This window comes from Marinifilum breve, from assembly GCF_003202155.1.
GTDB lineage: Bacteria > Bacteroidota > Bacteroidia > Bacteroidales > Marinifilaceae > Marinifilum > Marinifilum breve.
Genome location: NZ_QFLI01000003.1, coordinates 230439 through 288109, shown reverse-complemented (window position 1 = coordinate 288109; position 57671 = coordinate 230439). Strand labels below are relative to the sequence as shown.

General features: G+C 36.5%; 51 protein-coding genes and 5 tRNA genes (1 of these 56 only partly in view). 50 read left to right on the top strand and 6 right to left on the bottom strand.

The features are described from left to right. Positions 1-58: 58 nt before the first annotated feature. Genes ubiE through DF185_RS08870 form a run of 3 tightly spaced genes read left to right on the top strand, consistent with a single transcriptional unit; the run spans position 59 to position 3163 of the window. Positions 59-802, top strand: a complete 744-nt coding sequence (gene ubiE, locus DF185_RS08880; RefSeq protein WP_243421762.1) for a bifunctional demethylmenaquinone methyltransferase/2-methoxy-6-polyprenyl-1,4-benzoquinol methylase UbiE — start codon at positions 59-61, stop codon at positions 800-802. Between the two features lie 42 nt (positions 803-844). Next, positions 845-1549 (top strand): type IX secretion/gliding motility protein PorT/SprT, encoded by a 705-nt coding sequence (gene porT, locus DF185_RS08875; RefSeq protein ID WP_165835986.1) that lies wholly within the window; start codon positions 845-847, stop codon positions 1547-1549. Positions 1550-1597: 48 nt separating this feature from the next. Then, on the top strand, positions 1598-3163 hold the full coding sequence (locus DF185_RS08870) for an NAD(P)/FAD-dependent oxidoreductase (RefSeq protein ID WP_110360390.1): 1566 nt from the start codon (positions 1598-1600) through the stop codon (positions 3161-3163). Positions 3164-3453: 290 nt separating this feature from the next. Here the strand turns inward: DF185_RS08870 and DF185_RS08860 are convergent, their stop codons facing one another. Then, complete coding sequence (locus DF185_RS08860) at positions 3454-4224, bottom strand: TrmH family RNA methyltransferase (protein WP_110360388.1); 771 nt, start codon at positions 4222-4224, stop codon at positions 3454-3456. 154 nt (positions 4225-4378) lie between these two features. Here DF185_RS08860 and tamL point away from each other — a divergent pair, with 154 nt between their 5' ends. From tamL to DF185_RS08750, 22 genes are all read left to right on the top strand, one after another. Continuing rightward, positions 4379-6769 carry a translocation and assembly module lipoprotein TamL gene (gene tamL / locus DF185_RS08855; protein WP_110360387.1) on the top strand — a complete coding sequence of 797 codons (2391 nt, stop codon included), beginning with the start codon at positions 4379-4381 and terminating at the stop codon, positions 6767-6769. 182 nt (positions 6770-6951) lie between these two features. Continuing rightward, the gene (gene fbaA, locus DF185_RS08850; RefSeq protein ID WP_110360386.1) at positions 6952-8028 is read left to right on the top strand and encodes a class II fructose-bisphosphate aldolase; all 1077 of its coding nucleotides are present in this window, start codon (positions 6952-6954) and stop codon (positions 8026-8028) included. Between the two features lie 157 nt (positions 8029-8185). Next, on the top strand, positions 8186-9544 hold the full coding sequence (locus DF185_RS08845; protein ID WP_110360385.1) for a sodium-dependent transporter: 1359 nt from the start codon (positions 8186-8188) through the stop codon (positions 9542-9544). A gap of 60 nt (positions 9545-9604) precedes the next feature. Continuing rightward, positions 9605-10687: a ComEA family DNA-binding protein gene (locus DF185_RS08840; RefSeq protein WP_110360384.1), complete on the top strand. Its 1083-nt coding sequence runs from the start codon at positions 9605-9607 to the stop codon at positions 10685-10687. 180 nt (positions 10688-10867) lie between these two features. Beyond that, on the top strand, positions 10868-11059 hold the full coding sequence (gene rpsU / locus DF185_RS08835) for a 30S ribosomal protein S21 (RefSeq protein WP_110360383.1): 192 nt from the start codon (positions 10868-10870) through the stop codon (positions 11057-11059). A 77-nt stretch (positions 11060-11136) separates the two neighbouring features. Next, complete coding sequence (locus tag DF185_RS08830) at positions 11137-12015, top strand: phage lytic cycle repressor MrpR family protein (protein ID WP_110360382.1); 879 nt, start codon at positions 11137-11139, stop codon at positions 12013-12015. 18 nt (positions 12016-12033) lie between these two features. Continuing rightward, positions 12034-12330 carry a ribosome hibernation-promoting factor, HPF/YfiA family gene (gene hpf / locus DF185_RS08825; RefSeq protein ID WP_110360381.1) on the top strand — a complete coding sequence of 99 codons (297 nt, stop codon included), beginning with the start codon at positions 12034-12036 and terminating at the stop codon, positions 12328-12330. Positions 12331-12436: 106 nt separating this feature from the next. Next, positions 12437-12510 (top strand) — tRNA-Thr (locus tag DF185_RS08820). A 17-nt stretch (positions 12511-12527) separates the two neighbouring features. Beyond that, positions 12528-12610 (top strand) — tRNA-Tyr (locus DF185_RS08815). Between the two features lie 37 nt (positions 12611-12647). Beyond that, positions 12648-12720 (top strand) — tRNA-Gly (locus DF185_RS08810). Between the two features lie 11 nt (positions 12721-12731). Then, positions 12732-12803: transfer RNA gene (locus tag DF185_RS08805), tRNA-Thr, on the top strand. Between the two features lie 58 nt (positions 12804-12861). Further along, the gene (tuf, locus tag DF185_RS08800; RefSeq protein WP_110360380.1) at positions 12862-14049 is read left to right on the top strand and encodes an elongation factor Tu; all 1188 of its coding nucleotides are present in this window, start codon (positions 12862-12864) and stop codon (positions 14047-14049) included. 51 nt (positions 14050-14100) lie between these two features. Continuing rightward, positions 14101-14173: transfer RNA gene (locus tag DF185_RS08795), tRNA-Trp, on the top strand. An 18-nt stretch (positions 14174-14191) separates the two neighbouring features. After that, a complete protein-coding gene (gene secE, locus DF185_RS08790) occupies positions 14192-14383 on the top strand; it encodes a preprotein translocase subunit SecE (protein WP_054716421.1) in 192 nt (63 codons plus the stop codon). Positions 14384-14403: 20 nt separating this feature from the next. Beyond that, positions 14404-14952, top strand: coding sequence for a transcription termination/antitermination protein NusG (gene nusG, locus DF185_RS08785; protein ID WP_110360379.1), 549 nt, complete (start codon positions 14404-14406; stop codon positions 14950-14952). Positions 14953-14977: 25 nt separating this feature from the next. After that, a complete protein-coding gene (gene rplK, locus DF185_RS08780; RefSeq protein ID WP_054716163.1) occupies positions 14978-15421 on the top strand; it encodes a 50S ribosomal protein L11 in 444 nt (147 codons plus the stop codon). A gap of 20 nt (positions 15422-15441) precedes the next feature. Continuing rightward, entirely contained in the window at positions 15442-16134 is a 693-nt protein-coding gene (gene rplA / locus DF185_RS08775; protein ID WP_110360378.1) for a 50S ribosomal protein L1, read from the top strand. Positions 16135-16163: 29 nt separating this feature from the next. Beyond that, the gene (gene rplJ, locus DF185_RS08770; RefSeq protein ID WP_110360377.1) at positions 16164-16682 is read left to right on the top strand and encodes a 50S ribosomal protein L10; all 519 of its coding nucleotides are present in this window, start codon (positions 16164-16166) and stop codon (positions 16680-16682) included. 39 nt (positions 16683-16721) lie between these two features. Next, the gene (gene rplL / locus DF185_RS08765; protein WP_054716172.1) at positions 16722-17096 is read left to right on the top strand and encodes a 50S ribosomal protein L7/L12; all 375 of its coding nucleotides are present in this window, start codon (positions 16722-16724) and stop codon (positions 17094-17096) included. A 105-nt stretch (positions 17097-17201) separates the two neighbouring features. Then, the gene (rpoB, locus tag DF185_RS08760; RefSeq protein WP_110360376.1) at positions 17202-21014 is read left to right on the top strand and encodes a DNA-directed RNA polymerase subunit beta; all 3813 of its coding nucleotides are present in this window, start codon (positions 17202-17204) and stop codon (positions 21012-21014) included. Positions 21015-21097: 83 nt separating this feature from the next. Then, the gene (gene rpoC, locus DF185_RS08755; protein ID WP_110360375.1) at positions 21098-25360 is read left to right on the top strand and encodes a DNA-directed RNA polymerase subunit beta'; all 4263 of its coding nucleotides are present in this window, start codon (positions 21098-21100) and stop codon (positions 25358-25360) included. A 135-nt stretch (positions 25361-25495) separates the two neighbouring features. After that, positions 25496-25822, top strand: a complete 327-nt coding sequence (locus DF185_RS08750) for a DUF3467 domain-containing protein (protein ID WP_110360374.1) — start codon at positions 25496-25498, stop codon at positions 25820-25822. 25 nt (positions 25823-25847) lie between these two features. Here the strand turns inward: DF185_RS08750 and DF185_RS08745 are convergent, their stop codons facing one another. Then, on the bottom strand, positions 25848-27317 hold the full coding sequence (locus tag DF185_RS08745) for a carbon starvation CstA family protein (protein WP_110360373.1): 1470 nt from the start codon (positions 27315-27317) through the stop codon (positions 25848-25850). A 478-nt stretch (positions 27318-27795) separates the two neighbouring features. On the opposite strand from DF185_RS08745, the gene DF185_RS08740 reads away from it, so the two are divergent. The 5 genes from DF185_RS08740 (at position 27796) to DF185_RS08720 (ending at position 34231) form a co-directional block, all read left to right on the top strand. Continuing rightward, a complete protein-coding gene (locus DF185_RS08740; RefSeq protein ID WP_110360372.1) occupies positions 27796-28671 on the top strand; it encodes an electron transfer flavoprotein subunit beta/FixA family protein in 876 nt (291 codons plus the stop codon). Positions 28672-28768: 97 nt separating this feature from the next. After that, positions 28769-29788, top strand: a complete 1020-nt coding sequence (locus DF185_RS08735) for an electron transfer flavoprotein subunit alpha/FixB family protein (protein WP_110360603.1) — start codon at positions 28769-28771, stop codon at positions 29786-29788. Positions 29789-29836: 48 nt separating this feature from the next. After that, entirely contained in the window at positions 29837-31552 is a 1716-nt protein-coding gene (locus DF185_RS08730; RefSeq protein WP_110360371.1) for an acyl-CoA dehydrogenase family protein, read from the top strand. A 233-nt stretch (positions 31553-31785) separates the two neighbouring features. After that, on the top strand, positions 31786-32817 hold the full coding sequence (locus DF185_RS08725; RefSeq protein WP_110360370.1) for a putative porin: 1032 nt from the start codon (positions 31786-31788) through the stop codon (positions 32815-32817). A 205-nt stretch (positions 32818-33022) separates the two neighbouring features. Beyond that, a complete protein-coding gene (locus DF185_RS08720) occupies positions 33023-34231 on the top strand; it encodes an OprO/OprP family phosphate-selective porin (RefSeq protein WP_110360369.1) in 1209 nt (402 codons plus the stop codon). A 51-nt stretch (positions 34232-34282) separates the two neighbouring features. Here the strand turns inward: DF185_RS08720 and DF185_RS23490 are convergent, their stop codons facing one another. Beyond that, positions 34283-34558 (bottom strand): hypothetical protein, encoded by a 276-nt coding sequence (locus DF185_RS23490; RefSeq protein ID WP_133250004.1) that lies wholly within the window; start codon positions 34556-34558, stop codon positions 34283-34285. A 51-nt stretch (positions 34559-34609) separates the two neighbouring features. Between DF185_RS23490 and DF185_RS08710 the strand changes: the two genes are divergently transcribed. From DF185_RS08710 to DF185_RS08685, 6 genes are all read left to right on the top strand, one after another. Then, positions 34610-35110 carry a hypothetical protein gene (locus DF185_RS08710; protein WP_110360367.1) on the top strand — a complete coding sequence of 167 codons (501 nt, stop codon included), beginning with the start codon at positions 34610-34612 and terminating at the stop codon, positions 35108-35110. Positions 35111-35114: 4 nt separating this feature from the next. Then, entirely contained in the window at positions 35115-35900 is a 786-nt protein-coding gene (locus DF185_RS08705; protein WP_110360366.1) for a Rossmann-like and DUF2520 domain-containing protein, read from the top strand. A 21-nt stretch (positions 35901-35921) separates the two neighbouring features. Continuing rightward, on the top strand, positions 35922-36449 hold the full coding sequence (locus tag DF185_RS08700) for a KdsC family phosphatase (protein ID WP_110360365.1): 528 nt from the start codon (positions 35922-35924) through the stop codon (positions 36447-36449). 71 nt (positions 36450-36520) lie between these two features. Next, positions 36521-37474: a UbiA family prenyltransferase gene (locus tag DF185_RS08695; RefSeq protein ID WP_110360364.1), complete on the top strand. Its 954-nt coding sequence runs from the start codon at positions 36521-36523 to the stop codon at positions 37472-37474. 10 nt (positions 37475-37484) lie between these two features. Further along, positions 37485-38063: a Maf-like protein gene (locus DF185_RS08690; RefSeq protein ID WP_110360363.1), complete on the top strand. Its 579-nt coding sequence runs from the start codon at positions 37485-37487 to the stop codon at positions 38061-38063. A gap of 26 nt (positions 38064-38089) precedes the next feature. Further along, positions 38090-40270: a S46 family peptidase gene (locus DF185_RS08685; protein ID WP_110360362.1), complete on the top strand. Its 2181-nt coding sequence runs from the start codon at positions 38090-38092 to the stop codon at positions 40268-40270. 211 nt (positions 40271-40481) lie between these two features. On the opposite strand, the gene DF185_RS08680 is transcribed toward DF185_RS08685, so the two are convergent. Further along, the gene (locus DF185_RS08680; RefSeq protein WP_110360361.1) at positions 40482-41288 is read right to left on the bottom strand and encodes a hypothetical protein; all 807 of its coding nucleotides are present in this window, start codon (positions 41286-41288) and stop codon (positions 40482-40484) included. 318 nt (positions 41289-41606) lie between these two features. On the opposite strand from DF185_RS08680, the gene DF185_RS08675 reads away from it, so the two are divergent. The 10 genes from DF185_RS08675 to DF185_RS08630 are packed head-to-tail and all read left to right on the top strand — an operon-like array spanning position 41607 to position 49943. Beyond that, a complete protein-coding gene (locus DF185_RS08675; RefSeq protein WP_110360360.1) occupies positions 41607-41954 on the top strand; it encodes a DRTGG domain-containing protein in 348 nt (115 codons plus the stop codon). A gap of 9 nt (positions 41955-41963) precedes the next feature. Then, positions 41964-42377: an ATP-binding protein gene (locus DF185_RS08670; protein WP_110360359.1), complete on the top strand. Its 414-nt coding sequence runs from the start codon at positions 41964-41966 to the stop codon at positions 42375-42377. 4 nt (positions 42378-42381) lie between these two features. Beyond that, a complete protein-coding gene (locus tag DF185_RS08665) occupies positions 42382-43749 on the top strand; it encodes a [Fe-Fe] hydrogenase large subunit C-terminal domain-containing protein (RefSeq protein ID WP_110360358.1) in 1368 nt (455 codons plus the stop codon). Between the two features lie 4 nt (positions 43750-43753). Beyond that, entirely contained in the window at positions 43754-44095 is a 342-nt protein-coding gene (locus DF185_RS08660; protein WP_110360357.1) for a DRTGG domain-containing protein, read from the top strand. A 1-nt stretch (position 44096) separates the two neighbouring features. Next, positions 44097-44840, top strand: a complete 744-nt coding sequence (locus DF185_RS08655) for a PHP domain-containing protein (RefSeq protein WP_110360356.1) — start codon at positions 44097-44099, stop codon at positions 44838-44840. Further along, positions 44837-45382 (top strand): ATP-binding protein, encoded by a 546-nt coding sequence (locus DF185_RS08650; RefSeq protein ID WP_110360355.1) that lies wholly within the window; start codon positions 44837-44839, stop codon positions 45380-45382. Before DF185_RS08655 ends, DF185_RS08650 begins: the two co-directional genes overlap by 4 nt. A gap of 30 nt (positions 45383-45412) precedes the next feature. Beyond that, positions 45413-45811 carry a (2Fe-2S) ferredoxin domain-containing protein gene (locus tag DF185_RS08645; RefSeq protein ID WP_110360354.1) on the top strand — a complete coding sequence of 133 codons (399 nt, stop codon included), beginning with the start codon at positions 45413-45415 and terminating at the stop codon, positions 45809-45811. A gap of 17 nt (positions 45812-45828) precedes the next feature. Beyond that, positions 45829-47622: an NADH-quinone oxidoreductase subunit NuoF gene (locus tag DF185_RS08640; protein WP_110360353.1), complete on the top strand. Its 1794-nt coding sequence runs from the start codon at positions 45829-45831 to the stop codon at positions 47620-47622. Between the two features lie 22 nt (positions 47623-47644). Continuing rightward, positions 47645-49408, top strand: coding sequence for an NADH-dependent [FeFe] hydrogenase, group A6 (locus DF185_RS08635; RefSeq protein ID WP_317046843.1), 1764 nt, complete (start codon positions 47645-47647; stop codon positions 49406-49408). Positions 49409-49463: 55 nt separating this feature from the next. Next, positions 49464-49943 carry an NADH-quinone oxidoreductase subunit NuoE family protein gene (locus tag DF185_RS08630; protein WP_110360352.1) on the top strand — a complete coding sequence of 160 codons (480 nt, stop codon included), beginning with the start codon at positions 49464-49466 and terminating at the stop codon, positions 49941-49943. Positions 49944-50253: 310 nt separating this feature from the next. Here the strand turns inward: DF185_RS08630 and DF185_RS08625 are convergent, their stop codons facing one another. Next, positions 50254-51264: a Kelch repeat-containing protein gene (locus tag DF185_RS08625; protein WP_110360351.1), complete on the bottom strand. Its 1011-nt coding sequence runs from the start codon at positions 51262-51264 to the stop codon at positions 50254-50256. 278 nt (positions 51265-51542) lie between these two features. On the opposite strand from DF185_RS08625, the gene DF185_RS08620 reads away from it, so the two are divergent. From DF185_RS08620 to DF185_RS08605, 4 genes are all read left to right on the top strand, one after another. Beyond that, on the top strand, positions 51543-53018 hold the full coding sequence (locus DF185_RS08620) for a DUF4270 family protein (protein ID WP_165835984.1): 1476 nt from the start codon (positions 51543-51545) through the stop codon (positions 53016-53018). 33 nt (positions 53019-53051) lie between these two features. Further along, entirely contained in the window at positions 53052-54314 is a 1263-nt protein-coding gene (gene bamG, locus DF185_RS08615) for a BamG family beta-barrel-assembly machinery protein (protein WP_133250003.1), read from the top strand. A gap of 203 nt (positions 54315-54517) precedes the next feature. After that, the gene (gene hydG / locus DF185_RS08610) at positions 54518-55951 is read left to right on the top strand and encodes a [FeFe] hydrogenase H-cluster radical SAM maturase HydG (protein ID WP_110360348.1); all 1434 of its coding nucleotides are present in this window, start codon (positions 54518-54520) and stop codon (positions 55949-55951) included. Positions 55952-56037: 86 nt separating this feature from the next. Then, positions 56038-56301 carry a hypothetical protein gene (locus DF185_RS08605; protein ID WP_110360347.1) on the top strand — a complete coding sequence of 88 codons (264 nt, stop codon included), beginning with the start codon at positions 56038-56040 and terminating at the stop codon, positions 56299-56301. Between the two features lie 36 nt (positions 56302-56337). Here DF185_RS08605 and DF185_RS08600 read toward each other — a convergent pair whose 3' ends face one another. After that, a protein-coding gene (locus DF185_RS08600; protein ID WP_110360346.1) for a sensor histidine kinase crosses the window boundary here: on the bottom strand, positions 56338-57671 show its end. Its footprint extends 2464 nt past the window's final position; only the last 1334 of its 3798 coding nucleotides appear in the window; its start codon lies off the right edge, out of view — the gene reads right to left on this strand; it ends in the stop codon at positions 56338-56340.

Here is a 57671-nt window from a genome sequence, read left to right as displayed (position 1 = left end):
CGATCGCATTGTTTTTGAAATCTATAAGATCTATATAATAGATTTCCTTACTATTAATTTGAAAAGAAAGTTCGTGGTAAATCCATACAAAGATTTAGATAAAGGGAAGAAGGCGCAAGTTGCGCTGATGTTCAATAATATTGCAAAGAAATATGATTTTTTGAATCATGTTTTGTCAATGGGAATTGATAAATTGTGGAGAAAGAAGGCGGTAAAATTATTGAAACCTTTGCAGCCGAAAATGGTTTTGGATATTGCTACAGGAACTGGCGACTTTGCTTTGGCTAACCTAAAGTTGAATCCTGATAAGGTTGTAGGAATTGATATCTCTACCGAGATGTTGGCTGTAGGGAGAGAAAAAATTGCAAAGAAAAATTTATCGAATAAAATTGAATTGTTGGAAGGAGATTCTGAAAATATTCAATTTGATGATAACACTTTTGATGCAATTACGGTGGCCTTTGGTGTTAGAAATTTTGAAAACCTTGAAAAAGGATTGTCAGAAATGAACCGTGTGGTTCGACCTGGAGGTAAAGTGGTGGTTCTCGAATTTTCAAAACCAAGAAAATTTCCAATTAAACAGATTTATAATTTTTATTTTTTTAGAATTCTTCCATTTTGGGGAAGAATGGTGTCAAAAGATGCTTCGGCATATACTTACTTGCCCGAATCTGTTGATGCTTTCCCAGATGGTGACGATTTTCTAAAAATTTATGAAGCATGTGGTTTTACCGAGACAAAACAGATAAAATTAAGTTTCGGGATAGCCTCAATTTACATTGGAACTAAACCTATACAATAATTTTATATTTTAGGGGTTATTACTAAAAATAAACGATCCAGATTGAAACGATTACTCTTAATACTGCTCTGTCTTTCCCTTTTTTCTTCTGTTTTTTCGCAAAGCAGATATAAGCCTGAAAGCATACTGAATTATCAGAAAGTTGACCAAAAATGGTTGCATTTCGGATTTACATTGGCTATTAATAATATGGACTTTGCCTTGTACAATTCAGGGGTAAATGATGCCAGAGCTGAGCAAGTTGTGTTTTCCCCTGGATTTTCGGTAGGAATTGTTTCTGATTTGCGCTTGCATGAAAATTGGTCCTTAAGATTTTTACCTGGACTTGAGTTTGGGGAACGAACCATTAAGTATTCCAATTTGCCACAGGAAGATGTGACAGTTGAATCGGTTTTGGTGAATCTTCCTCTAATGCTTAAATATCGCGCAAAGCGATTGAATAACTATCGACCATATTTAATTGGTGGAGCCAGTTACAAGATTGATGTGCAGTCGCAAGATAAGCTCGATCCGGAAAATAACATGCTGATTCGTTTAAATTCTACGGATGTGTATTTGGAATTGGGTGCTGGTATCGATTTTTATTTGCCATACTTTAAGTTGGCTACCGAATTGAAATTTGCAATAGGTTTGCGCGATATCATAAATCATAGCTATGATATTGAGAATCCAGGATATGAGGCATACACAGATGCCATTCGTGGAATGAACTCAAAAATAGTTACACTATCCTTTCATTTCGAGTAGTTTTCTTCTCTTGTACTTTTTTACCATTTCACTTTTTTACTTTTATACATGATTACTGAAATTGATATTGTTCTGAATCCCAAACAAGCTTCTGATGAATCTTTTTATAAGCCGATTTTGGCTCAAAAACTAAAGATTAAAGTTGGTAGAATTAATGGAATTCAAATTCTAAGAAAATCTATTGATGCTCGAAGAAGATATATCAAGATAAACATGAAGTTTCGTGTTGCAGTGGATGAAAAACTTCCTGTGGCGAAAGAATTGATATTTGATTATCCGAATGTTCAGGATAAGAAAAAGGTAATTGTTGTGGGGGCGGGACCTGCTGGTTTATTTGCGGCTTTGCGATTGGTAGAATTGGGATATTGCCCTATTGTTTTGGAGCGAGGGAAAAGTGTTGAAGATCGAAAAAAGGATTTGGGACAGTTGCATCGTACCAGAAATGTTGATCCGGATTCAAACTACTCATTTGGAGAGGGGGGAGCCGGTACTTTCTCTGATGGCAAGTTGTACACCCGATCGAAAAAGCGTGGAAACCTGAAGAAAATCCTGAATGTATTGCATTTTCATGGTGCCCAGGATGAGATTTTATACGAGGCGCATCCGCATATTGGAACCGATGTTTTACCCAAGGTAATTGTAAATATCCGTAAGAGTATTATTGCGGCAGGTGGAGAAGTTCACTTTTCATGCAAAGTGACTGATTACTTGTTGGATGCCAATAAAATTACAGGCGTACTAACTCAGGATGGAAAAACGTTTAAGGGTGAAGCAGTGATTCTGGCAACAGGACATTCGGCTCGCGATGTATACCGAAAATTGAATGAATCTGATATCGATATTGAAGCAAAATCTTTTGCAATGGGCGTTCGTATCGAACATCCACAGGAGTTAATCGATCAAATTCAATATCACAATCCAAACGGAAGAGGGAAGTATTTGCCAGCGGCAAGTTACAGTTTTGTGCAGCAGATTGAAGGGCGTGGCGTGTATTCTTTCTGCATGTGTCCGGGGGGAGTAATTGTTCCGGCAGCAACAGGCGAAAATCAGCAAGTGGTAAATGGAATGTCATCATCAGGTAGAAATACTGCCTTTGCCAATTCTGGAATGGCCGTTGAAATTCGTACCGAAGATTTAGCGGAATATGAGGAATTCGGTCCCTTGGCGGGATTGCATTTTCAGGAAGATTTGGAGGCACAATCATTTGTAGAAGGGGGAGAGAACTTAACGGCTCCTGCCCAGCGTATGAAAGATTTTGTGGAAGGAAGAAAAAGCGAAAACCTGCCAAAAACATCCTATCATCCGGGTGTGGTATCTTCCGAAATGCACAAGTGGTTGCCCGAACACATCTCTTACCGATTGCAAGAAGGATTTAAGGCATTTGGTAGAAAATCGAAAGGATTTCTCACCAATAAAGCGGTAATTTTAGGAGTAGAATCGCGAACATCTTCGCCGGTAAGAATTCCAAGAGATCGTGAAACTTTTCAGCATACCAAAGTCGAAGGACTTTTCCCTTGTGGTGAAGGAGCTGGTTATGCTGGAGGTATTGTATCGGCTGCCATGGATGGCGAACAATGTGCCGATGCGTTTGATAGATATTATGCCAAGGAATAATTGGCTTTTGCACATGGATTTTGCCAACTCCAGCCATCGAGAGCTTTTTGCCAACGGAAATTTCTACTTATTACTCGTCGAGAGCATATTGTCAGTGAAAAATTGAGTATCCTGTTCGTCGAGAGCATTTTTGCCAATGGATTTTGTCAATTCTAGCCATCGAGAGCATTTTGTCAACAGGATTTTGATATTTTTTTCCGTTGAGGACGTTTTGCCAGCGAAATTTTGCCTTTTAAATTCACAGAGGGCAATTTGCCAATGCTTTTGCCCCCAAAAAGAGAAAAGAAACATTAAAATTCCCCTCTTCTAAACTCTGAACAAATAATAGCGGTTGCAACCGATACATTCAACGATTCTGATGTTTCCTGATCGGCTGGGAAGTTTGGAATAAACAGCTTATCGCTCACCAATTGTCCAATTTCCTCTGATATTCCCTGACCTTCGTTGCCCATTACAATAAAACCTTTGCTTTGTAATTCGCACTTGTATATGGTTTCACCTTCCAAAAAAGTTCCATATACAGGAAAGTCCTTTGTGTGGTATTTGGAAATCAAATCAACTAAAGAAGTGTAGGTAACTTTAACTCTGGCTATAGCTCCCATACTTGCCTGTATTACCTTAGGGTTGTATACATCTACAGTGTTTTGTGAGCAAAAGATATTCTTAATTCCAAACCAATCGGCAATGCGGATAATGGTTCCCAGGTTGCCCGGATCCTGAACATCATCAAGTAATATCGATAAGGAGTTTTTTATGGTGTTTTCATCAATGTTACCAGTTGGAATTCTGAAAACGGCAAGCACTGGCGATGGCGTTTTTAAACTGCTCACCTTTTTCATCAGTTTGCTGTCGGTTTCAATGCGATTCTCAATCTGATTGAGATGCTCGGTGGTTGGTGCGTTTTTCCAATCAGCAGTATGTACCAGATAGGCAACTTTCATATTGGTTTGCAGCAGGTCCATTACCAACTTATCGCCTTCGGCAACAAAAAGTTGATGAGAATCTCTATATTTTTTCTTTTGTAAGCTGGATATAAGTTTTATTTGATTTTTCGAAAGCACTGCTAAAAGCTTAAAGGTTAGTAAATCAGACTGTTTTTGATGGTGTTTTCAATGAATAAATGTAATGCAAGTAAATGTTTCGGATGCATTACTAATTTTTAATTGATATAAGTATCTTTGTTGTAATTTAAACCGATAAATATTTAATTCATTCTTGAAAGCTATTCTAAAATACAAAAGTAGTTATTATTTCCCGATTTTACTTTTCTTTCTGTGTCTCTTACTTGGTATCAGTTCTTGTTCAACCACCAAGTATGTTGGGGATGATGAATACCTTTTGAATAAAGTTATTGTTAAAACCGATGACAGGTCGGTACCTGTAAGTGATCTTAAAAAGAATATCAAACAAAAGTCCAATCTAAAAATTTTAGGTACTTGGCGCTTTCACTTAGGGCTTTATAACCTTTCGGGAAAGGATAAATCGAAAGGTTTTCACAAATGGCTAAGACGAATTGGAGAAGAGCCTGTGATTTATGAGGATTTTCAGACGAAAAGGTCTGTAGCCCAGTTGCAGCTATTCATGAAGAAAAAAGGTTATTACAATGCTGTGATAAAAGATTCAGTTGTCTTTAAAAAGAAAAAAGCAAAGGTGTATTACACCATAACAGCGAATGATCCTTATCGATATCGTAATCTATATCACCAACTTGATGAATTGCCTTATAATTTCTTATCTCCATCGCAGAAATTAAGTGAGATGCCTGATTCTACTTTGATTCGTGGTTTTGTGAATGAGGATAAAAAAGATACGAAGCTTAAGCAGGGGAAAAAAGTAGACTCTGATGTGCTTGGAGAAGAGAGGATGAGAATTTTTAAAATGCTTAAGAATCAGGGGTATTTTAATTTCTCAAGAGAGTACATTCATTTCATGATGGATAGTACAAATAAAGATCATCAAATGGATGTTTTTGTAGGCTTGAAAAAACCATTGAATGAAAAGGCAACCAAGAAGTATCGAATTAATAAAGTTAAAATCCTTACTGAATATGATCCAAAGCTAATACTGATGAATGATTCAATTTATTTATCGGAATTGGATACTTTGGTGCATAAGAATGTTGAGTTTATCTATAGAAAAAAGCTTAGAATAAAACCTGATGTGATTCTGTCTTCAATTCTTATAAAGAAGGGAGATTTGTACAATTTGAATTCTGTTTCTCAGTCATATAGCAGGTTGCAGCAATTAAATCAGTTTAAATTTGTGAATATAAACTTCGATGAGGATACAAAAGCAAAGGATGATGAATATGGTGGTTTGAATTGCGTAATTCAATTAAGTCCGCACAATTTACAATTCTATTCATTCGAGCTGGAAGGGACCAATTCTTCTGGGAATATTGGATTTGCAGGTAATTTGAATTATCAGCATAAAAATTTGTTTGGCGGAGCCGAGGTGCTAGATGTTCAACTTTCTACAGCCAGGGAAAATGTAAAATCAAGTGAGCAAACGAATTTTAGTTCTTCTGAGTATGGTATCGTTTCAAAATTGAGCATTCCTAAGTTTTTGCTTCCATTTTTCGATGCTGAAAAATTCAGAAAATCATACAATCCAAGAACCATATTTTCACTTTCCTATAATTATCAGAAGCGTCCTGACTATACCAGAACAATCGCCGATGCAAGTTTTGGATACTTTTGGAGATCGTCGAAATATTTGCAACATACATTTAACTTGGTTGAGTTGAATTTTGTGGATGTTAAAAATTTAAGTGAGGATTTTCTGAATGATATTGACAATCTTTACATTCAGAACTCTTTTACCGATCACGTTATAGCCACTACAAGGTATTCGGTAACTTATAATGATCAGAATATTAATATTCCAAGAAGTTACAATTATCTAAGGTTTAGTGCTGAGGTGGCTGGTAATACTTTAAAAACCATCGATAATATATTGGGGAGATCAAAAAGAAATGATTATGACTCTGATGGAAATCTTGAGGGAACTTACCATGACTTTTTAGGAATTAGATATGCACAGTATGTAAAAGGGGATATTGAATATCGATTTAATCAATATATCAACCGAGCAAACAATATGGTATACCGTGTTTTCTTCGGGATTGGTTATCCATATGGAAATCTAGAGGTATTGCCATTCGAGAAAAGTTATTTCTCAGGCGGAGCAAATGGTATTAGAGCTTGGCAGGCACGATCTTTAGGTCCTGGTTCATATGTCGATGAGGGGGCAACTTATCCCAATAATACTGCTGACCTTAAAATTGAAGCAAATCTTGAATATCGATTTAAATTGTTTTGGGCATTGGAAGGCGCACTGTTTCTTGATGCAGGAAACATATGGGCAATCTCAAAAAGGGATGATAGAAAGGGAGCCGATTTTAAATTCGACCGCTTTTACGAAGAAATTGCATTGGGCACAGGTTTTGGTACGCGTGTTGACTTAAACTTTATCCTTTTCCGTTTGGATTTAGGTTTAAAACTGAGAGATCCGTCACGGGGGAGTAATGAACGATGGATTATTGCTAAACGTCCTTTTAAATTCAATCAGTTGACATTCAATATAGGTATCGGATATCCATTTTAAATTGATTTTTTGTCCAAATAAAAGAGAACTTTATTTACATTCTTTAAAAATTTCCAATTGCATTCGTTTGCATAATTTTCTTATAGCCAAAACGGTGCAAAATATATTATTTCTTTTTAACTTCGTGGTAAAATTCGACTTTCCGACGATTTTATAAGAACTATCCGATAAATTATATTATTATGAAACGAGTATTAGATGTTGTTAAACCGGGTGTAGTAACCGGTGATGATGTGCAAAAATTATTTCAGGTTGCTAAGGAAGAAGGTTTTGCAATTCCAGCTGTAAATGTAGTTGGAACTAACTCAATTAATGCTGCATTAGAAGCTGCCAAACAAGTTAATTCACCAATTATCATTCAGTTCTCGAATGGTGGTGCATCTTTCTTCTCAGGTAAAGGAATCAATGCAGAAGGACAAAGCGCTGCAATTATTGGAGCTGTTGCTGGAGCTAAGTACGTTCACGCTATTGCTGAGCATTATGGTATTCCAGTAATTTTACATACTGACCACGCTGCAAAAAAATTGTTACCATGGATCGACGGTTTGTTGACTGCTGGTGAAGAGTTTTTTGCTCAAACAGGAAAACCATTGTTTAGCTCACACATGTTAGATTTATCAGAGGAAACTCTTGAAGAGAACATCGAAACTTGTGTAAACTATTTCGAGCGCATGAACAAAATGGGTATGACTATCGAAATTGAATTAGGTTGTACTGGTGGTGAAGAAGATGGTGTTGATAATACAGATATGGATAACTCATTATTGTATACTCAACCTGAAGATGTTGCTTTAGCTTATGAAGCATTGTCTAAAGTATCTTCTCGTTTTACAATTGCTGCATCATTTGGTAATGTACACGGTGTATACAAGCCAGGTAATGTTGTGTTGACTCCTAAGATTTTGGATAACTCACAGAAGTTTATCTCTGAAAAGTATGCTGTAGCTGATAACACTGTTGATTTTGTATTCCACGGTGGATCAGGTTCAACTTTAGAAGAAATTCGTGAGGCAATTTCTTATGGTGTAATTAAAATGAACATTGATACTGATACTCAGTGGGCATTCTGGAATGGAGTTCGTGAATTCGAAGCTTCAAATCACGATTTCTTGCAAGGTCAAATCGGTAACCCAGAAGGTGAGGATAAACCAAACAAGAAATTCTACGATCCAAGAAAATGGTTGCGTGAAGGTGAGGTTGCAATGAAAGACCGTTTAGTTATGGCTTTCGAAGACCTAAATGCAGTAGGACGTAACTAGTCTTCAAAATATTTAATTGTAAAGCTCGGATGATTCATCCGGGCTTTTTTTTGTTTGTATTTGATATAAAAAACAAAAGCATTTAGGAATTAGATCTAATATTTTGCAAATTTGAACTTGCCCTAATTTGTATATCAATAACTTTAAAAATTAACACATGTCTATTAGTAATCCTTCGGGACGCGATGTTTTCTCAAGTAAATTTGGTGTAATTGCAGCTGCTGCAGGATCGGCAGTTGGCCTTGGTAATATTTGGAGATTTCCTTATGTGGCTGGAGAAAATGGAGGAGGAGCGTTCCTTTTAATATATCTTGGATTTATCATTGCTATCGGCTTACCAGTGATGCTATCCGAGTTGTTGATTGGTCGAAAGGCACAACAAAATGCATTTGGATCTTTTCGTAAACTCGCCCCAGGTTCGATGTGGTCACTGGTTGGTTTAATGGGTGTTGTTGCTGCTTTTCTAATTTTGGCATTTTATTCTACCATTTCCGGTTGGACTTTAGAATATTTGTACCAAGCAATAAGTAACGGATTTGCCCACGGAGATACCAAGGCGATGTTTGATAGTTTTAAGCAAGGGACCTTTCGTCCATTGATGTGGCAAATGATTTTTATGCTTCTAACAGCATGGATTGTATTCTCAGGAGTTAAAAATGGAATTGAAAAGTATGCAAAAATATTAATGCCTTTGCTGTTTGTTCTTATACTTGCAATGTGTATACGTTCATTATCATTGCCAGGATCTTCTGCTGGGTTGGATTTTTTATTTAAACCTGATTTCTCAAAAATATCAATGGGAGTTATTCTGGAAGCATTAGGTCAGGCTGCCTTTTCTTTAAGTATTGGTATGGGGGCTTTAATTACTTATGGCTCTTATATCCAAAAGCAGAATAACTTGGGGAAAACGGCAGTTCAAGTTACAGTTGCGGATACATTAATCGCAATTTTATCTGGTGTAATGATATTTCCAGCTGTTTTTGCATTAGGTTTCCAGCCTGATTCAGGAGCAGGTTTGGTTTTCGAAGTGCTTCCAAAGCTATTCTTGGAAATGCCGGGCGGATACTTTTTCGCAATTTTATTTTTCTTCTTGTTATCTGTTGCGGCTTTAACCTCTACAATATCGGTACTCGAAGTAGTTGTTGCATATTTTTCAGAAGAATTAAATATTTCCAGAAAAAAGGCCACCGTAATAGGAGCATCCTCTATTTCTGTATTGGGTGTATTTGCAACTTTGTCATTTGGTGATTTATCAGGAGTTCATATTTTAGGTCAAAGCATTTTTGGTATAATGGAATATACTGCAGCCAATTTGTTACTACCATTAGGAGCTCTGTTGATTGTGATTTTTGTAGGTTGGAAGTTAAAGCAGCTAATAGTGCGAGAGGAGTTGTCAAATGAAAGCACTTTGCGTGTGAAATATTTTAAAGTGTTCTTTTTTATAGTGAAATGGTTGGCTCCTATAGCAATAGCAGCTGTATTTTTAAATGGAATAGGATTGTTAAAACTTGGATAAGATTAATCTTTTTTATAATATTGTTAAGCGTTGTTTGTTTTCAAATAACGCTTTTTTAATATGTCGTTAAAAAAGACTATAAAAGAATACTTTTCTTATTCTACTTCGGAGAAAAGAGGATTATTGGTATTGTCCGTAATACTAATAACAGTAATTGTATTGCCAGAAATTCTTAAATCTGATTCTAATCCAGCCTCTATACCTACTAAAAATGGAAAACTTGATAGCCTAATGGTCGTTTTGAGTAATAAAAGCAAATTGAAAAAGCCCGATTTGTTTTTGTTTGACCCGAATAAGGCTTCGGTTGATGAATTTAAAAGACTTGGTTTAAGAGATTATCAAACTAGGAATATTTTAAAATATCGTGATAAAGGAGGAGTGTTTAGAGTCAAATCTGACTTTCGAAAAATTTATGGGATTAAAGATGTTGATTATAATCGATTGAAAGATTATATCCACATTCCTACTATAGTAAGGAAAGAAGATGTCAAAAAAATAGCAAAACGAGAAGTTCAATTGGAGTTGTTCAATTTTGATCCTAATACAATTACAAAAGCCGAATGGGAAAAGTTGGGAGTGGATGGAAGGATGTCAAATCGTATAATAAAGTATTTGTCTACTGGAGCCAGGTTTAAGAATGTAGATGATCTTGGTAAGATATATGGATTTGATTCTTTGCTATTGGTACGGCTAATGCCATATATTCATATAAAACCTATAAAAGGGAAGAGTGTAAAAATAGAATTGGTTGATTTGAATTTGGCAGATACTTCCATCTTAAAAACTCTTCCTGGAATTGGGAAAATACTTTCGGGCAGAATTGTAAAATATAAAAGTATGCTAGGAGGTTATACTTCAAAATCTCAGTTGTTGGAAGTTTATGGTATTTCAAAAGAAACTTACCAATCCATACAGAAAAGAGTATGTATATCACCTGTTGTGTTACAAAAAATACCAATAAACACTTGTAATGCGAAATTATTAGGAAAACATCCATATATAAGCCGGAGGATGTCTTCGGATATCGTAAAATACAGAGAACGAGTTGGGAAATTTAGTTCGGTAGAAGATTTAAAAACCAAACATTTATTGACGGATAGTGTATTTCAGAAAATAGAACCTTATCTAAGTATAGAAGAGTAGTTCTTGAATTGGTTTGAGAATAATTCCTTATTTTCTTAACTTTATATTTCCGCAAAAGGACCTAAAATATTAGAATGGAGATATTTTCATTACTTTTTTCAAAATAAATTTGAATTATAATGATTGAATTAATAAATTTGCGGCTCACTTAGAAAAACATAAATATTAAAGGAGAAAATTATGATTGTTATTCCTATGAAAGAAGGCGAAAACATTGAAAGAGCCTTAAAAAAATTCAAAAGAAAATTTGAAAAGACCGGTGTAATTAAAGAGCTTAGAGGAAGACAGGTTTATAAAAAACCATCTGTAAAAAGAAGAGAAGAGAAATTACACGCGATCTACGTTCAGCAAATGCAACAAGCTGAAGATTGATTTTCTGTTGGATTAATTCCTTGATATCTTAATTTTTCGTATCTTGGGTTATCCTATTGGATAAATATCCTGGATGTATGAGTTTTAAGGAATCTTTTCTGTCTTATTTACAATACGAAAAACGATATTCTGCACATACGATTTTATCTTATGACTGCGATTTGACTCAGTTTTTTGAATTTTATTCGAGTGCTGACGATATTCAGATTGAAGATATAACATTTAAAGATGTGCGTAGATGGATCGTTTTTTTAATGAACGAAGGTAAGACTTCGCGAACTGTAAATAGGAAATTGTCCTCTTTAAAGTCGTTTTTTAAATATTTGCTTAGAGAATCAGTGCTTGATTCGAATCCGATGGATAGAGTTGTAGGACCTAAGCAAGGAAAGAAATTACCTGGATTTGTTGCAGAGCATGCAATGCAGGTGTTAAGAGAAGTTGATTTTGGAGAAGGATTTGAAGGTGTTCGAGATCAATTGGTGATTGAGATGTTTTATCAAACTGGCATGCGATTGTCGGAGTTGATGAATCTTAAAGAGTCGGATTTTGATTTATCAGCATCTTTAGTTAAAGTATTAGGAAAAAGAAATAGAGAAAGAATCATTCCTGTAAGTGAGAGTTTAATAAAGCTTCTTGATCAATATTTAGATCTAAGATTTAAAACTTTCGGAAACTTGGATGGTTTTCTTTTTGTAACTAAAAAGGGGGTGCCTGTTTACGAAAAGTTGTTGTATAGGGTCGTTACAAAACATTTATCGAAAATTACAACAATGACCAAGCGAAGCCCACACGTTCTGCGACATACATTTGCAACGCATCTATTAAATAATGGTGCGGAGTTAAATGCGGTTAAGGAACTGTTGGGGCATTCGAATTTATCGGCAACACAAATTTATACTCATACTACTTTTGAGCGTTTAAATAATATATATAAACAAGCTCATCCGCGAGCATAAATTTTGGAGGATTAGAATATGATTAACATTCAATCGATCGGTTTTGTTGCTGATGTGAAATTGGAAAATTTCATAGAAAATAAGCTTGGGAAAATAATGAAGCTCAATAGCGATGTCGCTGGAGCTGAAGTTTTTCTTAGGGTTGAAAAATCTGATATTACCGAGAATAAGGTAGTTGAAATCAACCTTGATATAAAAGGCGCAAATGTATTTGCTAGAAAACAAAGCAAAACATTTGAAGAGGCTGCAGATCTTGCCGCAGATGCATTGCGAAAGCAAGTTGTGAAACACAAGGAAAAACTAAGAGCAAAATAATTAGAAAAAACACCTGATTATTTTGTGATAAATTTAAAATATTTTTACATTTGCAAACCATTTTTAGGGAAAAGTATGCCTGTTAAATAGATGGTTTGCATTTTTTGCCGATGTAGCTCAGCTGGCTAGAGCAGCTGATTTGTAATCAGCAGGTCGTGGGTTCGAGTCCCTCCATCGGCTCTAAAATATTACATACTGGGGAGATACCAAAGTGGCCAACTGGGGCGGACTGTAACTCCGCTGACTTTCGTCTTCGTAGGTTCGAATCCTGCTCTCCCCACAGGTAAACGAAAAGAAACATTTCTGTTTCTTTTTTTGCGGGAATAGCTCAGTTGATAGAGCATCAGCCTTCCAAGCTGAGGGTCGCGGGTTTGAGTCCCGTTTCCCGCTCAAATACGTTTGCCGTTGTAGCTCAGGGGTAGAGCGCTTCCTTGGTAAGGAAGAGGTCACGAGTTCAAATCTCGTCAATGGCTCAAGAAATTTAAAATATTGTTTTTAATTGTTGTCTAATATTAATTAATATTTGGAGTTATGGCTAAAGAACATTTTGACAGGTCAAAACCACACGTAAATATTGGTACCATTGGTCACGTTGACCACGGTAAAACTACTTTGACTGCCGCTATTACAACCGTATTAGCAAAAAAAGGTTTGTCTGAAGTGAAATCATTCGATTCTATCGATAACGCTCCTGAAGAGAAGGAGAGAGGTATTACTATTAATACTGCTCACGTAGAATACCAAACTGCTAACCGTCACTACGCTCACGTTGACTGTCCAGGTCACGCGGATTACGTAAAGAACATGGTAACTGGTGCTGCTCAGATGGATGGTGCTATTTTGGTTTGTGCTGCAACTGATGGTCCTATGCCACAGACTCGCGAGCATATCCTTTTAGCTCGTCAGGTAAACGTACCTAAGATCGTTGTTTTCTTGAACAAAGTTGACATGGTTGACGATGCAGAGATGCTTGAGTTAGTAGAAATGGAAGTTCGTGAATTGTTAGATTTCTACGAATTTGACGGTGATAACACTCCTATCATTGCTGGATCTGCTCTAGGTGGATTGAATGGTGAAGCTGAGTGGGAAGATAAAATCATGGAGTTGATGGATGCAGTTGATACTTGGATTCCACTTCCTCCACGCGATGTAGATAAGGCTTTCTTGATGCCAGTTGAGGATGTATTCTCTATTACTGGTCGTGGTACTGTTGCTACAGGTCGTATTGAAACTGGTATCGTAAAAACTGGTGAAGAAGTACAGATTATTGGTCTTGGTGCTGAAGGTATGAAGTCTGTAATTACTGGTGTTGAGATGTTCCGTAAGATTTTGGACGAAGGTCAAGCTGGTGATAACGTAGGTCTATTGTTGAGAGGTATTGACAAAACTGCTATCAAGCGTGGTATGGTTATCTGTCACCCTAACACAATTACTCCTCACACTAAGATTAAAGCTGAGGTTTACGTATTGAAAAAAGAAGAAGGTGGACGTCACACTCCATTCCACAACAAATACCGTCCTCAATTCTACATCAGAACTCTTGATGTAACTGGTGAGATTACTCTTCCAGAAGGAGTTGAAATGGTAATGCCAGGTGACAACGTAACAATCAACGTTGAGTTGATTACGCCAGTAGCTTGTGATTTAGGTCTACGTTTCGCTATCCGTGAAGGTGGTAGAACTGTAGGTGCTGGTCAGATTACTGAAATTGTTGAGTAATTAGAACATATAAAGATTGATCTGGGTAAAACTAGATCAATCTTCTTATAGACGGGTGTAGCTCAGTTGGTAGAGCACTGGTCTCCAAAACCAGGTGTCGGGAGTTCGAGTCTCTCCTCCCGTGCAAAGACAAAATTGCCTTATGAAACTAAAAATTTATATTGAAGAAGTTTATAAAGAACTGGTTCAGAAAGTATCTTGGCCATCATGGTCTGAACTCCAAAGCAGTGCTATAGTAGTTATGATTGCTTCCACTATTATTGCTCTTGTGATATTCTTAATGGATATGGGGTTTAAGAATTTGATGGATTTTATATACAATATGTTACACTAATAATTCCTTTTTAGAAAAAGATGGCTGAAATTCAAAAAAAATGGTATGTTCTTAGGACTGTTGGAGGAAAAGAAAAGAAAGTCAAAGAATATATTGATAGCGAAATTTCCAATCTAGGTCTAACGGAATATGTGTCACAGGTTCTCATTCCTACCGAAAAAGTTTTTCAGGTGCGAAACGGGAAGAAGATTAGCAAGGAAAGAATTTTCTTACCTGGCTATGTTCTAATCGAAGCAGCACTCGTTGGAGAGATTCCTCACATCCTTCGTAATATTACGAACGTGATTGGCTTCCTGGGGGATACAAAAGGCGGCGATCCTACTCCTATGCGTATGTCAGAAGTGAACCGCATACTGGGTAAGGTTGATGAATTAGCTGGCAAAGAAGAGGAAATTAACATTCCTTACTATGTTGGTGAAATGGTTAAAGTGACTGATGGACCATTTAATGGTTTTACCGGTGTGATTGAAGAGGTGAATGCTGAGAAGAAAAAACTAAAAGTTATGGTTAAGATCTTCGGACGTAAAACTCCTCTTGAGTTAAGTTTCATGCAGGTAGAAAAAGAATAATTAAATCCTTTAGAAAAGTAAAGCTATGGCTAAAGAAGTTGCAGGATTAATCAAATTGCAGATCAAAGGTGGTGCTGCAAATCCTTCACCCCCAGTAGGACCTGCGTTGGGTGCTAAAGGGGTTAATATCATGGATTTTTGTAAGCAATTCAATGCAAGAACTCAAGATCAGGCTGGAAAAGTAATCCCTGTTGTGATTACTGTTTATTCTGATAGTTCGTTTGAATTTATTACAAAAACTCCTCCTGTTGCTGTACAAATTTTAGAGGCTGCTAAATTAAAATCAGGTTCTTCTGAACCAAACCGTAAAAAGGTAGGTTCAATTTCTTGGGATCAAGTTCGCGAGATCGCAGAGGGGAAAATGAAAGATTTGAATGCTTTTAAAGTGGAAAGTGCCATGAGTATGGTTGCTGGTACAGCAAGAAGTATGGGTATCACAATTTCAGGTGATAATCCTCTTAATCAATAATTTTAAACACTGCAATTAAAATGGGTAAACTAACGAAAAATAGAAAGTTAGCTTCAGAAAAAGTGGATACTGATAAGCTATATTCTATCGACGAAGCAGCGAAATTGGTTAAGGAGATTACAACAACCAAATTTGATGCCTCAGTGGATATGGATGTTCGCTTAGGAGTTGACCCGAGAAAAGCTAATCAAATGGTACGTGGTGTTGTTACACTACCTCACGGTACTGGTAAAGAAGTTCGTGTTTTGGTTCTTTGTACTCCTGATAAGGAAGAAGAAGCAAAAGCTGCAGGTGCTGACTATGTTGGCCTTGACGACTATGTTGCCAAAATCAAAGGTGGTTGGACTGACGTTGACGTAATCATCACCATGCCTACTGTAATGGCGAAAGTTGGTGCACTTGGACGTGTTTTAGGACCTCGCGGCTTGATGCCGAATCCTAAATCAGGTACAGTGACAATGGATATCGCTAAAGCAGTTGCAGAAGTGAAAGCTGGTAAGATTGATTTTAAGGTCGATAAGTACGGTATCATTCACTCTTCAATAGGTAAAGTATCTTTCGAAGCAGATAAAATCATGGATAACGCTAAAGAATTTGTTAGCATTATCAACAAATTGAAACCATCTGCAGCAAAAGGAACTTATATCAAGAGTGTTTACCTGTCAAGCACAATGAGTCTTGGAATTCAAATTGATCCAAGAACACTTGACTAATTAAAAATTTAATCAAGATCTTAGTAATCATGAAAAAGGAACAAAAAATTCAGATTATTGATAGCTTGACGGAAGAAATCAATGCGTCAAACCACTTCTATCTTACTGACATCTCAGAAATGAATGCTGAAGATACTTCGGCACTTCGTAGAGCATGTTTCGAGAAGGATATTAAGTTGGTTGTTGTAAAAAACACCCTTCTTAAAATCGCTTTAGAAAAGGCAGAAGGTGAGTTTGAAGGACTAGACAATGTACTTAAGGGATCTACTTCTCTTATGCTTACAGAGACTGGTAACCTTCCTGCGAAGCTTATCAAAGAGTTCCGTAAGGAACATGATAAACCTATCCTGAAAGCGGCTTACGTTGAAGAATCGCTTTATATTGGTGATAACGAGCTTGAAGCTCTTACTACCATCAAGTCTAAAGAAGAACTTATTGGAGATATCGTTGCATTGCTTCAATCACCAATCAAGAATGTTGTGTCTTCTTTGGAATCAGGAAAGAATATCCTAGCTGGTGTTGTGAAAACACTTTCAGAAAAAGAGTAATATATTTAGAGTAATTAAATTTTAAAAACTGAAGGAAAAATGGCAGATTTAAAAAAGTTTGCAGAAGAATTAGTTAATTTGACTGTTAAGGAAGTAAATGAATTAGCTGAAATCTTAAAAGAAGAATACGGAATTGAACCAGCTGCTGCTGCTGCAGTTGTTGCTGGACCTGCTGCTGGCGCTGAAGGTGGTGCTGCTGAGCAAACTGAGTTTGACGTAATTCTAACTTCTGCTGGTGGTTCTAAACTAGCTGTAGTGAAATTGGTTAAGGAATTAACTGGTTTAGGTCTTAAAGAAGCTAAGGCTGCAGTTGATGCTGCACCAGCTCCATTGAAAGAAAAAGTTTCTAAAGAAGAAGCTGAAGCACTTAAAGCACAATTAGAAGAAGCTGGAGCTGAAGTTGAGCTTAAATAGAAGCACTAAAACCTATATATAAGGTTATTTGGTTTAGAGTTCCTAACCGGGACTCTAAGCCTTTTTGTTGTTTATTATCGTTTAGGTTCAATTAATTTTAAGTAAATGTCTTCAAATACTATTAGTCAAAGAATTAGTTTTGCTTCTAATAAAAATCAGCTTTCATATCCTGATTTTCTAGAGGTACAATTAAAATCTTTTCAAGACTTTTTTCAACTGGAAACAACTCCAGAGAAAAGAACGAACGAAGGATTATTTAAGGTATTTAGCGAGAATTTCCCAATTACCGATACCAGAAATAATTTCGTATTGGAGTTTCTCGACTATTTTGTTGATCCGCCCCGTTACACAATCGAAGAATGTATCGAAAGAGGCTTAACTTATAGCGTACCGCTAAAAGCTAAGTTAAAACTTTACTGTACCGATCCTGAACATGAGGATTTCGATACAGTAATTCAGGATGTATATTTAGGAACTGTTCCTTACATGACTGAAAAAGGTACATTCGTAGTTAACGGAGCAGAACGTGTAGTTGTATCTCAGCTTCACCGTTCACCAGGTGTATTCTTTGGACAAAGTGTACACGCAAATGGAACCAAGTTGTATTCTGCCAGAATTATTCCTTTCAAAGGTTCCTGGATCGAGTTTGCTACCGACATCAATAATGTGATGTATGCATATATCGATCGTAAGAAAAAGCTTCCTGTAACAACTTTGCTTCGTGCAATTGGTTACGAGAGTGATAAAGAAATCCTAGAGATTTTTAACCTTGCTGATGAAATCAAGGTTTCTAAAACCGGTTTGAAAAAAATCGTTGGAAGAAAACTTGCCGCTCGTGTTCTTAAGTCATGGATTGAAGACTTCGTAGACGAGGATACTGGCGAGGTAGTATCTATTGAGCGTAATGAGGTGGTTATTGATCGTGAGACAATAATCGAACCAGAACATATAGAAGAAATTCTTGAATCGGGTGCAAAAACTATCTTATTGCACAAAGAGGAACAAAACCTTGCTGATTATGCGATTATTTATAATACGCTTCAGAAAGACCCTTGTAACTCTGAAAAAGAAGCAGTTCTTCACATTTATCGTCAGTTGCGTAACTCTGAGCCACCAGATGAGGCTACAGCTCGCGACGTGATCGATAAGTTATTCTTCTCTGATAAGAGATATGATTTAGGTGATGTTGGTCGTTACCGCCTAAATAAGAAATTAGGTTTGAACACTGATGGTGATACCAAAGTGTTGACCAAAGAAGACATTATTGAAATTATCAAGTACCTAATCAAGCTGTTGAATGCTCGTACTGATGTGGATGATATTGACCACTTGAGTAACCGTCGTGTTCGTACAGTTGGTGAACAACTTTATACTCAGTTCGGAGTAGGTTTGGCACGTATGGCCAGAACCATTCGTGAGAGAATGAACGTTAGAGATAATGAGGTATTTACTCCAATTGATTTGATTAACTCGAAGACTCTGTCTTCTGTTATCAATTCATTCTTTGGAACGAATGCATTGTCTCAGTTCATGGATCAAACCAACCCATTGGCTGAGATTACACACAAACGTAGAATGTCGGCCTTAGGTCCTGGTGGTCTTTCCCGTGAAAGAGCAGGTTTCGAGGTTCGAGATGTACACTACACTCATTACGGACGTTTATGTCCTATTGAGACACCTGAGGGACCAAACATTGGTTTGATTTCTTCCCTTTGTGTGTTTGCTAAAATTAATAATTTAGGTTTCATCGAAACTCCTTATCGTAAGGTTGCTGATGGTGGTGTTGATTTATCTTCTGCAGGTGTTGAATATCTATCAGCTGAAGAGGAAGAAGGATTGACAATTGCTCAGGCAAATGCTCCTTTAAATGATGATGGTAGTTTTGTAAATCCTAAAGCAAAATCTCGTAAAGACGGCGACTTCCCATTCGAGGAAATTGAGAATATCGATTTGATGGACGTTGCTCCTAACCAGATCGCTTCTATTGCGGCATCTCTGATTCCTTTCTTGGAACATGATGATGCGAACCGTGCTTTGATGGGATCTAACATGATGCGTCAGGCAGTTCCTGTAATTAAACCAGAATCTCCAATTGTTGGTACTGGTTTGGAAGGAGATCTTGTTCGTGATTCAAGAACTCAGATTAGTGCTGAAGGTACTGGTGTTGTTGAGTTTGTTGATGCAAATAAAATTGTTATCAAATACGATCAAACTGAGGAAGAAGCATTTGTTAGTTTCGAAGGAGATACCAAGACTTACAATATTCCAAAATATGGAAAAACCAACCAGGGTACTACGATTGACCTGAAACCAATTGTTACAAAAGGACAAAAGGTTGAAGAGGGACAAATTCTTACTCATGGTTATGCAACTCAAGATGGTGAGTTGGCTCTTGGACGTAACTTGAAAGTGGCATTTATGCCTTGGAAAGGTTACAACTACGAGGATGCGATTGTAATTTCAGAACGTATCGTTAAGGATGATGTATTTACATCAGTTCATGTTGACGAGTACACTCTTGAAGTTCGTGACACGAAACGTGGTATGGAGGAATTAACTTCTGATATCCCTAACGTTAGTGAAGAAGCAACTCGTAATCTTGATGAAAATGGTTTGATTCGTATTGGTGCGAATGTTGAACCAGGTGATATCTTAATTGGTAAGATTACTCCTAAAGGAGAATCAGATCCATCACCAGAAGAGAAGTTATTGAGAGCGATCTTCGGTGATAAAGCGGGTGATGTTAAAGATGCTTCGTTGAAAGCTTCTCCATCATTGCGTGGTGTGATTATCGATAAGAAATTATTCTCTCGTTCTGTTCGCGATCGTAAATCGAAACAATCAGATAAGCCATTAATCCAAAAATTGGATGAAGAATTGGCATCACAAATCACTGCCTTACAAGCTAGATTGGTTGAAAAACTATTCACTCTTGTAAATGGTAAAACTTCGCAAGGAGTTAAAGATTATTTAAGTGTTGATGTTATTCCTAAAGGTGTTAAGTTCACTCAGAAATTGTTAGCTGATATTAATTTCTTGGAAATTAATCCTAACAAGTGGACAACTGATAAGGATAAGAACGAAACAATCAAAAAGCTTTTACACAATTATATTATCAAGTTCAAAGAGCTTGAAAGTATCAATAAGCGTAAAAAATACAATGTAACCATTGGTGATGAAATGCCAGCAGGTATTATTCAAATGGCGAAAGTATATGTAGCTAAGAAACGTAAGCTTCAGATTGGTGATAAGATGGCAGGTCGTCACGGTAATAAAGGTATTGTTTCTCGTGTTGTAAGAGACGAGGATATGCCATTCCTTGAAGATGGAACTACTGTTGATATCTGTTTGAACCCACTGGGTGTACCTTCACGTATGAACTTGGGACAGGTATTTGAAACTGTACTAGGTTGGGCAGGTATGGAGTTAGGATTGAAATTTGCTACTCCAATTTTTGATGGTGCGTCATTGGATGAAATTACAAGTTATACTGATAAAGCAGGTGTGCCTGCATTCGGTAAAGCATATCTTCACGATGGTGGAACAGGTGAACGTTTCGACCAGCCTGCAACAGTAGGTGTGATCTATATGCTGAAACTTGGTCACATGGTTGATGATAAGATGCACGCGCGTTCTATCGGACCATACTCACTTATTACTCAGCAACCACTTGGTGGTAAAGCTCAGTTTGGTGGTCAGCGTTTTGGAGAGATGGAGGTTTGGGCACTTGAGGCATTCGGTGCTGCTCATATTCTTCAAGAAATCCTTACCGTTAAGTCGGATGACGTTATAGGTCGTGCCAAAGCTTACGAATCTATCGTTAAAGGTGATCCAATGCCAAATCCGGGTATCCCGGAATCTCTAAACGTGTTACTACACGAATTAAGAGGTCTTGGCTTGAGCGTAAAATTAATTTAAGCCTTATATTATAAAGTGAATGTTCGGATTTCCGTTCATTCACTTTTATAGAATAATATTGTTAATTTCCTAATTTTCAACATATGGCATTCAGAAGAGATAAACAAGTAAAGAGCAATTTTACAAAAATCTCTATCAGTCTTGCTTCTCCAGAAGAAATTCTTGAAAGATCAAGTGGAGAGGTTTTAAAGCCTGAAACCATCAATTATCGTACTTATAAGCCGGAACGCGATGGATTATTCTGTGAAAGAATTTTCGGTCCCGTTAAAGATTATGAGTGTCATTGTGGTAAGTACAAGCGTATCCGTTATCGTGGTATTGTTTGTGACCGCTGTGGTGTTGAAGTAACAGAAAAAAAGGTTAGACGCGAAAGAATGGGACACATCCAGTTGGTTGTTCCTGTTGCGCACATCTGGTACTTCAAATCATTACCAAACAAGATTGGTTATCTTTTAGGATTACCTACCAAAAAGCTTGACACAATTATTTATTACGAAAGATACGTAGTAATTAATCCAGGTGTTAAATCAGCTGATGGTATTAAATATTTAGATTTTCTAACGGAAGAAGAATACTTAGATATTCTTGATGAACTTCCAATGGAAAATCAATTTTTGGATGATGATGATCCAAATAAGTTTATTGCTCAAATGGGAGCGGAAGCTTTGTATAGCTTGTTAGGTCGTTTAGATCTTGATTCTTTATCATACGATTTACGTCACAAAGCAAATACAGAAACTTCTCAGCAACGTAAAAATGAAGCATTGAAGCGTTTGCAAGTAGTTGAAGCTTTCCGTGAGTCACAAGGAGTAAACAATCCAGAATGGATGATTGTTAAAGTTGTTCCTGTGATTCCACCAGAACTTCGTCCATTGGTACCATTGGATGGTGGGCGTTTTGCAACTTCAGACTTGAACGATTTGTACCGAAGAGTAATTATTCGTAACAATCGTCTGAAGAGATTAATTGAAATCAAAGCTCCAGAAGTAATCTTACGTAATGAAAAACGTATGCTTCAGGAAGCAGTTGATTCATTATTCGATAACTCACGTAAATCTAACGCGGTTAAGACAGAAAATAACCGTCCTTTGAAATCACTTTCAGACTCATTGAAAGGTAAGCAAGGTCGTTTCCGTCAAAACTTGTTGGGTAAGCGTGTTGACTATTCTGCTCGTTCGGTAATTGTTGTTGGACCAGACTTGCAAATGCATGAATGTGGTCTTCCAAAAGACATGGCAGCGGAATTGTACAAGCCTTTCGTTATCCGTAAATTGATTGAGAGAGGTATTGTAAAAACTGTAAAATCAGCTAAGAAAATTGTAGATAGAAAAGATCCTGTAGTTTGGGATATCTTGGAAAATGTACTGAAAGGACATCCGGTTCTTCTTAACCGTGCTCCTACTCTTCACCGTTTGGGTATTCAGGCATTCCAACCTAAATTGATCGAGGGTAAAGCAATTCGTCTACACCCACTTGCTTGTACCGGGTTTAACGCCGACTTTGATGGTGACCAGATGGCGGTTCACTTGCCACTTGGTAACGAAGCAGTATTAGAGGCTCAAATGTTAATGTTGTGTTCTCACAATATTTTGAACCCTGCTAATGGTGCTCCAGTTACAGTTCCTTCTCAGGATATGGTATTGGGTCTTTACTACATTACCAAGCCTAGAAAAGGAAGCAAAGGGGAAGGATTAACTTTCTACTCAGCAGAAGAGGCTATGATTGCTTTCAACGAGAAAGCAGTAGACCTTCACTCTGTAATTAAGGTGAAAGTTAAAGATTTGAATGAAAATGATGAATTGGTAGATACTATTGTTGAGACTACTATTGGTCGTATCATTTTGAATCAATTTACTCCTGAAGGAGCTGGTTTTATTAATCAGTTGATTACTAAAAAAGCACTTCGTGATATTATTGGATATGTATTCAAGAAATGTGGGGTTGATGCCTGTGCGAAATTCTTGGATGATATCAAAGACTTAGGTTACCGTAAAGCATTCGAAGGTGGTCTTTCGTTTAACTTGTCGGACGTTATTGTTCCTGCAGAGAAGGAAGAGCTTGTTGCTGAAGGTTACGCCCAAGTTGAAGAAGTGTTGACTAACTATAACATGGGTTTCATTACCAATAATGAACGTTACAATCAGATTATTGATATTTGGACACATGTTAATGCTAATTTGACCCAAACATTGATGAACCAGTTGATTGCCGATAATCAAGGTTTTAACTCGGTTTACATGATGCTTGATTCTGGAGCTCGTGGTTCTAGAGAGCAGATTCGTCAGTTGGGTGGTATGCGTGGTCTGATGGCAAAACCTCAGAAATCAGGTGCTACTGGTGGTCAGATTATTGAAAATCCGATTCTTTCGAACTTTAAAGAAGGTCTTTCTGTATTGGAGTACTTTATTTCTACTCACGGTGCTCGTAAGGGTCTTGCGGATACGGCATTGAAAACGGCCGATGCGGGTTACTTAACTCGTCGTTTGGTTGATGTTGCACAGGATGTTATCATTAATGAGAGAGACTGTGGTACATTAAGAGGTCTTACCGCTACAGCGATTAAGAATCAGGAAGAAGTTGTTGCATCTCTAAGTGAAAGAATTCTTGGTAGAACTACTGTACATGATGTTTATCACCCAATTTCAGGTGAGTTAATCGTGAAATCAGGGGTTGAGATTACTGAAGAGATTGCTCAAACAATTGAAAATTCTCCGATTGAACGCGTTGAGATTCGTTCGGTACTTACTTGTGAGTCTAAACAAGGGGTTTGTGCTAAATGTTACGGACGTAACCTTGCAACAGGTAAGGCTGTTCAGAAAGGTGAAGCAGTTGGTGTTATTGCAGCTCAGTCAATTGGTGAGCCGGGTACACAGCTTACTCTTCGTACCTTCCACGTAGGGGGTACCGCGGGTAACGTTTCTGCTGAAAACTCTGTTGAATCGAAATACGATGGTTACGCAGAATTCGAAGAATTAAGAACTGTAGAACATACTCCTGAAGAAGGAGATAAGCATGATGTTGTAATTGGTCGTTTGGCTGAATTACGTATCATCGATAAAAACACCAACATTACCTTGACTACCCATACAATTCCTTATGGATCTAAATTGTATATCAAGGATGGTCAGGACGTTAAGAAAGGTGACTTGATTTGTGAGTGGGATCCATACAATGCTATGATCGTTACTGAATTCTCAGGTAAGGTTACTTTCGACAACTTAATTGAAGGTGTTACTTATAAAGAGGAATCGGATGAAGCGACTGGTTTTGCTGAGAAAGTAGTTGTAGAATCTAAAGATAAGACTAAGAACCCTAGTGTTAAGATTTTGAACTCAAGTGGTGAGGTATTGAAATCTTACAACTTACCAGTAGGTGCTCACATTTCTGTGAACGAAGGTGAAATGGTTGTTTCTGGTCAGTCTGTTGTTAAGATTCCTAGAGCTCTTGGTAAAGCAGGTGATATCACCGGGGGTCTTCCACGTGTTACTGAGTTGTTCGAGGCTCGTAACCCATCTAACCCAGCTGTTGTTTCTGAAATTGACGGTGAGGTTACATTTGGTAAGATCAAGCGTGGTAACCGTGAGATTGTTGTTACAACCAAAACAGGAGATGTTAAGAAGTACTTGGTGCCTCTTTCAAAACAAATTCTTGTTCAGGAGAACGACTATGTAAGAGCGGGAACTCCATTATCAGAAGGTGCTACAACTCCAGCTGATATCCTATCGATTAAAGGTCCTACAAAAGTTCAGGAATATATCGTGAACGAAGTACAGGATGTATACCGTATGCAGGGTGTGAAGATTAACGATAAGCACTTTGAGATTATCGTTCGTCAGATGATGCGTAAGGTAGTTATCGATGATCCGGGAGATACTAAGTTCTTGGAGAAACAAATTATTGACAAGATGGAATTCATGCGTGAAAACGACGAGATTTTCGGTAAGAAAGTGGTTGTTGATGCAGGTGATTCAGACGAGTTGAAAGCTGGACAGATTGTTACAGCAAGAAAACTAAGAGATATCAATTCTATCTTGAAGCGTCGTGATATGAAGCTTGTTGAAGCTCGTGAAGCTATCGCTGCAACTTCTACTCAGATCTTGCAGGGTATCACAAGAGCAGCTCTTCAAACTAAGAGTTTCATTTCTGCTGCATCGTTCCAGGAGACTACTAAAGTGTTGAATGAAGCTGCGATTAGCGGTAAGATGGACAAATTAGAAGGTCTGAAAGAGAACGTTATTTGTGGTCACTTGATTCCTGCAGGTACAGGTTTAAGAGAATACAAAGATGTTGTAGTAGGAGCGAAAGAAGAGTACGAAAAGCTTCTTGACAATAAATCAGAATTCTAAAATATAGGACTCTAAATATTAAAGGGTGTTTCCATTGGGAACACCCTTTTTTATTGTTTAGAATTGGCAGAACATTCAAAATTAATTTCCTAATTTTACCAGTGTAGATCAGAAATCAATAAAAATAGATACATTATGAGTGATAAAAAGCCTTCAGGACAAATAGATATTCAATTGAAAGAAGAAGTAGCACAGGGAACTTATTCTAATTTAGCGGTAATTACACATTCGAGCTCTGAATTTGTGGTAGACTTTGTAAGAGTAATGCCAGGGGTTCCTAAAGCCGATGTTAAATCAAGAATTATATTGACACCTGAACATGCAAAGCGTCTTCTACTGGCCTTGCAAGATAATATTCACAAGTTTGAAAGCATGCATGGACCAATTAAGAATGTAGAAGAAAATAACGGACCACAAGGACCTGTGATTCCAATGAACTTTGGACCTACTGGCCAAGCATAAATAAAAGGAAGCATTTAGCTTCCTTTTATGATATCTTAGATAATTTGAAAACTGATTGTTTAGTACTTCTCTTTTTCGCAGCTATCAGGAACCAGGTAAATACCAGCACTGCTATTACAATCCCAATAGAGTATCCCAATGATGGATCAATAGCGAATCCAGCATTTTTATTAGGGGCAACCAATATAAATGTAGCGCAAATGGCTGTCATAAAGACAGCGGGTAAGCTGACAATTAAATGATTTTTCTTCTTTTCTACCAGATACATTGCAGCTGTCCAAAGCATAATCATGGCTAATAATTGATTGGTAAGACCAAGAAATTTCCAAATGGTTCCAAAGCTAAGTTGAGAAAGTATAAAGCCCAATACAAAGAGTGGAATGGAAACTATTAGTCTACTTTTTAAAGATTTTTGTTCCAACTTAAAGAAATCAGCAATCATCAAACGAGCACTTCTAAAGGCCGTATCTCCAGTGGTAATAGGACATGCAATTACACCGACAATTGCGAAAATTGCGCCAACTTGCCCAAGCCATGAATTACAAATCTCATTAACTACCCAAGCTGGGTTGTGACCAGAAGAAATTGTATTATTTAAATCGATTGCTGTTCCAAAATAATTCATTGCGGCTGTTGCCCAAATGATGGCTACAATTCCTTCTGCAACCATGGCTCCATAAAATACAGGACGGCCATAGCTTTCCTTTTTCATGCAACGAGCCATCATTGGTGATTGTGTTGAATGGAAACCAGATATTGCACCACATGATATTACAATAAACATCATAGGGTACAAGATATTTTGCAAAGGGTTGGAATGCATGTTTTTCATTTGATCCATGGATAATTCACTCAGATGTATACTACCGTTAAATCCATTGTATATCATGACACCTGCAATGCTAAAGGCCATGATTAATAATGAAGCTCCAAAAATGGGATAAATCTTACCTATAATTTTATTGATGGGAAGTAAGGTTGCGATTAAATAGTAGGCAAAAATACCATACAACCAGTATTGTAAGCCACCACCACTTAAATCTTTAAGTAATCCGGCAGGACCGGTAACAAAGGCAACTCCAACCATTATTAATAGTGCAAAGGTGATGATGGCCAAGATTACTTTTGCAGGAAGCCCCAGGTACTTTCCAACAATCTCCGGTAAACTGGCTCCATCGTTTCTAATGGACAACATTCCGGAAAAGTAATCATGAACTGCTCCCATAAAAATACAGCCGAAAACAATCCAAATATAGGCAACAGGACCATACATGGCACCTAGTATTGCACCAAAAATAGGACCTAAACCTGCTATGTTTAAAAACTGAATGGTAAACATTTTCCAGGGTGGCATAGGAATGAAGTCTACACCATCTTCCAGTCGAACTGCTGGAGTTTTAATGTTATCATTGGCTCCAAAGAAGCGTTCAATGAACTTTCCGTAAATAAAATATCCAATTACCAATGCAGTAATTGCGGTTAAGAATGTAATCATACTAATAATCAATTTGGATCAAAATTAGCGATTTTTAATAAATCGAATCATTGGGGTCCTGCTTTAATTAGATTGTAAGGGGAGTTGTTGACCAGCAATGAAGAAAATAAACGATTTATTTCTTTATTAATGACTTGCTTATTTTGAATTTATCATTTATTCTAAAGAAGAGTTATATCACAAGACACTGATAAATAGTAGTATTCTAAGAGACTGTTATCATGGAAAATAAAAAAGGATTAATGAGTCTTTTATGAACTAATTCCCAAGCGCAATTAAGATTTGTTTTAAGTACTCTAATCTTTATATTTGCTAAGCTCTAAAATTTGCAAATTCAATTGTGAAATGAGCAAACCTGAATATAGAAATAATAATTAGTGATTAGTTGATTTACTTAGATACAGAATAAGGAGTGATTATTTTATTTTGGGGTATCTCAATAAATTAACGTCAAAACTGATGTAAAAACACATATAGAATGAAAGGTTTAAAAATTGTTGTTCTTGCGAAGCAGGTTCCTGACACGAGAAATGTTGGGAAAGATGCAATGAAAGCGGATGGAACTGTGAACAGAGCGGCTTTGCCGGCAATCTTCAACCCTGAAGATTTGAATGCATTGGAACAAGCATTACGTTTGAAAGATAAGTACGAAGGCACAGAAGTTACTCTTTTAACCATGGGACCAGGTAGAGCTGCGGAAGTTATTCGTGAAGGTCTATACCGCGGAGCCGACAATGGTATCCTTTTGTCTGACCGCGCATTTGCTGGTTCTGACACATTGGCTACTTCATACGCTTTGTCATGTACCCTTAAGAAAATGGGTAAAATTGATGTTATTATTGCTGGTCGTCAGGCAATTGATGGTGATACAGCTCAGGTAGGACCACAGGTTGCTGAAAAACTAGGATTACCACAAATCACTTATGCAGAAGATATCGAATCTGCAGAAAAAGGAAAAATTGTTGTGAAGCGTCGTTTAGAACGTGGTGTTGAAACAGTTGAAGGTAAATTGCCAATGGTTGTTACCGTAAATGCTTCTGCTCCTGAGTGTCGTCCACGTAACGCGAAGTTTGTAATGAAATACAAGCATGCTAGAGCGGTTTCTGAAATGCAAAATGCAACAGAAGATTATATTGCACTACACAGCAATCGTCCATACCTAAACATTGGCGAGTGGAGTGTTAATGATATCGATACGAATGCAGAAGAGCTTGGTTTAACAGGATCTCCTACAAAAGTGAAATCTATCGAAAACGTAGTTTTCCAAGCTAAAGAGGCTAAGGTTCTTGAACCAACCGATGCTGATATGGGTGAGTTAATGAAAGAATTAATTGCTAACCACACTATTGGATAACAAGTCAGTTAACAGTTATCGGTTACCAGTTAATTATTAATTAACTGTTTACTGCTCACTGTTCACTGAAGAAGTGAAATTTAAAAAAGATTATACCGTGAATAACGTATTTGTATATTGCGAAATAGAAGAAGGTCAGGTTGCAGATGTAAGTCTTGAGCTTCTTACAAAAGGTAGAAAACTAGCTGACGATTTAAAATGTGAGTTAGAAGCTATCGTAATCGGGCATGAATTAAAAGGTGTGGAAAAGCAAGTTATGCCTTTCGGTGTTGATAAGGTATGGATTGCTGATGATAAGCGTTTGTATCCTTATACAACTCTTCCTCATACTTCAATCTTGGTAAAATTATTCGAAGAAGAAAAACCACAAATCGCTTTGATGGGTGCAACTAGCATCGGTCGTGATTTGGGTCCTCGTGTTTCTTCTGCTCTTCACTCAGGTCTTACTGCTGACTGTACAAGTCTTGTAATTGGTGACCACGAAGACAAGAAAAACAAGAAAGAATACAAAGACTTGTTGTATCAGATTCGTCCTGCATTTGGTGGTAACATTGTTGCAACCATTATCAACCCTGATTGTCGTCCACAGATGGCAACTGTTCGCGAGGGTGTAATGAAGAAGGAAATTGTTTCTGACGCATACAAAGGAAAAGTTAAAAATATCGATGTAGAAAAATATGTGAAGCCAGAAGACTTTGTAATTAAAGTAATCGAGCGTCACATGGAGAAGTCGAAAGTTAACATCAAAAACGCAGGTATTATTGTAGCTGGTGGTTATGGTGTTGGTTCAAAAGAGAACTTTGCGCTTTTAACTGAATTGGCAGAAGTGATTGGTGGTGAAGTAGGTGCTTCACGTGCTGCTGTTGATGCAGGTTTCGCTTCTCACGAGCGTCAAATTGGTCAAACAGGTGTTACTGTACGTCCTAAGTTGTATATCGCTTGCGGTATCTCAGGTCAGATTCAGCACACTGCTGGTATGGAAGAATCGGCAATGGTTATTGCGATCAATACCGATAAAAATGCACCAATCAACGCTTTCGCTGATTATGTAATTACAGGAGATATTGCTACTGTATTACCAAAAATGATTAAGCAGTACAAAGAGAATACGAAGTAATCTGTATTTCTTTTAGCTTAAATTATTAACAAAAAAACATCAAAAGAAATGGCTAATTTCTATAGAGATAACGAGGATATGAAGTTCCACCTGGAACATCCTTTAATGAAAAAAATTGTTGCACTTAAAGAGCGCAACTTCGAAGATAAAGACAAGTACGATTATGCTCCTCTTGATTTTGAGGATGCAATGGATTCTTACGATCGTACTTTAGAAATTGTAGGTGAAATTTGTGGTGACATCATTGGTCCTAACGCTGAAGGTGTTGACCAAGAAGGTCCACAGGTTGTAAACGACCGTGTAATCTACGCAAAAGGTACTGCTGAAAACCACGAAGCATTAACCAAAGCTGGTTTAATTGGTATGTCTCTTCCACGTGAGTACGATGGATTGAATTTCCCAATTGTACCTTACGTAATGGCTGCAGAGTTGGTATCTCGTGCCGATGGTGGTTTTGCTAACATCTGGGGTCTTCAGGATTGTGCTGAAACCATTCACGAATTTGCTTCGAAAGAACAAAAAGAAAACTATTTGCCTCGCTTTGCAAAGGGTGCTACTGCTGCAATGGATTTGACTGAGCCAGATGCTGGTTCAGACCTTCAGGCTGTACAGTTGAAAGCAACTTATAACAAAGAAGAAGATCAGTGGTATTTGAACGGTGTGAAGCGTTTCATTACCAATGGTGACGGTGATGTTTCATTGGTTTTGGCTCGTTCTGAGGAAGGAACTTCTGATGGCCGTGGTCTTTCTATGTTTATCTACGACAAGAAACACATGGCTGTTAAAGTACGTCGTATCGAGCACAAAATGGGTATCATTGGTTCTCCTACTTGTGAGTTGGTATTCACCAATGCTCCTGCAGAATTGGTTGGTTCTCGTAAAATGGGATTGATCAAGTACGTAATGTCATTGATGAATGGTGCACGTTTAGGAGTAGGTGCTCAGTCGGTAGGTATTGCTGAAGCTGCTTACCGTGAAGGTTTGGCTTACGCAAAAGAACGTCGTCAGTTTGGTAAAGCAATTATCGAATTCCCTGCGGTTTACGAAATGCTTACCAATATGGAAGCTAAATTGAACGCTTCTCGTTCAGTTCTATATGAAACATCTCGTTTTGTTGATGTTTACAAAGCATATTTCCACATTTCTCAAGATCGTTCTTTAGATAAGGATGAGAGAATGGATATGAAAAAATACCAGAAATTAGCTGATGTATTCACTCCATTGTTGAAGTTATTTGCTTCTGAATTCTGTAACGAAATTGCTTACGATTCATTGCAAGTTCACGCTGGTTCGGGTTATATGAAAGATTACCCAATTGAGCGTTTGGTTCGTGATGCTCGTATTACCAACATTTACGAAGGAACCACTCAGTTGCAAGTTGTTGCTGCAATTCGCGGGGTAACCACAGGTGCTTACTTAGGACAAATTAAGGAGTACGAAGCTTCTGATTTGAATCCTCAGTACGAGTACTTAAGAACTACCCTAAAAGGTATGACTGCTAAGTACGAAGAGGCTGTAGCTAAAGTAAATGAAATTAATGCTACTGCTGATCACAACGATTTCCTTGATTTCCATGCTCGTCGTTTGGTAGAAATGGCTGGTTACATTATCATGGGATACTTGTTGTTAACTGATACTACAAGAAATGACAAATACCATGCATCATGTGAAGTATTCATTAAAATGGGTAAAGCGAAAGTTGCTTCTTACCTTGAATACATCCAATCTTCAGAATTGAAAGACCTAGGTATTTTCAAAAAATAATAAAGTCTAAGACTTAATGTAAAGAGGTTTCCATAATGGGAACCTCTTTTTTTATTCTCTTTCCCGAAAACATTGGGGGATAGCTAATGTTAATTCACCGTTAACTCGAATTAACGATTCCTTAAAATATTTTTTCATGTCACAATCATGAAAGGAATTAGTTTTGCCCGCAGTTATTAAGGAAATATGTCGACTTAATTGCATTAAGATTACATACTACTAAAACAAACCATATGAAAGGAAAGAAATTATTTATTAGTGCTATTGCACTATTTTTAGGATTTGCTGCTGTAGCACAAGAAAAATCAGAGTTTACTCCATCGGGAAAAGTAAATGGTAAAGTGTTTTTTAACTACCATTATGATATGACAGATGGTGAAGATCAGGAAAGCAGCTTTGAAATTAAAAGAGCTTATTTTGGATACGATTACAATATCGCAAAAGGATTAAAGGCTAGTATTACACTAGACGTGGGGAAAAACGATGGGGGTAGTGATTATACCGCTTACTTGAAAAAAGCACAATTGGAGTGGAAAGCTTCTTCGGCAGTTAAGGTTTCTTTAGGTATGATTGGAACCGTTCAATTCAAAGAACAGGAAAAATTTTGGGGATATCGTTACATCATGAAATCGTTTAACGACCAGTATGGTTTCGGATCAAGCGCAGATTTAGGAATTAAAGCCAATTTTAAATTAAGCGATGCTTTTTCCGCAAATGCTTTTGTGATTAATGGCGAAGGATATAAAAAAGTACAGGACGAGGATGGCAAGCAAAGAGTAGGTGCGAGCTTAATATATAAAAACAAAGGTTTCATTGCTAAGGCATATGTTGATGCCAATTCAGATAAGGTAGCTCAAGAAGATGGTAGCGAAGATGACGTAACTACTTCGGCTTTGGCTTTCTTTGCAGGATATAAGTTCTCAGATAAATTCAGATTAGCAGCGGAATATAACATGCTTACCAACGGTACGAAGTATTCAAGAGTTGCGGAAGATCATGATATGGAAGGTTTGTCTGTTTACTCCACTTATACATTCGACAAAAAGTGGGAAATATTCGGAAGATACGATTACCTAACCTCAAACACATTGGAAGGCGAAACTGAAAAGTGGAATGCTAAGAACGGTAGTGCAATTACTGCAGGTGTTCAATATGCTCCAGTTAAAAATGTAAAAGTAGCATTTAACTACCAAGGTTTTAACTTTAAACAAGAAGGTATCGATACCAACTCTTTACTATATGTAAATCTTGAGTTTAAGTTTTAAGAATTTTTGATACGATTATAATTGATGGACAGGCTATGGCTTGTCCATTTTTTTGTTTGTATTTTTGCCCGGTTATATCGGCATTATACCTAAACTATTCGAGAGCTTAAAATAGCTCTATTTTTTTATGGTATAATTTATTCTTAATCTAACATTACAATTTGCTACATTGTGAATTACAATTTATAATCCTAAACAACTAACAATGAAAAAGTACTACCTAATTGCTTTCTGTTTATTTCTAATGGGAAGTGTATTCGCACAAAACTCTAATGACTTAAAGTTAAGTGTAAACAAAGGCTCCATAAAAGTTGCAACTGAGGATGGTCATTTCTCATTTGGAATGGGAGGACGTGTATACATGGATGCTGCAGCTTATTTTGATGATAAAACAGATTTGGGATCAGGATCGGAAATTCGAGACATCCGTTTATTGATGAAAGCCGATCTTTGGAAGAAATGGAATGCTAAAATTAATATTGGTTTTGCCAATGGAAAGGTGTCACTGAAAGATGTTTGGTTGATGTATAAAATCAACAAAAACAGTTTTGTACGAGCAGGTCATTTTTTGGAGCCTTTTGGAATTGAACAAACCGAAAGCTCAAAAACTACCAAGTTTATGCATGCTTCAAGTACTGTAGAGGCATTCCGACCAGGCAGAAATTTAGGATTCTCTTACGCAACTTGGAGCGAAAAAACTTTTTGGGAAGCAGGCTTGTTTGGTAGCGATGTTAACAATTCCAATAAAAGAACGGATGAAGGTTATGGCATAACCAGTAGATTTGTTTTTACACCATATTCGAAAGATCATATCTTTCATGTTGGTATTTCAGGAACTTACCGATCGGTTGATAAAATTGAAGAGTTGAATGGTTATGGGTACTATGCAAGTTACCAAAGCGAAAGTTCTATTAAATATGGTTCCCGTGCAGCAACACATATCGAAGATCGCAAATTTATTAGTGCGGGAGTGGAAGAGGCAAAATCTCAAATTAAATATGGATTTGAAATGATTGCAGCTAAAGGTCCACTTTCCATTCAAGGAGAATATATCTCTGCTAAAGTAAATCGCAAGTCGAACTTCGAAGATTATTCTGCCAATGGTTTCTATACACAAGTCGGATGGCTTGTAAAAGGGGGTAACTACAAATACAAAATGAAATCAGCTCGTTTGGCTAAACCAGGTCCAGGTTCGGTGGAACTTCTGGCGCGTTACAATCAAACCGATTTAAACGATAGCGATGCTCTGATAATGGGAGGTAAGCAAAAGGACATTACTGTTGGTGGTACCTGGTATGTAAATCACAACGTATTGGTAAAATTCCACTTTACGAATGTTGATTTGGATGAAAATTCTCTAAACGGAGAAGAAAATTTCAACATGATTCAAACTCGTTTACAGTTTTCCTTTTAAGGGTAAGCTAAGGATAAAAGAATATAATGCTGTCTTTCGAGGCAGCATTTTTTATTGGTAGTCATCGAAGCTGAAAGCCTTGAAACCGGAGCAAAAAGCTCCGAACTCGCAGCTCCAAGCTTCGACTTCAGAGCAAAATGCTTCGACACCGAAGAAAATAGCTTTGAAATCGGAGCTCAAAGCCTCGAAATCGGAGCAAAAAGCTCCGAACTTGTAGCTCCGAGCTTCGGTTTCAGAGTAAAAAGCTTCGATGTCGAAGAAAATAGCTTCGAAGTTGGAGCTCAAAGCTACGATACCTGAGTTGAAAGCTTCGAAATTGAAGCTCACAGCATCAACATTAGAGTAAACGCAATTCGATAATATCTGTATATTTGCTACATGGATAAATCGCAAGCCGAAGAAGAAAAAGAATTTATTAAACGGATTTTTATTGATGAAATAGGACGACTTCAGAAGGAAGGATTCTATTTCTTTTCGTTTATTGTTATGGGACAAGCCATTGAAGCCTTAGGGTGCTTTATGGATAACAAGCCACTAAAGGCTCGTGCCCAATCCTCAAAACGATTCTCAAAATCATTAAACATCCTTATGGGAAATGATTATAGAGCAGTGAATAAAGATCATTGGTTGTACGATAAGTTGAGAAATCAGCTAACACATTCTTTTGTGCCAAGTAAATCTTTGTTGCTTTGCTCTAGAGAGAACCAGCCCGAAGAGGCCGATCATCTCGATTTTTTAGAGGACAGATTGGTATTGGTAGCTGAGGATATGTATGAAGATTTGGTGAAAGGTTGCCATAAATTGTTTGGAATGATTGATAAAGGAAAAGTGCCTTTGAAGAAAATTGCTGCATCGCCCGAGGAATTGGGGATAAAATAAAACTATGAGTAAGATTAACAAAGTTGTAATTCTGGGAGCAGGAAATTTGGCCACACAATTGGCCATTGCACTAAATGATGCCGGAGTAAATATCCTACAGGTTTATAGCAGAACCATACAATCCGCTTCAGCACTGGCCGATAAGGTGAACTCTATTGCGATAACTGAAATCAGTAATCTGGCTAAAAATGCCGATTTGTACATTTGTGCGATAAGCGATAACGCTCTGGAGTCGGTATTGGATCAAATGCCTATACCTATTGGCGATGTTGTGCATACTGCAGGAAGCATTCCTATGGATGTATTCGATGATTATACGGAATGTTACGGAGTGTTTTACCCATTACAAACTTTCTCAAAAAACCGAAAGGTTGATTTTTCAAACATTCCCATTTGCATAGAATCCAATAATTTGGGTTTACAGGCTGATTTGATGGAGCTGGCCGGAAGAATTTCAAATAACATTCACATAATTGATTCTGAGCAAAGAAAACAGTTGCACTTGTCGGCAGTATTTACTTGCAATTTTGCCAATCACATGTATAGCATAGGGCAAAAGTTGTTGGCAGAGAAGGATGTGGATTTCGATTTATTGAAGCCGTTGATTAAAGAAACTGCAGAAAAGGTACAAGAGCTTGATCCGATATCTGCACAAACCGGACCTGCAATCAGATTTGATAAAGAAATCATGGCAAAACATGAGAATGAGCTAAAAAATTTACCTGATTTTCAAATATTATATAGATTTGTCAGTGAAAGCATTTTTAAGATGCATTCAGAGAAGAAATAGAACAATTTACACACATAAAATATGGCTTTTTTTAAGGAAGATTTAATGAAAGTGAAGGCTTTCATTTTTGATGTTGATGGAGTACTTTCAACCGAATCGATTGTGATTGACTCTAATGGTGAAATGTTGCGTACTGCAAATACCAAAGATGGTTATGCCATTCAGTATGCAATTAAGAAAGGCTATCCTGTAGCCATTATTACTGGTGGTTTTTCCGATGCTGTTGAAAAACGTTACCGCGGATTAGGAATGACTGATGTTTACATGGCGTCGAAGAACAAAATTAAGGATTTCGAAGATTTCATAGCAAAGCATGATTTAGATCCGGACAATATCATGTATATGGGCGATGATTTGCCTGATTTTGAAGTGATGAAAAGAATAGGGGTTCCTACTTGTCCTGCAAATGCAGTTGAGCAAATTAAAGCGATATCAAATTACATATCAGATAAAGATGGAGGATATGGATGTGTGCGTGATGTAATCGAGCAGGTATTAAGAGCTCACTCAAAGTGGTACGAGTCTGATACAAATATACAAAGCATCTAAAACAATTAAGAGATAGTAATTATCGATGAATAATTACAAAGGAGATATTGACTCGGTAAAAAGCTTAAATCATGAGTAATTTTTTGAAACTAATTCGTTTTCCAAACCTATTGATAATAGCATTGGTTCAGTATGTAATGCGATATTTTATTGTAGAACCAATTTTGGGGATTAATAGAATTAAGCTACAGTTTTCCGATGTTTATTTCGCCATTCTGGTTGTAGCAACAGTTTGTATGGCGGCCGCAGGTTATATCATTAACGATTATTTTGATACTAAGGCCGATCGTTTCAACAAGAAAGATGTAATTGTAGGAAGGAAGATTACCAGAAGAGTAGCTTTGTTAATGCATCAGGTATTAACTGGAATTTCTATTTTGCTTGGTGGATATGTATCATACAGTGTAGGACATTGGCAGTTCGTGTTCATATTTTTTATGGCTGGAGGTTTGCTTTGGTTTTATTCAACTTCTTATAAGTATTACTTTTTGTTAGGAAGTATTCTTATGGCAATGCTTGTTGCTGCGGTGCCATTATTGGTTGTTATTTATGAAATACCACCTTTGAATAAAACTTATGCTGATGTTTTGCTGGCTTCTAAAACCAATTTTAATTACCTGATGTATTGGGTTGGTGCATTCTCATTTTTTGCATTTTTTGGAGTGTTGATTGGTCAATTTATCCGAGATATGCTTTCCTTAAAGGGAGATCGAGAAATAAAAAGAAAAAGTTTGCCTGCTGTAATCGGTCTAAAATGGGCCAAAGTGATTATTGTGGTACTGATATTATTCTTATCAGCTTCAGTTTTTGGTGTTTGGTATGAATTTCTTAATGCTCCTGTGGATAAAATTACGCCATGGTATTTTGGTATTCTTATCATCTTACCACTGATTTTGTTGGCATATCGAGTAATTAAATTTAAAGAAGGAGAACTTTTCAAAATGGGTAAATTTTTACTTCGATTTGCATTCTTAGCAGGCATTTCTTATGCCTTTGTTGTCAACTATATCGTTAATAAATTATAATTAATAAAGCATGTTGAATAATCTTAAAGATTATCATTTAATATTAGCGTCTCAATCTCCACGCAGACATCAAATGTTAAAGGAGTTGGGATTAGAATTTGAAATCAGAACAAAAGAGGTTGATGAGGTTTATCCTGAAGAGTTGACTCCTGAACAAATACCAGTTTACTTAGCGGAATTAAAAGCTTCTGCATTTGAGTCTGATTTTACAAACAATGAATTGGTAATTACGGCAGACACCATTGTTTGTGTTGATAATTGGATTCTTGGAAAACCTAAAGATAGAGAAGATGCATTTAAGATGTTGAGCGCATTATCAGGTAGATCGCATCAGGTAATTAGTGGAGTTTGCTTAAAGAGTAAAGACAAAAAAGTAAGTTTTGCTACTACTACCAATGTTCATTTTAAAGAGTTGTCGAAACAAGAAATAGATTATTACATCGATAATTATAAACCTTTCGATAAAGCTGGAGCCTATGGCATTCAGGAGTGGATTGGTTTTATTGGCATTGATGGAATTGAAGGATCCTACTTTAATGTTGTTGGTTTGCCAATTCAACGATTATATGAAGAGTTATCAAAATTTTAAACAACTATACTAAAACATAGACCATTATGAGAAAAATTAGTTTGCTTCTATTGTCAGCATTATTGCTTATAGGAAGTACTGTGAAAGCAGATGAGGGAATGTGGATTCCTATGCTTTTAAAAAAGTATAATATTGAAGATATGCAGAAAGCTGGTTTCAAGCTAACTGCTGAAGATATTTACGACATTAACCAGGCATGTTTGAAAGATGCTGTGGTTGGACTTGGAAGAGAGGGAAGACCTTTCCGTCATTTTTGTACTGGAGAATTGGTTTCAGACCAAGGTTTGATGATTACAAATCATCACTGTGGGTACGGAGCAATTCAATCACATTCAACTCTTGAGCATGACTATTTGAAAGATGGTTTCTGGGCCATGAGTCGTGAAGAGGAATTGGCTAATGAAGGAATTACAGCTTCATTTTTAATTCGCATGGCTGATGTTACAACAAAGGTATTGGATGGTGTAACTGATGATATGAAGGAATCTGATCGCCAAAAGCTAATAAAGAAACACATTAAAACGATTGTAGAAGAAGCTGAAAAAGATACTCACTACAGAGCAAGTGTGAAAGCATACTTCAATGGTAACCAGTATTTCATGGCTGTATACGAAATCTTTAAGGATGTACGTTTGGTAGGAGCTCCTCCTTCAGCAATTGGTAAGTTTGGTGGTGATACTGATAACTGGATGTGGCCACGTCACACTGGCGATTTTTCGATGTTCAGAATCTATGCAGGAAAAGATAATAAGCCTGCGTCATATTCGAACGATAATGTGCCTTTACAACCTAAACAGTCATTCAAAATTTCATTAAAAGGGGTAAATCAAGATGATTTTACAATGGTTTTTGGTTATCCAGGAACAACAACAGAATACCTGACTTCTTATGCATTAAAGATGATGACGGAAGTTGATAATCCTCACAAAATTAAAATCAGAACCAAGAAATTGGATTTGATGCGCGCGGATATGGATGCTTCGCCAATGGTTAGAATTCAATATTCGGCTAAATATGCTGGTGTTGCCAACTCCTGGAAAAGATGGCAAGGAGAAATTAAAGGATTGAATCGTTTGAATGCGATTGAGAAGAAGGAAGCTCTTGAGAAGAGATTTGAAGAGTGGGCAAATTCTACTCCAGAGTTGAAGAAGAAATACGCGGGTATCCTGGCTAAAATGAAAACTTATTACGACCAAGTAACTCCACTGAGTTTGGCTAGAGATTATGCAATTGAAGCAGGATTTAGAGGAGCTGAAACTGTTGGGTTAGCAGGAAGCTTTAAAACATTATCGAATCTTAAGAAAGAAGATACTGACAAAGTTCAACCAGAATTAGATAAGCTGAAGAAGGAAAGCGCAAAATTCTTTAAGAATTTTAATCTGCCAACGGAGAAGAAGTTATTGGCAGCAACTTTAAAAATGTATAGCGACAATTTATCTGATGAGTTTTTACCTGAGGAGATAAAGAATATCAAGAAAAAGTACAAAGGAGATTTTGAAATGTTTGCAGAAAAAGCATTCGCAAAATCGATATTTGCTAGTCAAACTAAGCTAGATCAGTTCATTGATAATTATAAAGTTTCTCAAGCTAAGAAATTAGGCAAGGATCCATTGTTTGTATTGTCAAATAGTATCTCATTTTTCTATGGCTCAAAAATAGCTCCTGATTACAATAAAATCATGGATCAGATTGATAAGCTACAACGTACTTATATGGCGGGCTTAATGAAAATGCAACCAGAAAAGGTATTCTACCCAGATGCAAATTCAACTTTCAGAGTTCACTATGGTAAAGTATCTGGTTATAAACCAAGAAATGCTGTAACCTACGCTCACTATACAACATTGGAAGGAATCATCGAGAAAGATAATCCTGAAATTTTTGATTACGATGTACCTCAAAAATTAAGAGATCTTTATGATTCAAAAGATTTTGGTGATTATGTGAATGCCAAAGGTGAAATGCCAGTTTGTTTTGCAGCTACCAATCACACTACTGGAGGTAACTCAGGTAGTCCGGTTTTAAATGCAAATGGAGAGTTAATTGGATTGAATTTTGACCGTGCATGGGAAGGTGTGATGTCGGATTTAATGTACGATCCTGAGATTTGTAGAAATGTATCTCTTGATATCAGATATGTTCTGTTTATTGTAGATAAATTTGCTGGAGCAGGTTATTTGCTTGATGAAATGAACATCGTAAAATAAAGTAAGATTTTAAGTATAAAAAAGGAATTACTGATTGAGGTAATTCCTTTTTTTTTGTTTGATAATTAAACAGACATGAAAAGAAAACTAAAGTTGATGTTGTTTGTCTGTATTAATTATCTATAAAGTTAATATTCTATTTTAGAAATTAAGAATCCGGTTTGTTGATTATCGGCTTGTTTTTTTTGTCTTGTGAAAACTGGTTTTCTAACTAGTTGCAGGGCAGATAGTAATCTTTTAATGGATTAATAAAAAGAATAGGGTTGCTTTTATTCCGCAGATATTTTTTGATTTCAGTTGGGCCAAAATATTTGTTTAGCAATCCATCATTTTTTTGAGATAGAAGAACCATTAAATCAGAATGGAATTGCTCAGAAAATGAATAAGCATCTTGCCTCAACCAGTTACTACTTCTTTCTGATTTTACAATCTCATACTCAAAATTGAATTGTTCGTACATTCTCTTCGTGAAAATTAATGTAGCCTTAATTTTTCGTTGAGCTGATTCAGCCTTGTGATTGGCAACAAACAAATGGATTCTTGCGTGGTTAAAACGTCCAAAATAGCTTGCCCAAATCATTTTTTCTTTTGTTTCTCTTTTGAAATCAACAGGTACAGTTATATTTTGGTAATTACACTTTTCTTCACTTTTTTCTCCTAATAGAATGCTTGGGATTTTTGCCTTGTATAAATATTTGAAAATTTCATTTCTTTTTATAGTTGAAAGCTTACCTTTTGCAAACTCAGTAACAATAAAAATGGCTTCAAGTTGTTTTATTGTGTTATTGGGTTCAATTGCCAATTTTCCCAATGATATCTCTTTGTAGGCTATGTTTTCTGTATTCAGTTCATCAATTAAACTTCCTGGTAATTGATTATTAGAAGTGTTTTTAGAAATTTGGGTAAATGCTACCTCTGCTTTAAATATAGATGCTAGCTTAAATGCATGCACTATGGCTTTTCTGGTGTAATTTTGATCTTGAATTAAGACCAGTATATGTTGTGTTTTTCTCCCCATTAATTAAAGAAATAATTTGCTAAATAAGCCAAATGTATTCTGGTATATGACGAATATACTTAAAAAAACTCTCCATCCTAATAATAACAAGTATGTAGTTTAATCTTAATTTCTAAATATGTTCTGAAAATTAAGGCTTAAAATCGGGATCGTATTTTTATTTAGAATTGATAGTTTATACGGTATTATTTAGACTAATTATGTATTTGATTAAAATAAATCTATTCCTTTAAATATCATTTATTAATATACCTCAAATTCTTATCTTAGTGCCGTTAAGAAAGACTAAAAAGATAAACATAACTTAATACTGCGATAATGGTGAAAGTGGCAGATGTGGTTGATAAACTTAATGCACGTGTTATTTGTGGAAGCGGTGATATGAATCAAGAAATTCAATTTGGATTTGCTTCGGATTTAATGAGTGACGTACTTACTATAGATACAGAAAATCTTCTTTTAATAACAGGTTTAAATAATCTGCAGACCATTCGTACATCGGAAATGTCTGATATATCCTTCATTTTATTTGTAAGAGATAAGAAAGCTTCAGAGGAAATGAAAGAATTGGCATGTGAGAATGAGATTACTTTACTTGAATGTGGTCATTCAATGTTCAGAGCTTGTTCAATTTTAAATGAGATAGGTTTACAACCTGTATATTAATTGGTGAGAATGGAATTTAAGTTTGAAATAGAGGGCGGTAATTTTTCTAAGGCAGGATCAGCTTCAAGCGAAGTGAAAAAAATCCTTAAACAGTTAAATGTAAACCCTAAGATTATAAAACGAACAGTTGTTTCATTGTATGAGGCAGAAGTTAATGTTGTGGCTCATGCATTTGAAGGAAATATGAACGTGGATATCGACACAGACAAAATTGTTGTGAAGATTGAAGATAGAGGCCCAGGGATTCCTGATATTGATCAGGCTATGCAAGAAGGATACTCTACAGCTACTCCTCAAGTAAGAGAAATGGGATTCGGTGCTGGAATGGGATTGCCAAATATCAAACGTAATTCTGATCAAATGAATATTACCAGCAAGGTTGATGTTGGGACAGAGCTTGAAATCATAAATTATTTCGGATAGAATAATGGAGCAAATTCATTTTTATCACGCATTAAAGGTAGTTGATGAGGTGTGTATCGGATGTACACACTGTATGAACGTATGTCCAACTGCCGCTATTCGTGTAAAAAATGGTACTGCAAATATAAATAAGAATGCTTGTGTTGATTGTGGTGAATGTTTGAAAGCTTGTCCTGTTAATGCGATTATTGTGGAGCAGGATGACTTTACTCAAATATTCAACTATAAACAGAGAGTAGCTCTTTTACCTACTGTTTTATTGGGGCAATTTCCAGATGACGTTTCTGAAGTTCAAATCTATAATGAAATTAAAGATCTTGGATTTACGCATGTTTATGAGGTGGATGGAGCTGTAGATGTGTTGATTGATTCTACTAAGAAATTTATGCACAAGCATCATCAGGAAAGACCTTTTATTTCTAGTTTCTGTCCTGCAATCGTTAGATTAATACAGGTTAAATTTCCAGCCCTTGTGGATAATATTATTCAGTTAAAACCTGTAATTGATATTTCAGCTCAGTTTTATCGCAAGAAATTACAAGATAAAGGATATGCCCAGAATGAAATAGGAATTTTTTACGTTACTCCTTGTGCTGCAAAAATTGCAGCAGTAAAGAGCCCTGTGGGAGAGGAGAAGTCTCTAATAGATGGAGTCATTAATATGGATTTTATCTACAATAAGGTTCTGCTTAGCATTAAGAATAGTAAGAAGGAAACTAAAAAATATCCAGAAAATATACATATGTCCCGAAGGAGTATTGGTTGGACTTTAACAACTGGTGAGGCTTCGAGATATTCAGGAAGGTGTTTGGCAATTGATGAGATTCACAATGTGATTGAAGTTTTGGAAAAGTTGGAGAACGAAGAAATAACTGATGTTGACTTTTTGGAACTTCGAGCATGTGATCACTCTTGTGCTGGTGGAGTATTAGCTACAGAGAATCGTTTTCTTGCAATTGAACGCTTGAGAAAACGCGCTGCATGGTATCACAGAAACAAGCCTATGATTATGCCGGAAAGAGAAATTGATTTATATAAAACATACCTTCAGGAGAATATTGGAATAAGTAAAGTGGAGCCACGATCTATTTTAAGTTTGGATTCGGATATGATGGTTGCCATGAAGAAGATGAAGAAAATCAATCGTATTATGAAAGTTCTTCCCGGAATCGATTGTGGAGCTTGCGGGGCACCGCGTTGTCAGGCTTTGGCAGAAGATGTGGTTCAGGGAAAAGCTAAAATGACACAATGCGTATTTCTTCAAAAGATGTTAACCAAAGAAGGATTGATATCTCCTCAGGAGTCATTTGATATTTCGGAAGATACTTGGGGAAAAAGCAGATTTGAAAAAAAGAATTTAAACGATCATTAATACTATGATAGTACAAGATATAGTTGAAAAGTTAGGACTGAAAGTTTGTTCAGGAGCAAATGGATTGAATCGCGAAATTGAAGGAGGTTATACTTCTGATTTGTTAAGCGATGTAATGGGAAATGCTGATGAAAACCATATCTGGGTGACATTGCAAACGCATAAGAACATTATGGCCATTGCCTCACTAAAAGAACTGGCAGCAATTGTTTTGGTGAAAGGATACGAGCCAGACGAAGATGCTGCTGAGCAAAGTAATGAGGAAGGAATTCCGATTCTATCTTCGGAAGAAGAAGCTTTTGAGCTGACAGGAAAACTATATGAAATGATAAATCAGGCAAAGTAGAATGAGAAAGTACCGGGCAGATTTGCATACGCATACTGTTTTATCTCCCTGTGGTGATCTGGAGATGAGTCCGGTAAATATTGTTCAAAAAGCCCGAGAACGTGGAATTGACATATTGGGAATAACTGACCACAATTCGACTTTGCACGCACCGCTGATTAAAGAATTGGCCGCAAAGGAAGGAATAATGGTCTTGATGGGAGCAGAGGTAACCACCAAAGAAGAGGTGCATTGTTTGTGCTTTTTTGAGGATGAAGAAAAGCTTTCTGAATTTCAGAAATACTTGGATCAGCATTTACCTAAAATACCTAATGATGAAAATAAATTTGGATATCAGGTAGTGGTAAATGAGAAAGAAGAGATCGTAGACGAAGTCGAATGTCTTCTGATTTCTGGATTGAATCAAAGTATTGAGAAGATAGAAAGTAAAGTTCATAAACTAAATGGACTGTTTATTCCGGCTCATATCAATAAAATGATGAATAGTATCATTAGTCAGCTGGGTTTTTTGCCGCCTGATTTGAATGTTGATTCGTTGGAACTCTCGCATCATGTAACAAAAGAGGAGTTCTTAAAAAAGAATAAGTATTTGAGCAAATACAGCTTTATTAAAAGTTCGGATGCTCATTATGTAGAAAATATAGGAAATACCTGGACGAACTTCTTTATGGAAGATTTGAGTTTCGAAGAAGTGAGAAAGGCATTAAGGTCTGAAGAAGGTCGAAAAGTAGAGATTGAAGAATGAAAGATTTGTCGATGCATATAATGGATATCATCCAGAATTCAGTGAGAGCTGAAGCATCTTTGGTTGAATTGAAAATTACCGAAAGTATGAAAGAGGACTTGTTTTCAATTTCGATTAAAGACAATGGATTTGGAATGTCCGATGAGGTGTTGGCAAAAGCCATTGATCCATTTTTTACTACCAGAACTACACGTAAAGTAGGTTTGGGATTGTCATTGTTAAAGCAAAATGCTGAAATGACAGGAGGCAAGATGGAGATCAGTTCGAAAGAAGGAGTTGGGACAGAGTTGGAAGCGGTTTTTTCTCACAAACACCTCGATCGACCTAGTTTGGGAGACATTGCAGGAACCATGGTTTTGTTGGTTGGTGCAAACCCCGAAATGGACTTTTTATATCAGCATATAACCGACGAAGGGGAGTATGTTTTTGATACAAAAGAAGTAAAAGAAGTTTTGGATGGTATGCCGATTTCAGATCCGAATATCATGCAGTACTTAAAGGAAATGATTAAAGAGAACCTAAACACAATATTATATAGATAATTAAATTCTAACCTTTAATAATTTGAGATTATGGCAAAAGTAAAATCCCTTGCAGATCTGAAGAAGATAAAAGAAGAGCTGCATGCAAAGATGGATCTTAGGGAGAAGAGCAACGATCCGGAAGCTCAGGTGCAAATTAAAGTTGGTATGGCAACTTGCGGAATTGCATCAGGAGCAAAAGAGGTAATGGAGTTTCTAATTGAAGCTACAGCCAAAAGAGGTATTAATTCTATTGTTACGCAAACAGGTTGTATGGGATACTGTTATGCAGAACCAACAATTGAAGTAACAATGCCAGGTAAAGAACCTGTTGTTTTTGGAGATGTTGATCTTAAGAAAGCTGATGAAGTGATTGAGAAATACATCAAACAAGGTGAATTGGTAGATGGCATTATTCCTGTTAACTACAAAACTATTGACAACAACTAACAAAAGAAAACGCAATTATGGAAAAGTATAAAATGCATATTCTTATTTGTGGAGGTACAGGATGTCGTGCATCTGCAAGTGAGGCTATTCAAAATAATCTACAGGATGCTCTAAAAGCTAAAGGGCTTGAAGAAGAGGTTCAGGTAGTAATGACAGGTTGCTTTGGATTTTGTGAAAAAGGACCTATCGTAAAAATTCTTCCTGATAATACCTTCTATATTGAAGTGAAGCCTGAAGATGCTGAGGAAATTATCGAAGAGCATATCATTAAAGGACGTAAAGTAATGCGTTTACTTTATACCGATCCTGAAAAGAAGGAAGTTGTTAGTGACTCTAAACACATGGGATTCTATAAAAAGCAGATTCGTATTGCATTGCGTAACTGTGGTTTTATTAATCCTGAAAATATCGATGAATATATTGCTACTGAAGGATATGCAGCTCTTGGTAAATGTTTGACAGAGATGACTCCTCAGGCAGTAATCGATGAAATTAAGGAATCTGGTCTTCGTGGACGAGGAGGTGGAGGTTTCCCAACAGGATTGAAGTGGGAATTTGCATCTAAGAACGAAGCGGATCAGAAATATGTGGTTTGTAATGCCGATGAGGGAGACCCAGGAGCATTTATGGACCGTTCTATTTTGGAGGGAGATCCTCATTCAGTACTTGAAGCGATGGCAATTTGTGGTTACACAATGGGTGCTGATAAAGGTTTGATTTATATTCGTGCTGAGTATCCTCTTGCAATTGATCGTTTGAAAGTTGCTATTAAGCAGGCTCGTGAATATGGTCTTTTAGGAAATGATATTTTAGGTTCTGGTTTCAACTTTGATGTTGAAATGCGTTATGGAGCTGGTGCTTTCGTTTGTGGTGAGGAAACTGCTTTGATTCACTCGATGGAAGGTCTTCGTGGGGAGCCAACTGTTAAGCCTCCATTCCCTGCTGAGTCTGGTTACAACGGAAAACCTACAAACGTAAATAACGTTGAAACTTTTGCTAACATTCCTGTTATTATTAACAAGGGAGCTGGTTGGTTCAATAAAATTGGTACTGAAAAATCTACTGGTACTAAAGTATTTGCTTTGGCAGGTAAGATCAATAATGTTGGTTTGATTGAGGTTCCAATGGGTACTACTCTTCGTGAAGTAATTTACGAAATTGGTGGTGGTATTAAAGATGGAAAGAAGTTTAAGGCTGTTCAAACTGGTGGTCCATCAGGTGGTTGTTTAACTGAAAAACACCTTGATACTCCAATCGATTTTGATAACCTTCTTGCTGTTGGTTCAATGATGGGATCAGGTGGTATGATTGTAATGGACGAAGACGATTGTATGGTTTCTGTTGCGAAATTCTACCTTGACTTTACTGTTGAAGAATCATGTGGAAAGTGTACTCCATGTCGTGTAGGTAACAAGCGTTTGTACGAATTGTTGGATAAGATTACTGAAGGAAAAGGTACAAAAGAAGATCTTGATTTGTTGAGAAACTTAAGTACTGTAATTAAAGATACTTCTCTTTGTGGTTTAGGACAGACTTCGCCAAACCCTGTTCTTTCTACAATTGAAAACTTCTATGATGAGTATATTGCTCACGTTGAGGAACATAAATGTCCATCTGGTCAGTGTAAGGCATTGATGCAGTATGTGATTGATCCTGAACTTTGTGTTGGATGTACTCTTTGTGCTCGCAACTGTCCGGTTGATTGTATTGCCGGAGATCGTAAGGAAGCTCACATTATCGATACAGCTAAGTGTATCAAGTGTGGTGCTTGTATGGAGAAATGTAAGTTTAATGCGATTAGCATTCAGTAAGGAGGATCTTAAAATGGAAAAAATGATCAAATTAACCATTGATAATAAGCAAATAGAGGTACCTCAGGGAACTACTATTTTTGAAGCTGCAAAGCAGTTAGGAATTGAAATTCCAACGCTTTGTTATATGCACTTAGGTGATATGGGCATTGAACACAAGCCTGGCGGATGTCGAATTTGTGTTGTTGAGGTAGAAGGACGTCGTAATTTAGCGCCTTCTTGTAACTCAAAGTGTGAGGAAGGAATGGTCATTCACACTCACAATATGAGAGTATTAAATGCTCGTAAAACTGTAATGGAGTTGATGCTTTCTGATCACCCATTCGATTGTTTGGTTTGTGCTAAATCAGGTAACTGTGATTTACAAACTATGGCACATCAGTTCGGTGTTCGTGAATTACACTACAAAGGTGAGCAGTCAACATATAAGGTAGATTACTCTCCATCTATTATCCGTGATATGGATAAGTGTATCATGTGTCGTCGTTGTGAAACAATGTGTAACGACGTACAAACAGTAGGTGCTCTTTCTGCTGTGAACAGAGGTTTTGAGTCTGTAGTAGCTCCAGCTTTCGAAATGGATTTGGAGAAATCTACTTGTACTTACTGTGGGCAGTGTGTGGCTGTATGTCCTACTGGTGCATTAACTGAAAAAGATCACACCAATCAGTTGATTAGAGATCTTGCTGATCCTAAGAAAACTGTTGTTGTTCAAACGGCTCCTGCTGTTCGTGCTGCATTGGGTGAAGAATTTGGAATGGAAGCTGGTACGTTGGTTACCGGTAAAATGGTTTCAGCTCTTCGTCAGTTAGGTTTCGATAAAGTATTCGATACTGATTTCGCTGCCGATCTTACAATTATGGAGGAAGGTACTGAGTTGCTTGAGCGTTTGCAAAAGCACCTTGATGGAGATAAGGATGTGAAGCTTCCTATCCTGACTTCTTGTTGTCCAGGTTGGGTCAACTTCTTCGAGCATCATTTCCCTGATATGAAGGATATTCCTTCTACCGCTCGTTCTCCTCAGCAAATGTTTGGTCCTATTGCTAAGAACTATTTGGCGAAGCAAATGGGTATCAAGCGTGAGGATATGATCGTTGTTTCAATCATGCCTTGTTTGGCTAAGAAATATGAGTGTCAGCGTGATGAGTTCAAGGTTGATGGAGATCCAGATGTAAACTATTCTATCTCGACTCGTGAGTTGGCGAACTTGATCAAGCAGGCTAACATGGATCTTAGCATTATGGCTGATGAGGACTTCGATAATCCTCTTGGTGAGTCAACTGGTGCTGGTGTTATTTTTGGTGCTACTGGTGGTGTAATAGAAGCTGCAGCTCGTACTGCTTATGAAGTATACACTGGTAAAACTCTTGAGAAAGTTGATTTTGAAGCTTTACGTGGTATGGAGGGGATCCGTAGCGCAACTGTAGATTTCGATGGTCTTCCAATTAATATTGGTATTGCTCACGGTCTAGGTAACGCTCGTAAACTTCTTGAAGATATCCGTGATGGTAAATCAGAATATCATGCAATCGAAATTATGGCTTGTCCAGGTGGTTGTATTGGTGGTGGTGGTCAGCCATTGCACCATGGCGATTCTTCAATATTGAAGAAACGTGCAGCTGCTCTTTATCGTGAAGATGAAGGTAAGGCAATCCGTAAATCGCATGAGAACCCATACATTATTAAATTGTATGAAGAGTTCTTAGGTAAGCCATGTAGTGAATTGTCTCATAAATTGTTACATACTCATTATTTCGATAAGAGTAACGAAATAGAGATTGAATAAATTATTTTGAACCATCTGGATTTTTAAAATCCAACTAATATAAGGAGTTTATATTATGGCAAAAATTAAATTAGCAAAATCCAAAGTTGATACACTTGTGGAGATTTGCAAATCATTTGATAATGATGGAGCCGAGTTGATTAATGTACTTCACAAGGCTCAAGAGACATTTGGTTACCTGCCTGCAGAGGTTCAGGAAATCATTGCTCGTGAATTAAACGTTTCCGTTGCTCACGTTTATGGTGTTGTAACATTCTATTCATTCTTCTCTATGGTACCAAAAGGAGAATTCCCAATTTCTATTTGTATGGGAACCGCTTGTTATGTAAGAGGTGCTGAGAAAGTATTGGAAGAGTTTAAACGTTTATTAGATGTTCCTGTTGGTGAAACTACAGAGGATGGTAAATTCTCTATTAGCTGCCTTCGTTGTGTAGGAGCTTGTGGTTTGGCACCTGTTGTTACCATTGGTGAGCGCGTTTACGGACGTGTTGCTGCTGGTGATGTAGCAGATATCATCAAAGAGTATCAATCGTAAATTACTGAATTAATATATCCTAAAACCTCCGGCCTTGGGTCGGAGGTTTTTTTGTTAACGTTTATTAACAAGTAAAAGTTAAAACTTGTTAAATATATGATGATGTAATATGAATTTATAGAATATTTCTTTCGTATTATCTGTTTTAAGAGATCGGAATATTTCCTATTGAAGGATCTTTTATAAAGATACAGTTGCTTAAACTATATAAGGAAAAATGATAATGCCTTTCAAAGATTATTTGGAATTATAAGGTGTAAAAAAAGCCGTTTCAAATTTGAAACGGCTTTTGAGATTATAAGATTAATTTCTAGTTATCCTTATCGTCTTCATCCATTGTTGGGTTGAATTCCCACATGTCATCAAAGTAAAAACCTGATGTGCTTCCTGTAGTAACAAAACCTCTGTTGTTTAAGGTAAATGCAACAGCATCCATTCTTGCTTGAACTTCTGGGCTTTCAAGTTCTGTTTTTTCATCCCACTCATCTCTGGTTGGATCATATTCCCAAACGTCTCTTTTCAAACCAGAACTTATACCAGTTGCGATATATCCTTTACCATTAATTACAAAAGAAACAGCTTGTGATCGTTGTACATCTTCCCAACGGTTATCATCATCTAGATCTTCTTTTCTTGTCCATCCATTAAATGTATTGGTCACTTTTGCAGGATCGTATTCCCAAACATATTTTAAGCTGTTTTCTCCTGAAACAATGTATGCTTTGTCATCGATTACAAAAGCAGTAGAGTTTCTAGATTTTTCACCATCAAATGCTATTTTTGTCCAATTTCCATCGTATTTGTAGAAATCTTTCAAACGCGTACGGTCTTCACCTTCCTGAAAACCATAACCTGTACCAACGTATCCAACACCATTAATTGAAAAAGCAATGGCACCTTGTCTAGCTGATGGGCCTCCCGTCATATCAATTGCAGTTGAATTCCAAGTATCTGTAGTTGGGTCAAATTCGAAGAAATCGCTTAATCTTTCATCATCATCATCCACTCCTAAACCAACATATACTTTTCCATTAGCCTCAAAAGCTACAGCTTCTCTTCTTGCTACACCAGGGAAATCATTCTGAACTTTGCTCCAACCATCTTGAAGGCTGTACTTGTAAAATGTCTTTAATACGTCCTTTCCATCATAACCTGTACCAACATAAGCGTAATCACCAATTACAAAGCTTACAGCACCGCTTCTAGCACGTCCTTCAAATGAAGAACTTTTAATCCAGTTACCCACTAAATCATTATCGCTACCACAGCTGGTAAAAAATAGAGATAATGCAAATAATACTATTAATAGTCGTTGTTTCATTTGTTATGATTTTATCAATTAATTTTTAATTTCTTACTAGTGTTTAAAACATCCTATATTATGTAGACGACAAATATAAAATAAAAATCCATAAGTTCATTTTTAGACAGTAAAAATAAGCGGTATTTAACAAATTTTACCAATTAAAGAATAAATTCGATAGTGTCAATATTTTATTTATATTTGTGCGTTATCCAAAAATATGACAAAGGTTAGCAATTAATCATAAGTTGGTGTTAGCTCCTTAGGTTATATGATTCGTATTTTAAATTATGAGAATGAGAACAAACCATGTACTTTTATTGCTGTTAGCACTAAGTTTATTTATTAGTTGTAACTCAAACAATTTTGAAGAACATAAAATCGGAGACAATTTAATTGATGAAAACTCGGAAGTTGTTCTTATCGATTCGCTCACGATAAAAAGCTCAACTGTAATCATGGATTCTTTGGTTACTTCAGGCTTTAAAAAATCTATTTTGGGAAGATATCAGGATGAATTCTTGGGAGATGTAAAAACAGAGTTTTATGGTGTGCTTGATTTTAGCGGTGGATTTAAAAAACCAACAAGTAGCGAAGGGGCTGATATTAACATAGAGTTTGATTCATTGGTGTTTATGGCATACCCAGATACACTATATTTTGGGGATACATTACAACCGCAGAGAATAATAATTAATCAATTGTCAGAGGAAATAGAATTGCCTGATAACGAGTTGGCATATTATGCTCATTCTAAATTTGATTATAATGAAAATCCACTTCTGGATACAGAGTTTTTTCTTAAGCCAGTTAAGCAGTCTAAATATAATCAGGTTATAGATAATCATGGAGCAGAAGGGGAGATAGATTATAGTGAAAAGTACTATGGTAAAGGTATCTTCATAAAAATGGAAAATGCAGATGCAATTGCATTGGGTAAAGAAATTGTAGACTCGGTAAATACCGAAAGTGAAATATTTAATAATGTGAACCAATGGCATAAGTTCATAAAAGGTTTGGTTATTAGACCAGGAGATGAAAATACGGTTATGTGGCAAGCTCCAATTGGTGAAGGAAAATTGAAATTAAGGCTGTATTATCATGAAACAGATTACGAAGATGCAGGTAAGCAAAAATTTCATGATTTTCAAATTGTAGCAGATGGACCAGACGAACAAAAGAGTTTTACAAATTATTCCTCTGATCGTTCAAGTACACCGCAAGGCTTAGATCGTTTAATCAAACAAGAGGATGAATTGGATTCTGAACAGACTGATCATTTAACATTTATTCAAGGCGGTGTTGGTTTGTATACTAAAATAAATATTCCCTATATAGAAAACTTAAAAAGATTAGGAATAGCCGGAGGGGTTTTAAAGGCAGAACTGATAATGTATCCAAAAAATGATAGTTTTGACGATGAATTATTCCCTTTGCCTACAGCTGACAAATTTTCTAGATTAACTAGTTTGATCCTATATAATACAAATGAAGATAATGAGTTTCGATCGTTTATTCCTGGAGTTAACAATACAGCTATAGCCTTTAGGGTAAATGATAATCTTCAAAATAAGGACGAAACGTTTTATTCTGTTGATTTAACTTCTTATGTGAATAGTGTAGTTGTGAGTGGAAAAGAATACGAGGATGCTATTTTGATTGGGATTCAGAGGGAGGTTGTAGGAAATACCTATGATCGTCTAATTATTGAGGATGATCCAGATTCTGATTATAGGATGAAATTAAAGGTAACATACGTAATTCAGCGATAATAGGGAGAGTTAAGAAAAATATTTACAAAATATATGGCTAGATTAATGAAAAGCTTAAAATCTATTGGTAAATTCTGCTTTTTGTCAGTAATGGGATTAATTTTGATCTCTTCTAATCTGACAGCACAAAATAATACAAGTTCCCCATATTCTTATTATGGCTATGGAGAGTTGATGACTCACGATATTGCAAATCCTACTGGTATGGCAAGTTTGTCATATAGTAATGGTAGTGTTTTGAATATAAACAATCCAGCGGCACTTTCTCAATTGGATAGCTTGAAGTTTATATTCCAATTTGGAATGAGTGCTAAATTTAGTAGGTTAAAACAAGGGAATGATGATGATACGTTTAATGATTTAAACTTTTCTAAATTAGCATTTGGTTTTAAAGCAGCACCTGGTTATGGTGTGGCAGTTTCTTTAGCTCCATATACAAGTTTGGGATACGACATTACTAATATTGAATTTATTGAAGGAGGAACAGACTATGTTGTTCGTTCTTTAACAGGAACTGGTGGACTAAACCAATTGATTTTGTCAAATGGATTTAGGGTAACGAAGAATTTATCTTTGGGTGTAAATGGGATTTATATATTTGGAAATAATAGCCGAGACGAGTCCATTCTTCCACAAGGTGGATCTGCTTCGACTTATTTAAATACTTCAAAGTTAATCTCGTCGGGATTAAATTTTAATGTTGGTGCGCAATATCAATTCAACTTTATAGATAACTCTATTGTTCTTGGGATGAAATATCAACCAAAAATTGGAATTAGAGCCAAGAGAGAAGTTGAAGTGGTGAATTTAGGGACAATTAGTTATAATGATACGCGTCATGGAAGATATGAAGTTCCGGAGATTTATGGTCTTTCTTTAGGTGTTAATAAAGGAAAACAGCTTTGGTTTGGAGCTGATTATTTATTAGAAAGATGGAGTGAAACGAAAAAATTCGAGAAAGAAAATCAGTTAGTTGATCGTAATAAGTTTTCACTTGCAACCATATATGAAGCAAATGATGGCTATGCAACCAAATTTTTTAAGAAGTTGACTTATCGTTTTGGAGCGTTTTATGATACTGGATACATGAAAGTAAGAGATGAGAGAATCACAACGAGAGGTTTCAGTTTTGGGGTAGGCATGCCATTGGCAAGAGGAAAAGGAATGATTAATGTTTCATTTGAATTTGGTCAAATGGGCTTAACTGCCAATAATCTAGTGAGAGAGGATTATGGAAAAATTAATATAGAATTGAACTTGTTCGAGAACTGGTTTATTAAGAGAAAATATCATTAAAAGCTAGATAAATTTAAATCGAAACCCTTGGAAAAAGCCAAGGGTTTTTTTGTGTTAAAAATTTAAATAGAAAATTTGGACCTCAAACTCCAATTTGTAATCATTTCAAAATAATAATGATTAATTTTGTGCTGAAAACTAACAAAATACTATACAACTCAAATGTTGTTTAGCACTTGAGTTGAAGATATACAGCGAATAACATGAAAATGATCTACAAACCTCAAGAGTATCGGATTAAAGATGAAAGGATGAAACCTTTTATCGATGAATCTGAAATTTGGGAAATGCTTGATGAAGCTGACGCTTCTAAGGAAAATGTTCGTCGAATTATTAAAAAGTCACTTGATAAGAATCGACTGAGTTTACAGGAGACAGCAGTACTTTTGAAAACAGAGGATCCTGAATTGATTGAGGAAATTAAAGAAGGTGCTCGAACTTTGAAGGAGAGAGTATATGGTGATAGAATTGTGATTTTTGCTCCTTTATACATTGGAAACAAGTGTACCAATAATTGTACTTATTGTGGTTTTAGAGCATCTAATAAAAAACAAAAAAGAACTACGCTTTCACACGATCAGATTATTAGTGATGTAAAAGCCTTGGAGGATAATGGTCAGAAGCGTCTAATATTGGTGTATGGTGAACATCCAATGTATGATGCCGATTTTATTGCAGATTCCGTAAAAACGGTTTATACGGTGAAATCGGGTAATGGCGAAATCCGACGTGTGAATATTAATGCGGCACCTTTGGATATTGAAGGCTATAAGAAGGTGAAAGAAGCTGGGATTGGAACTTATCAAATTTTTCAGGAAACCTACAATCGTGAAGCTTACGCGAAATATCACATTAGTGGAAAAAAATCAGATTTTGATTGGAGACTTACTGGTTTAGATCGTGCACAGGAGGCATTGATAGATGATGTTGGAATTGGCGCCTTATTTGGACTTTTCGATTGGAAATTTGATGTAATGGGCTTGGTTCGTCACGTAAATCATTTCGAAGCATGCTACAATGTTGGACCACACACCATCTCGTTCCCTAGAATTAAGGCAGCTTCAGATTCTACAATTGATCCTAAGTACGAAGTTAGCGACGAAGAGTTTATTCGTTTGGTAGCTATTTTGAGATTAGCGGTTCCATATACTGGTTTGATTCTAACTGCTCGAGAAACTCAAGAAATTCGTGAAGAAGTAATCCGATTAGGGGTATCACAAATTGATGCGGGAACCAATATCCAATTGGGAGGATATACCGAAAAATCGAGAGAAGAACAGAAGTTAGATCATGAACAATTTGAGATTGGTGATACCAGAAGTCTTGGAGAGGTAATTGATGAACTTTTGGATAAACAATACTTGCCTTCATTCTGTACGGCTTGTTATCGTAAGGGAAGAACAGGTGAGCATTTTATGGAGTTTTCTGTTCCTGGGTTTATCAAGAGGTATTGTACACAGAATGCAATTCTTACTCTTGCTGAATATCTAGAGGATTATGGTACTCCGGAAATGAAAGAAAAAGGATACAAGCTAATTGATTTAAAGAAGAAAGAGCTAAAAGATATCCAAAAGGTTGAAGAGTTAGAAGAACGTCTTGAGCTGGTTAAGAAAGGCAAACGCGACCTTTATTTCTAATCAATTCATTGGATTTTGAGTTTATAAAATAGTGCATTTTTTGTAACTTATTAAGGCCCTATTTGCTAATTCAAAATTCAGTAAAGATGATTAAATCAGCAATTCGAATTTTTGGGATTCTTATCCGCGATAAGGATAAAGAAAATGGCTGCGTTCAAGAAATTCTGGCTCGATATGTTAATTCCATAAAAACCAGATTAGGTATTTATGAGGTTGAGCATGCAGAAAATCACCCTTATGGCCTGATATTGATTCAGGTTATTGGTTCAGAAGAAGATATGGATCGGTTCGAAAAAGAAATTTATGCAATAGAAGGTGTTGAGATTCAGCACATGTTTTTTGAACCTTAATCGAAAAGAAAATGTCCGGATTATCCGGACATTTTTTTATATGGCTTTTTCTAAATCGATGTAGAAGTTGGCTCCTTTTCCAAGTTCACTTTCACACCAAACCTTGCCTTTCATGGCTTCTACGTATTTCTTAACGATGGATAAGCCTAGTCCGGTTGATTTTTCACCACCAGTTGGTCTTGAGCTTAATACTTGAAATTTCCCGAAAAGCTTATCTTGATCTTCGGCTGAAATTCCTGGCCCCTCGTCGCTGACCAAGGATCTAATTTTATCGCCTTCTTCCCAAATTTTAATGTGAATGTTCTTGTTGTTTGGAGAAAACTTAATGGCATTTGAAACCAGATTTTCATAAACTTGCGTCATGTAATTTGGATCTACCATTGCATAGGTATCATTTACTTCCAAATTTAATTTTAGTTGTTTTTGTTGCAGATGGTCCTTGAAATGCAAATTCACCATTTCAATCAACTTCTTTAAGTTGGTTTTTTCCAATTGTAAGTTGATAGATTTTGATTCAATTACACCAATATCGAGGATTTTTGAAATCATTTGATTCATTCTCTGCAATGCTTTCAACATGAAAGATACATTTTCTACATCTTCAGAATTGTTTTCAGAAATTAATTTATCCTTTAAATATTCCGTAATCGATATGGTAGATGTAAGAGGGTTCTTTAAATCATGAGCAATGATCCCTATCAAATGGTTTTTCTCATGATTTAATTCTGTGAGTTCTGCATTCTTTACCTGAATTTCTTCTTTTTGCTTTCTAATATCCTTATTGGCTCTTTGTAATACCTTACTTTGTGCTTCAATTTTTCGGTACGATTGTGCATTCTCGACCGCTATACTTGCATATACCGCTATATTTTGCAAAAGCGACAGATGATAGTTCTGATAAGCATTGGTCTTGAAGCTTTGAACAGTGATTACTCCAATTGTTTTATTTTTCACCTTTAGGGGCAAATAAATCACCGATTTTGGTGTGCCTGATTTTTCAACGGGAATAATCTTAGTGATGTATTTGTGATATTCCTTTTGTAAATCCGTAATAAATACATCTTTTTGTTCTTTGTAACAGTAAATCGCTAACCTGGTATCATCTTCCATTGCGAATTCAACCGAGTCTAGATTTGTACCATCCTCTTTAATTCTTGGGAAGACCAAACTATTGCTCTCTTTTTGGTAGATTCCGATTCCAAAAATGGCGGCATCCATTAATTCATTTACCGATTCATAAACTGTATCGATGATGCTTTCAACCGATAAATTAGCGGTAATTACCTTTCCAATATCATTCAAATGAATCAGGTTGATATAAGATTTTTGAAGGTTTTGCGCCTGTTCGCTAATTTCATCTTTTTGCTCAG

Coding starts and splice junctions, on each gene's coding strand:
- DF185_RS08870 (WP_110360390.1), top strand. CDS start 1,598: ATGATTACTGAAATTGATATTGTTCTGAATCCCAAACAAGCTTCTGAT.
- fbaA (WP_110360386.1), top strand. CDS start 6,952: ATGAAACGAGTATTAGATGTTGTTAAACCGGGTGTAGTAACCGGTGAT.
- DF185_RS08845 (WP_110360385.1), top strand. CDS start 8,186: ATGTCTATTAGTAATCCTTCGGGACGCGATGTTTTCTCAAGTAAATTT.
- DF185_RS08840 (WP_110360384.1), top strand. CDS start 9,605: ATGTCGTTAAAAAAGACTATAAAAGAATACTTTTCTTATTCTACTTCG.
- rpsU (WP_110360383.1), top strand. CDS start 10,868: ATGATTGTTATTCCTATGAAAGAAGGCGAAAACATTGAAAGAGCCTTA.
- DF185_RS08830 (WP_110360382.1), top strand. CDS start 11,137: ATGAGTTTTAAGGAATCTTTTCTGTCTTATTTACAATACGAAAAACGA.
- hpf (WP_110360381.1), top strand. CDS start 12,034: ATGATTAACATTCAATCGATCGGTTTTGTTGCTGATGTGAAATTGGAA.
- tuf (WP_110360380.1), top strand. CDS start 12,862: ATGGCTAAAGAACATTTTGACAGGTCAAAACCACACGTAAATATTGGT.
- secE (WP_054716421.1), top strand. CDS start 14,192: ATGAAACTAAAAATTTATATTGAAGAAGTTTATAAAGAACTGGTTCAG.
- nusG (WP_110360379.1), top strand. CDS start 14,404: ATGGCTGAAATTCAAAAAAAATGGTATGTTCTTAGGACTGTTGGAGGA.
- rplK (WP_054716163.1), top strand. CDS start 14,978: ATGGCTAAAGAAGTTGCAGGATTAATCAAATTGCAGATCAAAGGTGGT.
- rplA (WP_110360378.1), top strand. CDS start 15,442: ATGGGTAAACTAACGAAAAATAGAAAGTTAGCTTCAGAAAAAGTGGAT.
- rplJ (WP_110360377.1), top strand. CDS start 16,164: ATGAAAAAGGAACAAAAAATTCAGATTATTGATAGCTTGACGGAAGAA.
- rplL (WP_054716172.1), top strand. CDS start 16,722: ATGGCAGATTTAAAAAAGTTTGCAGAAGAATTAGTTAATTTGACTGTT.
- rpoB (WP_110360376.1), top strand. CDS start 17,202: ATGTCTTCAAATACTATTAGTCAAAGAATTAGTTTTGCTTCTAATAAA.
- rpoC (WP_110360375.1), top strand. CDS start 21,098: ATGGCATTCAGAAGAGATAAACAAGTAAAGAGCAATTTTACAAAAATC.
- DF185_RS08750 (WP_110360374.1), top strand. CDS start 25,496: ATGAGTGATAAAAAGCCTTCAGGACAAATAGATATTCAATTGAAAGAA.
- DF185_RS08745 (WP_110360373.1), bottom strand. CDS start 27,317: ATGATTACATTCTTAACCGCAATTACTGCATTGGTAATTGGATATTTT.
- DF185_RS08740 (WP_110360372.1), top strand. CDS start 27,796: ATGAAAGGTTTAAAAATTGTTGTTCTTGCGAAGCAGGTTCCTGACACG.
- DF185_RS08730 (WP_110360371.1), top strand. CDS start 29,837: ATGGCTAATTTCTATAGAGATAACGAGGATATGAAGTTCCACCTGGAA.
- DF185_RS08725 (WP_110360370.1), top strand. CDS start 31,786: ATGAAAGGAAAGAAATTATTTATTAGTGCTATTGCACTATTTTTAGGA.
- DF185_RS08720 (WP_110360369.1), top strand. CDS start 33,023: ATGAAAAAGTACTACCTAATTGCTTTCTGTTTATTTCTAATGGGAAGT.
- DF185_RS08710 (WP_110360367.1), top strand. CDS start 34,610: ATGGATAAATCGCAAGCCGAAGAAGAAAAAGAATTTATTAAACGGATT.
- DF185_RS08705 (WP_110360366.1), top strand. CDS start 35,115: ATGAGTAAGATTAACAAAGTTGTAATTCTGGGAGCAGGAAATTTGGCC.
- DF185_RS08700 (WP_110360365.1), top strand. CDS start 35,922: ATGGCTTTTTTTAAGGAAGATTTAATGAAAGTGAAGGCTTTCATTTTT.
- DF185_RS08695 (WP_110360364.1), top strand. CDS start 36,521: ATGAGTAATTTTTTGAAACTAATTCGTTTTCCAAACCTATTGATAATA.
- DF185_RS08690 (WP_110360363.1), top strand. CDS start 37,485: ATGTTGAATAATCTTAAAGATTATCATTTAATATTAGCGTCTCAATCT.
- DF185_RS08685 (WP_110360362.1), top strand. CDS start 38,090: ATGAGAAAAATTAGTTTGCTTCTATTGTCAGCATTATTGCTTATAGGA.
- DF185_RS08680 (WP_110360361.1), bottom strand. CDS start 41,288: ATGGGGAGAAAAACACAACATATACTGGTCTTAATTCAAGATCAAAAT.
- DF185_RS08675 (WP_110360360.1), top strand. CDS start 41,607: ATGGTGAAAGTGGCAGATGTGGTTGATAAACTTAATGCACGTGTTATT.
- DF185_RS08670 (WP_110360359.1), top strand. CDS start 41,964: ATGGAATTTAAGTTTGAAATAGAGGGCGGTAATTTTTCTAAGGCAGGA.
- DF185_RS08665 (WP_110360358.1), top strand. CDS start 42,382: ATGGAGCAAATTCATTTTTATCACGCATTAAAGGTAGTTGATGAGGTG.
- DF185_RS08660 (WP_110360357.1), top strand. CDS start 43,754: ATGATAGTACAAGATATAGTTGAAAAGTTAGGACTGAAAGTTTGTTCA.
- DF185_RS08655 (WP_110360356.1), top strand. CDS start 44,097: ATGAGAAAGTACCGGGCAGATTTGCATACGCATACTGTTTTATCTCCC.
- DF185_RS08650 (WP_110360355.1), top strand. CDS start 44,837: ATGAAAGATTTGTCGATGCATATAATGGATATCATCCAGAATTCAGTG.
- DF185_RS08645 (WP_110360354.1), top strand. CDS start 45,413: ATGGCAAAAGTAAAATCCCTTGCAGATCTGAAGAAGATAAAAGAAGAG.
- DF185_RS08640 (WP_110360353.1), top strand. CDS start 45,829: ATGGAAAAGTATAAAATGCATATTCTTATTTGTGGAGGTACAGGATGT.
- DF185_RS08635 (WP_317046843.1), top strand. CDS start 47,645: ATGATCAAATTAACCATTGATAATAAGCAAATAGAGGTACCTCAGGGA.
- DF185_RS08630 (WP_110360352.1), top strand. CDS start 49,464: ATGGCAAAAATTAAATTAGCAAAATCCAAAGTTGATACACTTGTGGAG.
- DF185_RS08625 (WP_110360351.1), bottom strand. CDS start 51,264: ATGAAACAACGACTATTAATAGTATTATTTGCATTATCTCTATTTTTT.
- DF185_RS08620 (WP_165835984.1), top strand. CDS start 51,543: ATGAGAACAAACCATGTACTTTTATTGCTGTTAGCACTAAGTTTATTT.
- bamG (WP_133250003.1), top strand. CDS start 53,052: ATGGCTAGATTAATGAAAAGCTTAAAATCTATTGGTAAATTCTGCTTT.
- hydG (WP_110360348.1), top strand. CDS start 54,518: ATGAAAATGATCTACAAACCTCAAGAGTATCGGATTAAAGATGAAAGG.
- DF185_RS08605 (WP_110360347.1), top strand. CDS start 56,038: ATGATTAAATCAGCAATTCGAATTTTTGGGATTCTTATCCGCGATAAG.